General features: G+C 54.9%; 55 protein-coding genes and 1 tRNA gene. 28 read left to right on the top strand and 28 right to left on the bottom strand.

Going from position 1 to position 57671, the window contains the following annotated elements; translation table 11 throughout:
• The first annotated feature begins 55 nt into the window (after positions 1-55).
• The 5 genes from pdxS to NQU42_RS01775 all read left to right on the top strand — a co-directional run bounded on the left by pdxS (position 56) and on the right by NQU42_RS01775 (position 4290).
• Positions 56-949: a pyridoxal 5'-phosphate synthase lyase subunit PdxS gene (gene pdxS, locus NQU42_RS01795; RefSeq protein ID WP_296608560.1), complete on the top strand. Its 894-nt coding sequence runs from the start codon at positions 56-58 to the stop codon at positions 947-949.
• 45 nt (positions 950-994) lie between these two features.
• A complete protein-coding gene (pdxT, locus tag NQU42_RS01790; RefSeq protein WP_296608559.1) occupies positions 995-1558 on the top strand; it encodes a pyridoxal 5'-phosphate synthase glutaminase subunit PdxT in 564 nt (187 codons plus the stop codon).
• Positions 1559-1588: 30 nt separating this feature from the next.
• On the top strand, positions 1589-1915 hold the full coding sequence (locus tag NQU42_RS01785; protein ID WP_296608557.1) for a hypothetical protein: 327 nt from the start codon (positions 1589-1591) through the stop codon (positions 1913-1915).
• A 312-nt stretch (positions 1916-2227) separates the two neighbouring features.
• Positions 2228-3229: an AmmeMemoRadiSam system radical SAM enzyme gene (amrS, locus tag NQU42_RS01780; RefSeq protein WP_366070004.1), complete on the top strand. Its 1002-nt coding sequence runs from the start codon at positions 2228-2230 to the stop codon at positions 3227-3229.
• 203 nt (positions 3230-3432) lie between these two features.
• Positions 3433-4290, top strand: coding sequence for a universal stress protein (locus NQU42_RS01775; RefSeq protein ID WP_296608554.1), 858 nt, complete (start codon positions 3433-3435; stop codon positions 4288-4290).
• Positions 4291-4670: 380 nt separating this feature from the next.
• Here the strand turns inward: NQU42_RS01775 and NQU42_RS01770 are convergent, their stop codons facing one another.
• A complete protein-coding gene (locus tag NQU42_RS01770; protein WP_296608552.1) occupies positions 4671-4943 on the bottom strand; it encodes an amphi-Trp domain-containing protein in 273 nt (90 codons plus the stop codon).
• Positions 4944-5008: 65 nt separating this feature from the next.
• Between NQU42_RS01770 and NQU42_RS01765 the strand changes: the two genes are divergently transcribed.
• Positions 5009-5353 (top strand): DUF555 domain-containing protein, encoded by a 345-nt coding sequence (locus NQU42_RS01765; RefSeq protein ID WP_296608551.1) that lies wholly within the window; start codon positions 5009-5011, stop codon positions 5351-5353.
• A 135-nt stretch (positions 5354-5488) separates the two neighbouring features.
• On the opposite strand, the gene radB is transcribed toward NQU42_RS01765, so the two are convergent.
• The 7 genes from radB to NQU42_RS01730 all read right to left on the bottom strand — a co-directional run bounded on the left by radB (position 5489) and on the right by NQU42_RS01730 (position 14192).
• Complete coding sequence (gene radB / locus NQU42_RS01760; RefSeq protein ID WP_296608549.1) at positions 5489-6154, bottom strand: DNA repair and recombination protein RadB; 666 nt, start codon at positions 6152-6154, stop codon at positions 5489-5491.
• 179 nt (positions 6155-6333) lie between these two features.
• A complete protein-coding gene (locus NQU42_RS01755; protein WP_296608547.1) occupies positions 6334-7251 on the bottom strand; it encodes a ribonuclease Z in 918 nt (305 codons plus the stop codon).
• 15 nt (positions 7252-7266) lie between these two features.
• Complete coding sequence (locus NQU42_RS01750) at positions 7267-7749, bottom strand: bifunctional nuclease family protein (RefSeq protein ID WP_296608546.1); 483 nt, start codon at positions 7747-7749, stop codon at positions 7267-7269.
• Between the two features lie 43 nt (positions 7750-7792).
• Positions 7793-10942, bottom strand: a complete 3150-nt coding sequence (gene ileS / locus NQU42_RS01745) for an isoleucine--tRNA ligase (protein ID WP_296608544.1) — start codon at positions 10940-10942, stop codon at positions 7793-7795.
• A gap of 137 nt (positions 10943-11079) precedes the next feature.
• Positions 11080-13614, bottom strand: a complete 2535-nt coding sequence (mgtA, locus tag NQU42_RS01740) for a magnesium-translocating P-type ATPase (protein ID WP_296608543.1) — start codon at positions 13612-13614, stop codon at positions 11080-11082.
• 81 nt (positions 13615-13695) lie between these two features.
• Positions 13696-13974 carry a DUF131 domain-containing protein gene (locus NQU42_RS01735; RefSeq protein ID WP_296608541.1) on the bottom strand — a complete coding sequence of 93 codons (279 nt, stop codon included), beginning with the start codon at positions 13972-13974 and terminating at the stop codon, positions 13696-13698.
• Between the two features lie 2 nt (positions 13975-13976).
• Complete coding sequence (locus NQU42_RS01730) at positions 13977-14192, bottom strand: DUF131 domain-containing protein (RefSeq protein ID WP_296608538.1); 216 nt, start codon at positions 14190-14192, stop codon at positions 13977-13979.
• Positions 14193-14242: 50 nt separating this feature from the next.
• Between NQU42_RS01730 and hisS the strand changes: the two genes are divergently transcribed.
• Positions 14243-15613 carry a histidine--tRNA ligase gene (hisS, locus tag NQU42_RS01725; RefSeq protein ID WP_366069992.1) on the top strand — a complete coding sequence of 457 codons (1371 nt, stop codon included), beginning with the start codon at positions 14243-14245 and terminating at the stop codon, positions 15611-15613.
• Between the two features lie 112 nt (positions 15614-15725).
• Here hisS and NQU42_RS01720 read toward each other — a convergent pair whose 3' ends face one another.
• Together NQU42_RS01720 and NQU42_RS01715 are read right to left on the bottom strand one after the other, a co-directional pair.
• Positions 15726-16775, bottom strand: a complete 1050-nt coding sequence (locus tag NQU42_RS01720; protein ID WP_296608535.1) for a M42 family metallopeptidase — start codon at positions 16773-16775, stop codon at positions 15726-15728.
• Positions 16776-16789: 14 nt separating this feature from the next.
• The gene (locus tag NQU42_RS01715) at positions 16790-18319 is read right to left on the bottom strand and encodes a beta-ribofuranosylaminobenzene 5'-phosphate synthase (RefSeq protein WP_296608534.1); all 1530 of its coding nucleotides are present in this window, start codon (positions 18317-18319) and stop codon (positions 16790-16792) included.
• Between the two features lie 69 nt (positions 18320-18388).
• Here NQU42_RS01715 and NQU42_RS01710 point away from each other — a divergent pair, with 69 nt between their 5' ends.
• The 6 genes from NQU42_RS01710 (at position 18389) to NQU42_RS01685 (ending at position 23704) form a co-directional block, all read left to right on the top strand.
• Positions 18389-19648, top strand: coding sequence for a hydroxymethylglutaryl-CoA reductase, degradative (locus tag NQU42_RS01710; RefSeq protein WP_296608532.1), 1260 nt, complete (start codon positions 18389-18391; stop codon positions 19646-19648).
• On the top strand, positions 19645-20469 hold the full coding sequence (pheA, locus tag NQU42_RS01705; RefSeq protein ID WP_296608530.1) for a prephenate dehydratase: 825 nt from the start codon (positions 19645-19647) through the stop codon (positions 20467-20469). Before NQU42_RS01710 ends, pheA begins: the two co-directional genes overlap by 4 nt.
• A gap of 502 nt (positions 20470-20971) precedes the next feature.
• Positions 20972-21850 carry a substrate-binding domain-containing protein gene (locus NQU42_RS01700; RefSeq protein ID WP_296608528.1) on the top strand — a complete coding sequence of 293 codons (879 nt, stop codon included), beginning with the start codon at positions 20972-20974 and terminating at the stop codon, positions 21848-21850.
• Positions 21843-22529, top strand: coding sequence for an ABC transporter permease (locus NQU42_RS01695; RefSeq protein ID WP_296608526.1), 687 nt, complete (start codon positions 21843-21845; stop codon positions 22527-22529). The genes NQU42_RS01700 and NQU42_RS01695 overlap by 8 nt, the downstream gene beginning before the upstream one ends.
• A gap of 1 nt (position 22530) precedes the next feature.
• Positions 22531-23292 (top strand): phosphate ABC transporter ATP-binding protein, encoded by a 762-nt coding sequence (locus tag NQU42_RS01690; protein WP_296608524.1) that lies wholly within the window; start codon positions 22531-22533, stop codon positions 23290-23292.
• Positions 23267-23704 (top strand): Tfx family DNA-binding protein, encoded by a 438-nt coding sequence (locus NQU42_RS01685; protein ID WP_296608522.1) that lies wholly within the window; start codon positions 23267-23269, stop codon positions 23702-23704. The genes NQU42_RS01690 and NQU42_RS01685 overlap by 26 nt, the downstream gene beginning before the upstream one ends.
• Before the next feature lie 329 nt (positions 23705-24033).
• Here NQU42_RS01685 and NQU42_RS01680 read toward each other — a convergent pair whose 3' ends face one another.
• The 4 genes from NQU42_RS01680 to NQU42_RS01665 form a co-directional block, all read right to left on the bottom strand.
• Positions 24034-24960: a deoxyhypusine synthase gene (locus NQU42_RS01680; RefSeq protein ID WP_366070002.1), complete on the bottom strand. Its 927-nt coding sequence runs from the start codon at positions 24958-24960 to the stop codon at positions 24034-24036.
• Positions 24961-25251: 291 nt separating this feature from the next.
• Positions 25252-26727: a VWA domain-containing protein gene (locus NQU42_RS01675; protein WP_296608518.1), complete on the bottom strand. Its 1476-nt coding sequence runs from the start codon at positions 26725-26727 to the stop codon at positions 25252-25254.
• Entirely contained in the window at positions 26699-27433 is a 735-nt protein-coding gene (locus NQU42_RS01670) for a hypothetical protein (RefSeq protein ID WP_296608516.1), read from the bottom strand. The genes NQU42_RS01675 and NQU42_RS01670 overlap by 29 nt, the downstream gene beginning before the upstream one ends.
• Positions 27433-28701, bottom strand: coding sequence for an AAA family ATPase (locus NQU42_RS01665; RefSeq protein ID WP_296608514.1), 1269 nt, complete (start codon positions 28699-28701; stop codon positions 27433-27435). Before NQU42_RS01665 ends, NQU42_RS01670 begins: the two co-directional genes overlap by 1 nt.
• Before the next feature lie 969 nt (positions 28702-29670).
• Here NQU42_RS01665 and acs (NQU42_RS01660) point away from each other — a divergent pair.
• The 4 genes from acs (NQU42_RS01660) (at position 29671) to acs (NQU42_RS01645) (ending at position 36365) form a co-directional block, all read left to right on the top strand.
• A complete protein-coding gene (gene acs / locus NQU42_RS01660; protein WP_296608512.1) occupies positions 29671-31653 on the top strand; it encodes an acetate--CoA ligase in 1983 nt (660 codons plus the stop codon).
• Positions 31654-32016: 363 nt separating this feature from the next.
• Complete coding sequence (gene acs, locus NQU42_RS01655; RefSeq protein WP_296608511.1) at positions 32017-34005, top strand: acetate--CoA ligase; 1989 nt, start codon at positions 32017-32019, stop codon at positions 34003-34005.
• 250 nt (positions 34006-34255) lie between these two features.
• Positions 34256-34393: a hypothetical protein gene (locus NQU42_RS01650; protein WP_296608509.1), complete on the top strand. Its 138-nt coding sequence runs from the start codon at positions 34256-34258 to the stop codon at positions 34391-34393.
• On the top strand, positions 34386-36365 hold the full coding sequence (acs, locus tag NQU42_RS01645; protein ID WP_296608507.1) for an acetate--CoA ligase: 1980 nt from the start codon (positions 34386-34388) through the stop codon (positions 36363-36365). Before NQU42_RS01650 ends, acs (NQU42_RS01645) begins: the two co-directional genes overlap by 8 nt.
• 197 nt (positions 36366-36562) lie before the next feature.
• Here acs (NQU42_RS01645) and NQU42_RS01640 read toward each other — a convergent pair.
• The 8 genes from NQU42_RS01640 to NQU42_RS01605 all read right to left on the bottom strand — a co-directional run bounded on the left by NQU42_RS01640 (position 36563) and on the right by NQU42_RS01605 (position 42563).
• Positions 36563-36645 (bottom strand) — tRNA-Leu (locus tag NQU42_RS01640).
• A 4-nt stretch (positions 36646-36649) separates the two neighbouring features.
• On the bottom strand, positions 36650-37588 hold the full coding sequence (gene argF, locus NQU42_RS01635; protein ID WP_296608505.1) for an ornithine carbamoyltransferase: 939 nt from the start codon (positions 37586-37588) through the stop codon (positions 36650-36652).
• A complete protein-coding gene (locus tag NQU42_RS01630; protein ID WP_296608504.1) occupies positions 37585-37962 on the bottom strand; it encodes a molybdopterin dinucleotide binding domain-containing protein in 378 nt (125 codons plus the stop codon). The genes argF and NQU42_RS01630 overlap by 4 nt, the downstream gene beginning before the upstream one ends.
• Positions 37963-39183, bottom strand: coding sequence for a formylmethanofuran dehydrogenase subunit B (locus tag NQU42_RS01625; protein ID WP_296608502.1), 1221 nt, complete (start codon positions 39181-39183; stop codon positions 37963-37965).
• An 8-nt stretch (positions 39184-39191) separates the two neighbouring features.
• Positions 39192-39650: a (Fe-S)-binding protein gene (locus NQU42_RS01620; RefSeq protein WP_296608500.1), complete on the bottom strand. Its 459-nt coding sequence runs from the start codon at positions 39648-39650 to the stop codon at positions 39192-39194.
• A 122-nt stretch (positions 39651-39772) separates the two neighbouring features.
• Positions 39773-40240, bottom strand: coding sequence for a hypothetical protein (locus tag NQU42_RS01615; RefSeq protein ID WP_296608498.1), 468 nt, complete (start codon positions 40238-40240; stop codon positions 39773-39775).
• Positions 40241-40438: 198 nt separating this feature from the next.
• The gene (locus NQU42_RS01610) at positions 40439-41809 is read right to left on the bottom strand and encodes a heterodisulfide reductase-related iron-sulfur binding cluster (protein WP_296608496.1); all 1371 of its coding nucleotides are present in this window, start codon (positions 41807-41809) and stop codon (positions 40439-40441) included.
• Position 41810: 1 nt separating this feature from the next.
• On the bottom strand, positions 41811-42563 hold the full coding sequence (locus NQU42_RS01605; protein ID WP_296608494.1) for a heterodisulfide reductase: 753 nt from the start codon (positions 42561-42563) through the stop codon (positions 41811-41813).
• A gap of 602 nt (positions 42564-43165) precedes the next feature.
• On the opposite strand from NQU42_RS01605, the gene NQU42_RS01600 reads away from it, so the two are divergent.
• Positions 43166-43582: an ArsR family transcriptional regulator gene (locus NQU42_RS01600; RefSeq protein WP_296608492.1), complete on the top strand. Its 417-nt coding sequence runs from the start codon at positions 43166-43168 to the stop codon at positions 43580-43582.
• Here the strand turns inward: NQU42_RS01600 and NQU42_RS01595 are convergent.
• The 3 genes from NQU42_RS01595 to NQU42_RS01585 all read right to left on the bottom strand — a co-directional run bounded on the left by NQU42_RS01595 (position 43557) and on the right by NQU42_RS01585 (position 46632).
• Positions 43557-43766, bottom strand: coding sequence for a MoaD/ThiS family protein (locus NQU42_RS01595; RefSeq protein ID WP_296608491.1), 210 nt, complete (start codon positions 43764-43766; stop codon positions 43557-43559). The genes NQU42_RS01600 and NQU42_RS01595 overlap by 26 nt on opposite strands.
• A gap of 5 nt (positions 43767-43771) precedes the next feature.
• Positions 43772-43900 carry a hypothetical protein gene (locus NQU42_RS01590; RefSeq protein ID WP_296608490.1) on the bottom strand — a complete coding sequence of 43 codons (129 nt, stop codon included), beginning with the start codon at positions 43898-43900 and terminating at the stop codon, positions 43772-43774.
• A gap of 566 nt (positions 43901-44466) precedes the next feature.
• A complete protein-coding gene (locus NQU42_RS01585) occupies positions 44467-46632 on the bottom strand; it encodes a tetratricopeptide repeat protein (protein WP_296608488.1) in 2166 nt (721 codons plus the stop codon).
• A gap of 231 nt (positions 46633-46863) precedes the next feature.
• Between NQU42_RS01585 and NQU42_RS01580 the strand changes: the two genes are divergently transcribed.
• On the top strand, positions 46864-48117 hold the full coding sequence (locus NQU42_RS01580; RefSeq protein WP_296608486.1) for a UbiD family decarboxylase: 1254 nt from the start codon (positions 46864-46866) through the stop codon (positions 48115-48117).
• A 54-nt stretch (positions 48118-48171) separates the two neighbouring features.
• Here the strand turns inward: NQU42_RS01580 and NQU42_RS01575 are convergent, their stop codons facing one another.
• From NQU42_RS01575 to fpoO, 3 genes are all read right to left on the bottom strand, one after another.
• Positions 48172-48732 carry an MBL fold metallo-hydrolase gene (locus NQU42_RS01575; RefSeq protein WP_296608485.1) on the bottom strand — a complete coding sequence of 187 codons (561 nt, stop codon included), beginning with the start codon at positions 48730-48732 and terminating at the stop codon, positions 48172-48174.
• 89 nt (positions 48733-48821) lie between these two features.
• Positions 48822-49115 (bottom strand): OB-fold nucleic acid binding domain-containing protein, encoded by a 294-nt coding sequence (locus NQU42_RS01570; RefSeq protein ID WP_296608484.1) that lies wholly within the window; start codon positions 49113-49115, stop codon positions 48822-48824.
• A 64-nt stretch (positions 49116-49179) separates the two neighbouring features.
• Positions 49180-49353, bottom strand: a complete 174-nt coding sequence (gene fpoO / locus NQU42_RS01565) for a F420H2 dehydrogenase subunit FpoO (protein WP_296608482.1) — start codon at positions 49351-49353, stop codon at positions 49180-49182.
• Between the two features lie 171 nt (positions 49354-49524).
• Between fpoO and NQU42_RS01560 the strand changes: the two genes are divergently transcribed.
• The 9 genes from NQU42_RS01560 (at position 49525) to NQU42_RS01520 (ending at position 57590) form a co-directional block, all read left to right on the top strand.
• Positions 49525-49842: a metalloregulator ArsR/SmtB family transcription factor gene (locus tag NQU42_RS01560; protein ID WP_296608481.1), complete on the top strand. Its 318-nt coding sequence runs from the start codon at positions 49525-49527 to the stop codon at positions 49840-49842.
• On the top strand, positions 49843-50898 hold the full coding sequence (locus NQU42_RS01555; protein WP_296608479.1) for a permease: 1056 nt from the start codon (positions 49843-49845) through the stop codon (positions 50896-50898).
• A 45-nt stretch (positions 50899-50943) separates the two neighbouring features.
• Positions 50944-52044, top strand: a complete 1101-nt coding sequence (locus NQU42_RS01550; RefSeq protein ID WP_296608478.1) for a cytochrome c biogenesis protein CcdA — start codon at positions 50944-50946, stop codon at positions 52042-52044.
• Between the two features lie 236 nt (positions 52045-52280).
• Positions 52281-52562, top strand: a complete 282-nt coding sequence (locus tag NQU42_RS01545; protein ID WP_296608476.1) for a glutaredoxin family protein — start codon at positions 52281-52283, stop codon at positions 52560-52562.
• A 3-nt stretch (positions 52563-52565) separates the two neighbouring features.
• Positions 52566-53057 carry a ferredoxin-thioredoxin reductase catalytic domain-containing protein gene (locus tag NQU42_RS01540; RefSeq protein WP_296608475.1) on the top strand — a complete coding sequence of 164 codons (492 nt, stop codon included), beginning with the start codon at positions 52566-52568 and terminating at the stop codon, positions 53055-53057.
• A 60-nt stretch (positions 53058-53117) separates the two neighbouring features.
• The gene (locus NQU42_RS01535; RefSeq protein WP_296608473.1) at positions 53118-53462 is read left to right on the top strand and encodes an SHOCT domain-containing protein; all 345 of its coding nucleotides are present in this window, start codon (positions 53118-53120) and stop codon (positions 53460-53462) included.
• Positions 53459-55867 (top strand): heavy metal translocating P-type ATPase, encoded by a 2409-nt coding sequence (locus NQU42_RS01530; RefSeq protein WP_296608471.1) that lies wholly within the window; start codon positions 53459-53461, stop codon positions 55865-55867. The genes NQU42_RS01535 and NQU42_RS01530 overlap by 4 nt, the downstream gene beginning before the upstream one ends.
• Before the next feature lie 15 nt (positions 55868-55882).
• Positions 55883-56026 (top strand): YHS domain-containing protein, encoded by a 144-nt coding sequence (locus NQU42_RS01525; protein ID WP_296608470.1) that lies wholly within the window; start codon positions 55883-55885, stop codon positions 56024-56026.
• A 178-nt stretch (positions 56027-56204) separates the two neighbouring features.
• Positions 56205-57590: a dihydrolipoyl dehydrogenase gene (locus tag NQU42_RS01520; RefSeq protein WP_296608468.1), complete on the top strand. Its 1386-nt coding sequence runs from the start codon at positions 56205-56207 to the stop codon at positions 57588-57590.
• Positions 57591-57671 lie beyond the last annotated feature (81 nt).

Genomic DNA, 57671 nt, shown 5'->3' with positions numbered 1-57671 from the left:
CAAAGTTTATTTACCGTAAATGCAGCTAGTTCACCGTTCGAGGTAAGAAACTATCATGGAGCTGGAGAATCTTCGATTCGGTACGGAGCTGCTGAAGCGCGGCTTCGCCAAGATGCAGAAGGGTGGAGTCATCATGGATGTCACCACCCCGGAGCAGGCCATGATCGCTGAGGAGGCCGGAGCTGTCGCAGTCATGGCCCTCCATGCGGTTCCTGCTGATATCAGGAGGATGGGCGGCGTGGCAAGGATGGCGGATCCAAAGGTGATCGAGGAGATCATAGATGCTGTGACCATTCCTGTCATGGCCAAGGTCAGGATCGGCCACTTCGTCGAGGCACAGATCCTGGAGGCGATAGGGGTGGATATGATCGACGAGTCGGAGGTTCTCACCCCTGCGGACGAGTTCCACATCGACAAGACCAAATTCAAGGTCCCATTCGTATGCGGCGCCAGGAACCTGGGGGAGGCCCTCAGGCGTATAAAGGAAGGCGCAGCCATGATACGGACCAAGGGGGAGGCGGGCACCGGTGATGTCAGCCAGGCCGTGAGGCACATGAAGATGATCATGGGCGACATAAGGAAGCTCAAGGGCATGAACAGCGAGGAGCTGACGAAGTTCGCGCGCGAGATCGAGGCCGACCCGGAGCTGGTTGCGGAGTGCGCCCGTCTCCAGCGGCTGCCTGTGGTCAATTTCGCTGCCGGTGGCATAGCAACGCCGGCAGATGCGGCTCTGATGATGCAGCTCGGTGCTGATGGTGTTTTCGTCGGCTCCGGCATATTCAAGTCCGAGAACCCGGAGGCGATGGCTGCAGCAATAGTCGAGGCTGTGCATCACTACGACGAGCCGGAGGTTCTGGCCAGGGTCTCCAGAGGTCTTGGAAGGCCGATGAAGGGCATAGACGTCACCACCCTTCAGGAAGGAGAGGCGCTGCAGGCGAGAGGATGGTGAGCCGGCTCTTCCGCAAGAGCCCGGGGCTTCTGCCCGGGAGGTAACGTGAGGAGGATAGGGGTCATAGCCCTCCAGGGAGATGTATCGGAGCACATCAGCGCCGTAGAGGCAGCAGGCGGCCAGGCTGTCGCAGTACGGCGTGCGGGCGTTATACCCACATGCTCTGGCATAGTGATGCCTGGAGGCGAGAGCACAACTATCGGCAGGCAGCTCGAGAGGACAGGAATAGCAGCTGAGATCAAGCAGGCGGCTGCAAATGATGTGCCAGTGCTCGCGACATGCGCAGGGCTCGTGCTCGCCGCGAAGGAGATCGACGCAGGCGATGTCAGACCCCTGGGGCTGATTGATATCTCTGTGGGAAGAAACGCCTTCGGCCCGCAGCGCGAGTCGTTCGAGGCTGAGATAGATGTGGCAGGATTCGACAGGCCGTACAGGGCGGTCTTCATCCGCGCGCCCGTCGTCCTGAGATGCGGAGAGGGGGTGCAGGAGATCGCGCGCTTTGGCGGCCGCACGGTCGCAGTCCGGCAGAGGAACCTCATAGGTCTTGCGTTTCATCCTGAGCTCACAGAGGATCTCCGTTTCCACAGGATGCTCTTGGAGATGGGCTGAGGTGGTCATATATTCGATGGCAGGTTTGCTGTGAAAAGCTACGATGAGATGCGCAGGGAGATGGAGGATCTCCTGAAGCGCTCTGAGCAGCTGAGAGCAGAGTCAGCATCTGCTATAGAGGAATCAGATTCGCTCCGGAAGAGGTCTGTGGATATGCGGCAGCTCGACCCGGAGCAGGCGGAGGCCCTCTGGATCGAGTCTGAAGAGCTGAGGACAAAGGCCAGGGAGCTCATGCGCGAGTCTGTGGAGCTCCGCATAAAAGCAGCTGACATTAAGCACCGTCTCGATATCCACGAGCAGATAGAGTCGATCCCGGACAAAGCGGAAAAGCTCTGGAGAAGGGCTGTTAGGGGTTAGAATCTCTGCAGGAACTCATATAGGGCCCCTTAATCTGATTCTGCTGTGTTGAACAATGTTTGAGAATCCGATAGCAGAGGCCGGATTCATACGAATTTCAATCCTAGTAAAAATCGATAGCTATCGGCCTTACAGCTCTTAATTATTCGACACAGCATCTGATTCAACCGATCTTCCGTGCTTGGATTGGATAGATCGCTGTTATCAGGGACTTATTGGCGCAGCAGATCTCATGCTGCACCTCTCTGAGATCCAGAGCCTCTCAGGAGAGTATATAATTTAAGAGGACGTTTACCTATTATCATGGCTGACATGAAAGAGGCCATGTTTTACGAGAGGCTTGAGGGCGGCGATGTCAGATGCAACCTCTGCAACCACAACTGCAGGATTCATCCTGGTCGCAGGGGCATCTGCGGTGTCAGGGAGAACATCGACGGGACCCTCTACTCGCTCGTTTATGGCAAGATTGTGGCTGAGCATGTCGATCCTGTGGAGAAAAAGCCTCTGTTCCACTTCCAGCCGGGCAGCAGGAGCTACTCGATCGCCACGGTTGGCTGCAACTTCAAGTGCAGACACTGCCAGAACGCTGATATCTCCCAGATGCCCGTGGACCGGGGCATGATCATCGGCAGCGAAAGAGCTCCCGAGGATATCGTCGCGGAGGCCCTGGAGTCTGGAGTTCAATCGATATCCTACACGTATACAGAGCCGACGATATTCTTCGAGTTTGCGCTCGATACCGCTGTTGAGGCGAAGGAGTTCGGGCTCAAGAACAACTTCGTCAGCAACGGCTACATGACTGAAGAGGCTGCGAGGGCGATTGCTCCATACCTGGACGCGATCAACATCGATCTTAAGGGCGATGATGAGTTCTACAGAAAGATATGCAGCGCCAGAGTGGAGCCCGTGAAGAGAAACATCGAGCTCTTTCCGAAGCTTGGCGTCTGGACAGAGGTAACAACTCTGGTGATTCCCGGCTACAACGACTCTGATAAACAGCTGAGGGAGATAGCCGAGTTTCTCGCAGGAGTGAGCGTCGATATGCCATGGCATGTCTCAGCCTTCCATCCCACATACAAGCTCAGAGATGCGCCGCCAACGAGCGCAGCCACGATCCGAAGGGCCATGGCTATCGGCAGAGATGCGGGCATCCGCTACATCTACGCGGGGAACATCCCTGGCGAGGGGGAGAACACGCACTGCCACAACTGCGGCGAGCTTCTGATCGAGCGTTTCGCATACCGCGTGACGCTCAACAGCATAGTCGATGGCCGGTGCCCCAGGTGCGGTACACAGATCCCGGGTGTCTGGTGATACAAGCTGCACATCTCACCGCCCAGAGGCCACATGCAGGACCTCTCGCGATGGATTTACGATCTGGCTTGTCGGGAATCAAGTTTAATGTGAGCGCATGAACAATCAGGATCGATCTTCAGTGCCGGCAAAACTAATAAAGGTAAAGACATAGATTGATTATGTGCAGCTTTGCAGAAAGATGTGAAAGCCTGGTGAATATGATGTTTGAGAAGATATTGATCCCCACGGACTTTTCTAAGCATGCGAGAAAGGTCGTAGAGTGCGCTGGTCAGATACCGGGTGTGAAGGACGTTGTCCTCCTTCATGTCATCAGCAGGGATCCGCTTGCCAGGGTCTGGGACCCGGTTGCGGAGATAAGGGAGGCGGAGAAGAGGCTGGAGGGCGAGGCGGCCCCCCTGCAGGGAATGAACGTCAAGGTGAGGGCGGTCTCCGTCCTGGAGGGGGAGGTGGCGAGCGCCATACAGAAGGTGGCAGATGAGGAGAATGTCTCTCTGATAGCGATGGGTGCAAGAGGCAAGAGCCTGATCGAGAGCGTGCTCCTTGGAAGCGTCTCCAGGAACGTTCTGCGCTACGGCAACACGCATCTCCTTCTGATGAGATACAGGATGATGGAGGGAAAGCCGGTCGGCATATACTGCGCGAGGCTGCTGCACAAGGTGCTTTATCCGACAGACTTCTCCCAGCCGGCCGAGGCAGCGCTATCGTTCCTGAAGAACATAAGCGGGATCGGCGAGCTGATGCTGCTTCATGTGGTCTCCAGAGGCGAGACACAGGAGGAGATCGACTCCGCGGTCCAATACGGCACGGAGCGTCTGAATGAGGTCGCGGCGGAGCTCAGAAAAGGCGGTTTAAATGTGAGCACAAAGGTCGTGGTCGGCGAGGCCTGCGAGCAGATAAGATCCGTTGCAGCTGAGGAGGATGTCTCCCTGATCGCGATGAGCTCACAGGGTGCAACCGCTATCAAGAAGGGCAGGATCGGAAGCACAGCATATGGGGTGGCAAATACGGCAAGCAGGCCTGTCCTCATTCTGAGAAGCTCCAAGATCGCGATTTACTGAGCTTTCCTATTTTTATAATTTTATGTTAGTGTGCCGTGTTGAATAATGTTTGAGAATCCGATAGTAGAGGCTGGATTCATACGAATTGCAATTCTAGTAAAAATCGATAGCTTTCGACCTTAGAACTCTTAATTATTCAACACAGCATGTTAGTGCGGATGTGAGTGTGCAGCGCACAATCTAAAAATATCTTTAGTAGTCTGCCGGGTGTATCCACACGCGGATCCACGCCATATGGCGATGGTACAGCACATTGGACACCGCAGGTGCGGGCTTCCTGCATGAGATTGCGCCGGAATCCGGCCTGCACATGTGATGCGATTTCGGCAGGCCGATCCCGTGCATATGCTCTGTTCTGCAGCCAGCAGGCTCTGCAGCGCTTACGGTAACTCCTTAAGCTTCAGCTGGATCTCAATCTCCCTCTTGTTCCCCTTGTACTGTATCTCGATCTTCAGGGGCTCCATGGGAGTGACGCCCAGCGTCCAGTCGTCTCTTGAGAGATCAACCCTGCCGCCAGCCTCGATCGCAGATGCCAGCTCGCGAATGAAGTTTGCCATCTCTCCGCGCGTTACGTATATCTCCTGCTCGAACTCCTTCTCTGTGCTCAGCGGCATTCCAGAGCTCTTTCCGACTCTGCCTGGTATCTGGATCATCTGTATCACCTTTTGTTTCTCTGACCCGCAACTTAGATATCCTTATCGCTCTCGAGGGGGATGAGATGTCCAACTTCTTGGTAACCCTTGAGGGGGCGTGGATAGTCAGGGATGTGAAGTCTGCTGATGATGCCATCGGTGTGGCGATCTCAGAGGCTGGCAAGAGGCTAAACCAGAGCGGCATGGAGTACGTCGAGGTCGAGGTCGGCCAGAGCTACTGCCCTAGCTGCGAGGAGCCGCTTGAAGGGGTTCTACTCGTTGCGGGAACCGCCCTGGTCGGCCTGATATTCGAGATAAAGATATTCAATGCGGAGAGCGAGGAGCACGCAGGAAGGATCGCAAAGGCGATGATCGGAAAGGCTCTGGGATCCGTCCCGCTCCGCGTGATAGAGGTCGAACAGCTGAAATGAGAGCCTGCAGCATGCTAAAGGCCCCCGGCATCTTGAACAGAATGGGGCGTTTGCCATCGTTTTCCTCAGAAAAGAATAATGCCGGCTGCTTCAGATGATCGTTACGCTGAGTTTCTTTAAAAAGACAGCTTGGAATCAGATCAAACCGCTGGATGTTATCAGAAATTCCGCAACCTCCCCCTCAGGCTGCGACCTGTGTTTCACCACACGCATTCGCCTCCTCCCCTCGCCCAGCCTCTCCAGCGCGAGTATCGCCTTGCAGAGGTGCTCCATAGATGTGCCCCCCACAGGTCTGAGGATGCCAGTGTCGATATCCATATAAACCTGATTCGTTATCACCACCGGTATGCTGTGCCTTCTGGCGATCTCCTGGAGCTCTGAGAGCTGAGATGTCAGCGATCTCTTGATCTGACGGTTGTCCGTCGATTCCAGAGCCGCTCTGTAGAGAGATGTCGCGGAATCAAGAACAATAAGCCCGAACCCCTCCCCGGCGATTCTGGATGCGTCCCTTATCGCCATGTGCTGCTGCTCGAGGCTGAGCGGCTGGAAGACCACGATCTTCGAGGCGATCTCCTTCGCGTTCTCCCCAGCGATCTGGACGAACCTGTCTGGAGAGAATCCCTCGGTGTCTATGAATATCACACGCGATCCGAGCCTAACGGTCTGCACAGATAGCTGTATCACTATGTTGGTCTTTCCAGTACCGGATTCGCCGTAAATCTGTGTTATTATTCCGGCCTCGAACCCGCCACCTAGGAGATCATCGATGCTCTTGCATCCTGAGGGAATTCGTTTGATCATCTGCGAGAAGATGATGATGGGATACTATAAGGATTCCTGCAGCAGCGATGCTTAGGATCTGTGCGCCGCCAGGTGTCTGACTCCAGGCTCACGGGGTTTCGGCGTGTATGCATGGAACAGGCATCGCATTCGTCCTCAATGCATGCTTCCAGCAGATTTGTGCCCCAGCCAATGGCTCTTCACGCGTCCCGGAGAGGAACTTCGATCCTCATCAGATCCGATGCTATCATAGTCTCGGGAAATATCTTTCGGGCATCGTTCAGAAGCGGCGTCGTATCCTCAGAGTACCTGGAGCTTATATGCGTCAGGACAAGTCTTCTCACACCGGCCCTTGCGGCGAGCGCAGCAGCCTCTCCTGCGGTTGTGTGCTTCGTCTCCACCGCCCAGTCGATCATATCATCTGCCAGAGCGCCATCGTGTATGAGCAGGTCTGCGTTCCTGCTCGCCTCCTCTATCTCATTAGTCGGCCTGGTGTCCCCGCTGTATACGATCTTCCTGCCGGGCCTGGGAGCGCCCAGGACGTCCTCAGGCCTGACCACCCTGCCGTCGATCTCCACGCTCTCCCCCCTCTGGAGCCTTCCGAAGAGAGGACCAACAGGAACACCGATCTCTATAGCGCGCTCCCTGTTGAACCTTCCGGGCCGCATGTCCTCGAGCAGCACATACCCCAGGCTCGGCACGCTGTGCTGGGTTGCGATCGCTGTTACAGTGTACCCGCTCATCCGCACAGAATCCCCCGGCCTCATCTCCAGCACCCTGATCTCGAAATCCCGCACGCAGCATCCAAGCCCGTTCAGGATGCTCACCATCCTTGCCGTGCGCGGAGGGCCGGCTATCACGAGCGGATTCTCCCTTCCTTGGAACGCCATGGTCTCCAGGAGTCCGGGTATACCAAGTATGTGGTCAGCATGAAGGTGTGTCAAGAATATGTGGCTCAACCGCATCATGCCTGTCCTCGCGATCATCATCTGTCTCTGAGTGCCCTCACCGCAATCGAAGAGAAGAAGATCGCCCTCCCGGTTCACAAGAATGGCCGGCAAGCTCCTGTCAGGCGTGGGCAGAGAGCCAGCTGTACCCAGAAAGATAACCTGCAGCAAAAGATCACCATCATATCAGTGCATGTAGCTGTCGAGACGCCTGAAACCTTCCATCTCACTCCTGTCCATTCCCGAGATCTCTATGATCCTCTCCTGGATGTGGATCGGCGCCTTGGCCCTTATCGCCAGCGCCAGACAGTCGCTCGGCCGTGCATCGAGCTCGCTCCTCTTGGTGCCATGCACGAGCGAGAGCCTGGCATAGTATATGCCCCCCTCGAGGTCGTCTATTAGCACATCAGAGATCGTCGCCTCCAGGCACTCGAGGACAGATATGAAGAGATCGTGGGTCATCGGCCTGGGCGAGACCTCCCCGGAGAGGGCGTTGTGGATGGATATCGCCTCTGAGAGCCCGACGAATATCGGGACTATCCGCGATCTCTCGTCCTCGAGTAGGACCACGGGTGAGGGGTTTCCGCCAAGCGTCTCTGCTATGTAAACACCCTTCACGCGCACAGGCACAACGCTATCCTCACCAGCATCTTCATATTCATCTGACATTTGAGTTCCTCTCAGAGAAGGGAGATCTCGCTTCGCACGGGGGTCAGGCTCTTGCCACTGAGACCCTTATATTTACGCCGTCCACCTCCCAGTCCTTGGTGAGTTCTCCCTCAATATCTATATCATTTCCCATTCTTAAAAGAGTCGCCCTGACCTCGCTGCTTATGTGGTCCTTCCAGCCTGATACGAGTCCCAGAACCTCACTGCTGTCCAGCGCGACGGAGACCCGGATCATCTCATCCACCTTCAGATCCAGATCCTTCCTCATATCCTGTATCCTCCGTATTATCTCGCGCGCGTACCCCTCTGCTTTGAGTTCGTCGGTGAGCGTTATGTCCACGTACACGATGCCCTTCGAGAACTCTGCAGGTATGAGGTTCGCAGGAGGTATCTCGCGGAACTCTACCATCTCGCCTGTGATCATGTAGCTTTTGCCCTTCCACTCAAGGGGCGCTCCGCTCTCGATGATCCGCTTTACCTCCCTCGGATTCATGGATGTGATAGCCTCTACCACATCTCTCGACTCTCCCTTGAATACGGGCCCTATTTTCTTTTGGACGACAGAGACCTCCAGGTTCATCTCGGGCTTCTCTCCCGGAGGCAAAACGATCACATCCTTGGAGTTGGTCTGCGTCCTGAGAACATGGACTAGATCCCTGAGATCAAGCTGCTCATCAGATGAGATCATTATCCTGGAGACAGGCCAGCGGAGCTTTCTCCCGCCCTTCTGTCTTGCATTGGAGACCGCTTCCGAGATCTCCCTCACGTAGCGCATGCTCTCCTCGAGCCTTTTATCTATCAGATCCTCCCTGTACCCGGGCCAGTCGCACATGTGGACAGACTCAAGGGCGCTTGGATCCAGACCTCTAACAAGGTTCTGGTAGATGCTCTCAGCAAGGAACGGTGTGAACGGCGCCAGGAGCTTCACCAGGCTCGACATGACTGTGTATAGGGTGGCATAGGCTGCGAGCTTGTCCGGATCATCGGTCTCGATCCAGGTCCGTGGGCGCACAAGCTGGATGTACCATCTCGATAGATCCTCGAGGATGAAATCCTGCAGCGATCTTGTGACTCTATGAAGCATGTACTCTGCCATGTTCTCCTCGATCTCCTTTGCGAGCGAGTTCACCCTTGAGATGATCCAGCGGTCCTCAGGCCTGAGGCTGTATCTGCTCGTATCGGCCTTCGATATGTCAAATTTGTCCAGGATCATGTAGGGCAGGGGGAAGCGGTAGGCGTTCCAGAGAATGTTGAGCATACGGTTGACATTCATCGCCCCCTCCCAGCTGAAGTGGAGGTCCTCCCAGGGTGCATTCGATGAGAGGACGTAGAAGCGCAGGGTGTCGGCGCCATATCTTTCAACTACATCCTCTGGATGCACGACGTTCCCTATGCTCTTCGACATCTTCCTTCCCTGCTCGTCGAGCGTGAAACCGTGCATGAGGACGCTCTTATACGGGGCTCTGCCGAATGCAACCATGCTCGCGCCGAGCTGCGAGTAGAACCAGCCCCTGGTCTGGTCGTGCCCCTCTGTTATGAAGTCCGCAGGCCACCAGACGTTGAACTCTTTATCCTCTCTCGGAAAGTTCAGCGTGGCCCATGATGCCACAGCGCTGTCGAACCACACATCGAAGACATCCGGCACCCTCTCCATCTCGCCGCCGCAGCTGCATCTAAGCCTCACATCATCCACGGCGGGCCGGTGCAGATCCTCCACGGCCCGGCCTGCACGCATCTCAAGCTCCGCGGCTGTGCCGATGACATCCATGGATCCGCAGCTCCTGCAGATCCATATCGGCAGGGGTATCCCCCAGTACCGCTGCCTGGATATGCACCAGTCGCGTGCGTTCGATATCCAGTCCTTGAACCGAGCGGATCCCGCCCACTCCGGGTACCAGGAGACCCTCTCGATCTCCTGGAGCATCTGGTCCCTGAGGTCGGATATCCTGATGAACCACTGCCTTGTAGCTATGAATATTATCGGCGTCTTGCACCTCCAGCAGTGGCCGTAGCGATGGACGAGCTCTCCGCTCGCGAGAAGCGCGCCCCTGTCCATGAGATCCTCCACGACCTCTGGGTTTGCATCCCTGACGTACTTCCCCTCGTATTTCTCGCCTGCCTCTGATGTGTATCTTCCGTCCTCCCCGACCGGACAGAATATCGGGAGCCTCTTCTCGAGGCCGAGCTCGTAATCCTCGAGGCCGTGGCCCGGGGCTATGTGCACGATTCCCGTGTTCTCAGCGGTCACAAAATCGGCAAGATGAACTCCGTGGACGAAATCCCTCTGCGGTGGGACCAGATCCTGTAGCGGGTTTCTGTACGTCAGCGAGAGCAGATCCTCTCCCCTCATGCTCTCCAGTATCTCGTAATCCACATACCTACCCTGCTTCAGGACATTCTCGATGAGATCTGTTGCCATTATGAGTATCTCGTAAGTGCCATCCCTGCGCCAGGCGCGAACCTTTGAGTACATGAAGTCTTTATGAACAGCCACAGCGACGTTTGCGGGGATGGTCCAGGGTGTTGTGGTCCATATCACGATGTATGTGTTCTCCTCACCCTCCACAGGGAACTTGACGTATATCGATGGGTCTCTCTCATCCCAGTACTCGACCTCTGAGTCGGCGATGGCTGTCTGGCACCTCGGGCACCAGTTCACCACCCTCAGGCCTCTCTCGAGCAGTCCGCGTTCATGCGCTCTCTTCAGCGTCCACCATGCTGCCTCTATGTACTCATTCTTCAGCGTCATGTACGGGTTGTCCCAGTCGAGCCATACCCCCAGGGACTTGAACTGCTCAGTCATCTCGTCCTTCTGTCTCAATGCGAAGCTCTTGCACTGCTCGATGAACCTGTCCACTCCATATGTCTCGATATCCTTCTTGCTCCTGAATCCGAGGTGCTCCTCGACCTTAACCTCTATCGGGAGGCCGTGCATGTCCCAGCCGGCCCGGTCCTTGAGCTCATGCCCCCTCATGGACATGTATCTTAGAATCGAGTCCTTGATCACCTTGTTCCAGGCTGTGCCGAGGTGGATCCTGCCGGTTGTGTACGGAGGGCCGTCGACGAAGAAGAAACGCCTTCCACCTGCCCTCAGTCTTCTGACCTTGTGGTAGGTATCCTCTCTCTGCCAGAACTCTCTGACCTCATCCTCGACATTCTTGGGGTTGTACTGTCCTGGAACCTCGACGATCACACCCAGTCCTCCACTAAAGCAGCTCTGGACCATTTGGCGATGCTCTATTTAGCCTTTATGCGGTCTGCCATATGTTCAGGCTTAGACTTCACTTCCTATCCCGACCAGATTTTTTTCGATCGGCTGTGCTCATGCACCTAACTCCTATCATACAGCCAAGCGGATTTTCTGTAGAACATACTCTTGGCCATCTCTGCTGTGAGAACGTATACGACCACAATCACGACGGTTGCACTCAGGAAACTCAGGGGAAGCGGCGTGAACATGAATACTCTTCCGAGAGGCGTGTAGGGCAGCAGAATTGCGGCTGCTCCCACTGCCAGGGTTGATGCGACAAGGTATCGACTGGGCACAGATCTGAAGAAAGGCCGCCTTGTGCGTATGACCAGCACAACCATCGAGGCGGATATAACGGACTCCATGAACCAGCCTGTTCGGAACTGGGCTGTGTTGGCGTGGAGCAGAAACAGAAGTGCTCCGAAGGTCAGGTAGTCGAACAGGGAGCTCAGCAGTCCGAAGACCGCCATAAAGTCGCGGATGAGCCTTATCGACCAACGCCTGGGGCTGATCAGATTTTCAGGGTCAACAGAGTCGGTGGCTATAGCCATCTCCGGCAGATCGGTGAGGAGATTGGTCAGGAGCACCTGGACTGGAAGCATTGGGAGAAACGGCAGAAATAGCGAGAGGAGGGCCATGCTGAACATGTTGCCGAAATTGGCAGATGTTGCCATGAAGACATACTTCATGGTGTTGGCGAACGTCTTTCGGCCAGCGACCACGCCCCTAACAAGAACGTTCAGATCTTTTTCCATAAGGACAATATCAGCCGCATCTTTGGCAATATCCACCGCATTCTCAACAGAGATGCTGATGTCTGAGGCGTGCAAGGCAGATACATCGTTGATGCCATCTCCCATGTAGCCGATCACATCGCCGTTTCTTCTCAGAGCGAGGATTATCCGCTCCTTCTGGTTCGGCTCGACTTCAGCGAATATGTCAACATCACGAACCAGTCTCTGGAGCGCCTCGTCACTGATCTTTCTTAGGTCGCTGCCTGTGAGAACGATACCCTTTCTCAGGCCAACCTCTTCACCAATAGCTGATGCTACAAGTTTGTTGTCCCCTGTGATCATCTTCAGGTTCACGCCAAGGCCTGCGAGGTTTGCCACAGTTCTGGCTATGCCCTCCTTTGGGGGATCAAAGAATATGAGAAAGCCAAGAAAGGTCATATCGCTCTCATCATCCTTTGTTATAGCTGTCCCAGATATCTTTTTGTGGGCGAGACCCAGCACCCTGTATCCCTCGCTGCTGAAATCGCCAAAGATCTGCTGTAGGTTCTCTTTGACGGAATCGATATCTACAATGCCATCAGCGGTCTGAGCTGAGCTGGATATCTCCAGAACACTTCTCAGGGCGCCCTTGGTGATCATCAGGCTATCTCCCTCTCTGGAGACTAGGATGCTCAACCTCTTGCGAACAAAGTCATAGGGGACTTCGTTCAGCTTCTTGAAACCAGATATGTCTGGCTGGCAATAGCTGAGTATGGCTTGATCTATGGGATTTGTGAAGCCGGTTTGGTAGAATGCGTTGAGATATGCGAGGAGGAAAACATTCTGGTTCTCCCTTCCATCCACACCCAGAGCGGCATGCATCTTCGCTGCCCCTTCGGTAAGCGTTCCGGTTTTGTCGCAGCAGAGGACGTTCATGCTGCCGAAGTTCTCTATGGAGGCGAGCCGCTTGACGATCACCCGGAGTGCGGCCATCTCTCTCGCTCCGTGTGCCAGGTTGACGCTCACTATCGCTGGCAGAAGCTGTGGTGTCAGGCCTACTGCCAGAGCAAGGGAGAACAGAAAAGATTCGAGTACAGGCCTCTCCAGATAGACATTGATGGCGAAGATCACCACCACAAGCAGCAGTGTGAGCTCCATGAGAAAATATCCAAAGCTTCTGAGGCCCCTCTCGAAATCTGTCTCGGGCCTTCCGAGCTCCAGATGATGCGATATCCTGCCGAACTCAGTCTTCCTTCCTGTATGCACCACGATGGCGGTTGCGGTTCCGTTGACAACGCTTGTTCCCATGAACAGGCTGTTGCGCCTTTCTGCCATGGGTGTATCCTCAGGCAGGGTTTCAGTCGTTTTCTCAACGGGATACGTCTCGCCTGTGAGTGCAGCCTCATTGACGAAGAGATCTCTGGCCTCCAAGATGCGGCAGTCTCCCGGAATGACATCTCCTGCTCTGAGAATGATGATGTCCCCCGGCACAACATTCTCAAGCGGGATCTCCTTTTCGGAGCCTGCCCGCACGACGGTTACCCTGACCTGAACCATTGCCAGAAGCCTGGCTATTGTGCCTGCAGCAGTTCTCTCCTGCCAGAAACCCAGGATCCCGCTTGCGAAGACTATTACCAGTACAAGGCCCGCCTCTAAATTCTGGTGCAGGTATAAGGAGAGCAGTGCAGCGAAGACGAGCAGTATGATTATGGGGCTTCTGAACTGAGAGAGCAGAAGAACCAGATCTTTTGGCTGCCTCCGCCGCCAGGGGATATTCGAACCATACTTTCTGAGCCTCTCCTCGGCCTCAGACTCACTAAGGCCAGCCGGTCCTGTGGCAAGCTCTTTCATCACATCCTCTGTGCTGAGCGCCCAGAAAGCAGAAATGCCCTCCTGAACCACGCGATCATCTCCCTCGAATCACAACACTTCTAATCTGCAGGTGCCAGCGGAAACTCACCCTCTCAGGCATGGGCAGAGAGACTAACTGAACCCCAACAGCGCTGCGAAATGACCCAGATACGCTGAGACCAGCCAGATTGCCATGAGAGCAATGGCCAGCGCCATCAGAATCGCAGCCGTCCTTTGATCAGATCCGATCACCACTGGAATGGGTCCGATCATCACAACCGCTCCTCCCCGGATCTCGCCCCTTTCTGCGGGCATCTCCATCTCCTCGTTCCCCCTCCGCTCACGCATTACGCTATCGAGCATCAGAAGCATGATCCCCGCGATTATGATGATAATTCCAATCAGCAGCAACTCTATCTCCTCCAGAGCGCTATGGAGATCAGCATGAGCGCTATCGTGAGAAGCATGGCTGCGAATGCCATGCCCGGCGTGGATCCGAAGACGATCGGTATCGGGCCTATGAGTAGCACTCCCCCGAACTCGCTCATGTGAAGATCTGATGAGATGAGGGAGATGATTGTTATGAGGATACCCATCAGTATCAGGGACCAGCCGATCAGGCGGAGCATCAATTCAAAGTATAGCCGCAAGATATAAAGGCATTTTTGCGAATTCGTGGGTGATGATCCAGAGACCCAGAGGGACCAGGGACTTCCCGCCTGAGGAGGCCCACAGAAGGCGTGCAGTCAGGGAAAAGATGATAGATGTGATGGAGCGGTGGGGGTACCGTGAGGTCGTGACTCCGACTTTTGAGCACCTCGAGCTCTTCACGCTCAAATCAGGTGAGGGAGTCATAGAGGAGATATACAGCTTCAAGGACAAGGGCGGCAGGGATATCGCCCTCAGGCCCGAGCTCACCGCACCTGTTATGAGGATGTATGTCGGCGAGCTTCACAGCGCCCCGAAGCCGTTAAGGCTGTACTACTTCGCCAACTGTTTCAGGTATGAGAGGCCACAGAAGGGCAGGTTCAGGGAGTTCTGGCAGCTCGGCTGCGAGCTCATCGGAGGAAGGCGCTCTGACTCAGAGGCCGAGGTCATAGCGATGGCCGACGAGGTCCTGAGAGCAGTCGGCATCAGAGGGGATATCCACATCGGGTATCTTGGACTGATTAGATCGATGCTGAAGAAGGTCCCTGAGGCACACAGGCAGAGCATAATGAGGCTCATCGACAAGAAGGAAAGGGATGCGCTCAGGGAGCTGCTCCAGAGCATAGGGGCGGAGGATCTGGGCATCATGGAGCTGATCAGCCTTAAGGGAAAGGGAGCGCTTGACAGAGCCGAGGAGCTCAGCGCTGCCCTATCATCCGTCGAGATCTCAACAGAGGGCGCAGGGAGCGCGCATTCTTCTCTGGAGGCGGCATGCGGAGAGAGCAGGAGAGAGGGCGCACGCGCCTCTGCGAGGTCCGGCAGATCTCCTGAGTCGGAGATGAAACTGAGCGATTTCAGGGAGATGCTGGAGCTTCTCGATGCATACGGTGTCGATGCGACTGTCGACTTCGAGATAGTGCGCGGTCTTGAATACTACACCGGAACTGTCTTCGAGATATACGCCTCAGGTCTCGGAGCCCAGAACCAGATATGCGGCGGCGGATCTTACGAGCTTGCAAGTCTGTTTGGAGGATCGGAGACGTTCTCCACAGGCTTTGGACTCGGATTCGACAGGATAATGGAGGTTGTTGGCGAGGTTGATCCGCCAATACCCCCTGTGGTTCTGGCCTTCACGCCTGATGTGAAGGTTGATGCTATTCGGATCGCAAAGCGTCTCAGGAATGTCTCCCCTGTAATCATCGATGTCATGGGACGCTCCCTGAGCGCTCAGCTGAAGTCCGCATCTTCGATCAACGCCGAGCACGTCATAATCGTCGGAAGAAGAGAGCTCGACTCCGGGAAGCTCGTTCTCAGGAACATGACAAGCGGCTCTCAGGAGGAGCTGAGCATTGAGGCGATCGAGGAGCGGCTGAGAAGCGCTTTTGCGCGAACCACAAAATAGGGATATCGCCTATCCCAAAAAAACAGGCAGATCTCCGGCTGTGGCACCGTCCCCTGGATTGTGAACGGGTTTGGACAGCTTCGGGCAGCGCGGATCTGCTCTGAGTCAACGGCTAACCTTCCAGTCTGAAGTACCTCGGAGCTGTCTCGAGCGCCCTCGCGATCAGCTCAGCTCCCTTATCAAGATCCTCCAGGCTCAGAACCTCCACAGGCGAGTGGATGTACCTCGTGGCGATGCTCACGACTCCTGTTTTCACACCATCTCTCGAGAGCTGGATCGCGGTCGCATCTGTCGTTCCTCCACCAGAGACATCGAGCTGTACGGGTATGCTGAACTGCTCAGCAGTCTTTTGAAGCCAGTCGAGCACATCCTCGTCTGCTATCAGCCCCCGTCCCGAAGCGTCCACGACTGTTATGACAGGACCCTTCCCCATCTCGAGGGCGGAGTCCTTCTTCTCTATACCGGGATGATCCCCTGGAATCGTCGTGTCCGTGACTATGGCCAGATCAGGCTTGATACCAAATGCGCACGTCTTGGCACCCTTCAGGCCAACCTCCTCCATCACGGTGCTGACCGCGTAGACCATACACTCTGTCCTGGTCCTCTTCAGGGCCTCAATCATCATCACCACACCGGCACGATTGTCGAATGCCTTCCCGGTGACCCTGTCCCCTCTCAGTGGGGCGAATGATCTGTCAATGGTTATGGGCACCCCAGGAACTATACCCATCTCCTTTGCTTCATTCTGGTCCCTGGCCCCCACATCTATGAACATATCCCTGGATTCCACAGGTTTCTTTTTGTCTTCCTCCTTCATGACATGCGGCGGTTTTGATCCGATGACACCGACCACAGGCCCGCTCTTCGTGTGAAGTATCACCCTCTGGTTCAGAAGCGTCTGATCGAACCAGCCGCCGATCTTCACGAAGTACACGAATCCCTTATCGTCAACGAATTTTACCATCAGGCCTATCTCATCGGCATGTGCTGCAATCATCACCGATGGCCTTTTGCCCCTCCTGGTAGCGACCAGGTTTCCCAGTGTGTCTGTCTGAACATCATCGACGTGGGGAGCGATCTCTTCTCTTATTATCTGCATCACGCCCCCCTCTCTCCCCGAGATTCCATGGGCGTTGCTGAGCCTCTCAAGCAAAGATCTCATCTCAAATCCTCCTGTCAGGCGGTCCTTATCCTGGCCCCCTCGTTCCTCGATCTTGTTATAATAATCTCGCCGCCGGTATCGCCCATAACATCACGGGCCGCGGACTCTATCTCCCTTGTGTTCGTGTCGGTTATCGCGTAGACTGTGGGTCCGAACGAGCTCAGGCCAGCGCATGCAGCGCCAGCCGAGACCATCTCCTGCATCAGCATCTTGACCATCGGATGCTGCAGCTCGACCTCCACACGCTTGAAGCCCAGTTGCTGTATTCTGTTTACAGCCATCCCGAAGGTATCGAGGTCCTCCTCAATAACGGATGGCATCATCCTGACCATTATCTGGTAGCAGAGCTCCTGGACCTCTGAGAGAGGGACAGGGCAGTACTCCCTGAATATATCGACCTCGCGCTGCCCGTATGCGCCCTTCTCTATGTTCGGCACAGCAAGGACAATCCTCCAGTTTTCAGGAAAGTCGTGGCGCGCGATCACGGGCGGTGGTCTGACTCCAGCGCTGGCGGAGGACGGCCTGAAGTCGGACTTCTCCCTGCCCGGGCCGAATGTGTGCCCGCCGTCCACTATAAACCCGCCCATCTCAAATGCAGCGACGCCTATGCCGCTGGTCCCGCCGCGGCTCACTGCAGATGCTATATCCCTGATCTTCGCCTTATGCCCGTAAAGCTCGCAGAGAGTCTTTCCAACAGCCACAGCGAGCTGTGTGCCGCTGCCGAGACCCACATGCGTCCTGTAGCAGCTTCTGACAGATATACGGGCTCCTCCAAGCCCGAATCTTTCAGCGACCTTTTTCGCCGCGTCCAGCGCTCTCTCCGCCTCTGCGCCATCAACTGAGAGCTCCCTGTCGATCTCGCCCTCCACAACTATATTCGGCTTGTCGAGCGCAATTCCCACACCGCCATCGACCCGCCCAGCCTCGCCGCATAGGTCTGTGAGCGTCATGTGGATCCTGGCAGGCGTCTCTATGATCACCCTTCTGGCGTCTTGGAACATGTTGTATGGGAACGTCTCCCTTATGGCTATCAGAGGCTCGCCCTTTCTTATGATCTTGTACCTTCTGGAGAGCATCAGCTCCCTGGGGAAGATGTTGAATAGCTGGCTCATCCTCTCGTCTGCGTGCTCGCACTCCGTCTTTGTTATATCCCGCCGCGACTCTATGCGGTGCTTGTGGAGTATCTGGCCTATCGGGATGTCAGCGCGCATCAGGTCGTTCCTGAAGCCAGGCTCCAGCCTCTTGAGCGGGGTGTATGAGACCGCATGTATCAGCGTCTCGCCTGTGCGAGCGTTCTTCAGCCGGACAACACGGTAATTGACGTCCTCTCCGACCTCTATGTTGAGCTCTCCAGCGACATCCTCGGTCGCCGGCACCACCCTCTGCTCGAGCGTCTCGATCCCCACCGGTGCTCCTGTGATCACCTCCAGCAGGCTCGTCACAGAGCCATCGGTTCCCAGAAGCATCTTCTGTACAGGACTGAGCCTGCCCACGATCCTTTCGAGCCTCGCTATCTCCTGGGCCACAGGAAAGGCAAAGGTCATGTTTATGAAATCTGAGAGAATGGAATAAAGTTTTTCCCTTCCTGGATCCTGGCTTAATGGGGCATTGAGATGATGAGTTCGAGACTCCCGGGATTCTACAAGCTGCCTCCCGATGAGCGGCTTGGAAAGATCGTCGAAGCATGCGGTGCGGCTGAGATAGAGGAGATGATAAAGAGCGGTCTGAGCGTGGAACAGGCAGACAAGATGGTGGAGAATGTGATCGGTCTCTTCCAGGTTCCGCTCGGGATCGCTACAAACTTCATAATAGACGGGCGCGAGGTTCTGGTTCCAATGGCCACCGAGGAGCCATCGGTCATAGCAGCCGCCAGCAACGGCGCCAGGATGGCGCGCGAAGGGGGAGGGTTCTTCACAAGCTCGACAGGACCTGTGATGAGGGCACAGATCCAGGCTGTTGATCTGAAGGACCCGTATGGAGCAAGGTGCAGGATCCTGGAGCATGCCTCTGAGATAGTGAGGATCGCAAACGATGTCGACCCGATGCTCGTCAGGCTCGGCGGGGGAGCCGTGGGCCTTGAGGTGCATGTCATAGATTCGAGAGCAGGTCCCATGGTCGTCACGCATCTGCTTGTCGACTGCAGGGACGCGATGGGCGCGAACGCTGTGAACACGATGGCTGAGGCTGTGGCCCCTGAGATCGGGCGTCTGACAGGCGGAAGGGTTCATCTCCGGATAATCTCGAACCTCGCGGACATGCGCCTCGCCAGGGCGCGGGCGGTCTTCAGAGCAGATGCAATTGGGGGAGCTGAGGCGGTCTCTGCGGTCTTCAAAGCCGCAGCGCTCGCCGAGGTCGATCCTTACAGGGCTGCCACGCACAACAAGGGCATCATGAACGGGGTTACTGCTGTTGTTCTCGCAACTGGCAACGACACCCGCGCAGTCGAGGCGGGAGCGCATGCATACGCCGCCAGATCCGGGCAGTACTCGTCTCTATCCAGATACGAGATCGACGACAACGGAGATCTCGTTGGCACAATAGAACTTCCGGTAGCAGTCGGGCTTGTGGGCGGAGCCACACGTGTCCATCCGGTCGCACGGGCGGCTGTGAGGATACTGGGCGTGAGATCTGCGGACGAGCTGAGCAGGATAATAGCAGCAGTCGGCCTCGCTCAGAACTTCGCGGCTTTGAGGGCTCTTGCCACAGAGGGCATCCAGCGGGGGCACATGTCGTTGCATGCGAGAAACATCGCGCTACAGGCGGGAGCAAGGGGAGAGATGGTCGAGATCATCGCTGAGAGGATGGCGTCCGAGCGGAGGATAAACATCGAGAGGGCGTCTGAGCTTCTAAGGGAGCTGGGTGGTGCTGCGTGAGGGTGGCTGTTCTCGGGCCGAAGGGCTCCTACTCGGAGATGGCCGCATCAAGGCGATTTCCTGATGCAGAGCTTGTGTACCTCGATGATATAGAAGACGTCTTCGTTGCTGTTGAGCGCAGCGAAGCTGATGCGGGAGTCGTTCCGCTTGAGAACAGCCTGGAAGGGTCTGTGGCGCTGACGATGGATCTGCTGCTCAGAAGATCACTCTTCATATGCGGAGAGGTTGTGATCCCGATAAGGCACTGTCTTCTGGGGAGAGGCGATCCCGATAGCGTCAGAATCATACTCTCACATCCCCAGGCGCTCGCCCAGTGCAGGCATTACCTCCGCCGGAGGTATCCGGGCGTGGAGGTCAGGACCACCGGCTCCACAAGCCACGCTGCCAGGCTGGCACAGGAGTTCCCGGAGATGGCTGCGATAGCGAATGAGGAGGCTGCCAAGACCTACGGTCTCAAGGTGCTCGACAGGGATATACAGGACTCGAAGAACAATGTAACGCGATTTGTTGTTCTCTCAAGAGAGATTGCGAGGAAGACAGGCGATGACAGAACTTCGATAGTGGTATACCTCGAGAAGGACAGGCCTGGAGCGCTCTTCTCCATTCTGAGAGAGTTCGCGGTCAGAAACATCAATCTCACCAGGATAGAATCGCGGCCCAGCAGAAGGGAGCTGGGGGATTACTACTTCTTCATAGATCTCGAGGGCCATATCGAGGACGATGCTGTGAGAGAATCGCTTGAAGGGGTTGGACGGGCTGCGAGCATGGTCAGGGTTCTGGGATCTTATCCGAAAGACCATATCCCCTTAGACACAGTGTGACGGGTCGAACTTCCACAAAATATCGTCGCTCTGGTCTATTCAGCGAGTTCATTCTAATCGGTTGATAGGAGAGCTCATTCATTCGCCAGGAGCGCACAGGAGGACCAATGCCCCCATGGACAATTTATCATAGGTTAAGAGCGAATATCGTGCGGATACGTAGGATCCCGTGGCTGATGGGCACACATGCACGCCACCAGGTAGAAGCGTCAGACTTGTTTTGTGGTCTTTCAGCTGTGTTGGATCACCTTTTCAGAATTTCATCTCTAGGCATCGATTCTTGGCTAATTTCCATCTTTACCCCCTAACGGCCTTTCGGTTGCGAATTTTAGGACTTATCCAACACAGCAGGTCTTTCGCCTGAGCAAGGGGGAGCTCGATACAAACGTTATGTTAAATGTGCCTCTTCTCTCAGTTATTCGGGAATATGCAGATGCGTTCTGACACCCAAACGCTTACATACATGCGGCGTTGTCAGCATTATCGTTTACAGGAGTGGAGCATGGTATCACTGAGTTGTTATGTCCAGCTGCTTTTTGTAACATTCCTGATCTGCCTGCTCTCCGCGGGCGGGACAGCGGATGAAAGGCTGAGAGTCGCGACGACAACGAGCCTTTATGATACAAAGCTTCTCGATGCCCTCGAGAGCCGGTTCGAGGAGGAGTATGGGGTGGAGGTCGACATCATCTCTGGGGGGACAGGATTCGCGCTGGAGCAGGGGAGGCGCGGGGATGTGGATCTCCTCCTCGTTCATGATGTTGAGAGGGAGAGGGAGTTCATAGCCGGAGGCTACGGCCTTGAGAGGAGATGCTTTGCGTACAACTACTTCTACATCGTCGGCCCTGCTGATGATCCTGCAGGGATAAAGGGCAGGAACGCATCCGAGGCGTTCAGGATGATTGCAGATGCTGGCGAGAGAGATCCAGATGTGCGGTTTGTCTCCCGCGGCGACAGCTCCGGGACAGATGCGCGTGAGAAGCAGCTCTGGAAGAGCGCGGGCATCGAGCCTGCAGGTAGATGGTACCTGGAGTCAGGCCAGGGTATGGGCGCGACGCTGATCATGGCAGATGAGAAGAGAGCCTACACGCTCACGGATATGTCGACATACATGGCATTCGCGGGCAACCTCAGCCTCGTGCCTCTGGTGACCGAGAGCGAGGAGCTGCTAAATGTATACGCTGCAATACCGGTCTCTGCATCGAAACATCTGGATCTTGCTGAGAGGTTCTTGGAGTTTCTTCTTTCCCAGGAGGGACAGGAGATCATAGCCAACTACGGAATGTATGGGAGAGCGCTGTTCTATCCAGCCGCTGGTCGCTGCACGGAGATCGGATGCAATGAAGCGGAATGTCCGGGAGAGATGGTGAGCAGAGTTGGATGAGATAACAAGAGGATTCATCAGAGCGATCGAGCTGATACTCGAACTGAACCCGGAGGTGATAGAGGTCACGCTCCGATCATTTTTAATCGCACTCTCCTCGGTCACCATCGCATCTCTGATCAATGTGCCTCTTGGAAGTCTAATATATTTCCATCACTTCCCGGGGAGGAGTGGTTTGATAAATCTCATCCAGACTCTTTACAGCATCCCCACTGTGACCGTCGGACTCTTCGTATTCCTGCTCATATCAAGGGAGGGTCCGCTCGGAAGCTGTGGACTTCTCTACACTCCCTATGGAATGATCATCGGCCAGTCAGTGCTCATAACACCTGTCATCCTCGGGCTCACGATATCAGCTCTGAGTAATGTAAGTGACGATCTCAGGGACACAGCCATATCGCTTGGAGCTGACAGATTTCAGACGATCCGGACGGTTATAGCGGAGGCGAGGGGACCTGTGCTTGCGGCTCTGCTTCTCGGCTTCGGGAGAGCCCTGTCAGAGGTGGGCGTCGCGATGATGATCGGGGGAAACATAAGGGGCTATACAAGAGTTCTCACGACTGCGATCGCCCTCGAGACTTCCATGGGGAACCTGGAGATGTCAATAGCCCTCGGCCTGATTCTGATCTCGATAGCCCTGGTGGTGAACACAGTGGTCGGCAGGCTCCAGGAGTGGTAGGATGATCCAGCTTGAAGATGTGAGCGTTGAGAGGAACGGGAGGCAGATATTGAAGGACATAAACATTGAGGTCAGGACCGGCGAGACGCTGGGGATTATCGGCCCAACAGGAGCCGGAAAGACAACGCTTCTGAGGGTGATGGATCTCATCGAGGTTCCCTCAAAGGGTCGCGTGCTCTTCAGGGGTGAGGCCCCGAAGAACGAGAGCGAGAAGCTGGCAGCCAGGCGCCGGATCGGCGTGGTCTTCCAGCGGCCTCTCATGCTCAGGGGCACGGTTTACGATAACGTGGCATACGGCCTCAGGATACGCCGTTTGTCGAAAGATGAGATCGATAAGAGGGTCAAAGCAGCCCTCTCTGATGTCGGCCTCGAGGGATATGAGAGAAGGCCCGCAAGGATGCTCTCAGGAGGTGAGATGCAGAGGGTGGCACTTGCAAGAGCTCTCGCGATCTCCCCGGAGATACTGCTTCTCGATGAGCCGACCGCCAATCTCGATCCCAGAACATCTTATGTCATAGAGGATCTGATATCAAGCGCGAAGATGAGGGGGATGACAGTTGTCATATCGACCCACGACCTGCCCCAGGCGGTGCGCCTTGCTGACAGGATTGTGATCATCATGGACGGCAGGGTGGTATCATCCGGATCCCCAGATCTCCTGATGGGCTCTGATTCTGATGAAGTGAGGGAGTTCCTGCATGCGGGGATGTTGAGGCATCTGGACAGGAGGTTCATACATGAACTCACACGGATTTCTCACTGAGAGACAGATCCAGGTCCTCCGTCTCAGAAGATGCGGGAGGTCGCAGGAGGAGGTGGCCGCGATCATTGGCACGACCAGATCGAATGTCAGCATACTGGAGAGAAGGGCGATGCAGAACATCGAGCGCGCGCTTGCGACGCTAAAACAGTGGAAGATGATCCAGGCGCCTGTTGCCGTCAGGATCCCTGAGGGCACAGACCTCTTCTCCCTGCCCGGGATCATATTCAGAGAGGCCGACGCGCGGGGATTGAAGCTGCCGGTGAACTCCATAGACATCCTGGCGGAATTGAAGGAGATCGCCCCGAACCTCACGAGAAGAAGAGTCATCGAGAGGAGCGTTGAGATATACGTCACAGAGGAAGGGGAGATCTATGTTGAGGAGGTTGAGAGCTGCGCAACCAAAGCGGCTTGATCGATGCTTTATCCTTTCTCCTTTGCAGGGGATGGTCTGGCCATTCTGATCTGAATATGAACGCTTGCCATGAAAGCATGAAATTGTTAACCTCCTGTGTCTGGGTGTTCCTGGACAAAACTAACCTTGAAGCTTTCATCCTTTTGGCACGCCTCTGCTTGTCGCATCGGAGTTTTCGGCAAACGCCTGCCTGGCCCGAACTTACTGCAACTGAAGGACTTATCACGCTCCCGCGCACTGATCGCGCAGTCGATCTGAAGGTGCCATCCACGCATTTGATTATTGGAGTTCTTCCCTATCTGAGCGAGAATGAAGAGCCCTTGCGGAAACTAATCGCGTGCACCTCTCCCCTCGACCCTGGTGATGACAGATGCAACAAGAACCGGAAGAGTTATGGTCGCGTCCCCGTAGACAGTGACGTGCTTTGCCTCAGGATCTATCTTCCCCCAGGATATCGCCTCAGAGAGCGTCGCGCCCGAGAGCCCGCCTCCTTCGGGATGGTCTGTTGTGAGCTGGATCGCAAGCCTGAAGCTGTTCGGGGTCACAAGCATCGACTGCAGGGCGAAGTTCTTGGGAACTCCCCCACCGACAATGAGTATCCCAGCTCTATCTGATTCGTAGCATATATCGACGATCTCCCTCACATCATCGATAAGATCTATGTTCAGTTTTTTTGTCTGCCTGTGGAGCCATGCCTGAAGCCCTATCATCGAGTCCGTTATCGCTGGGCAGAACACAGGCACGCCACAATCGCTGGCGCTTCTCAGTATAGATCTTCTGTCCTCTATCCTCGACCCGATCTCCGCCAGCAGCTCCCTTCCGGAGAGGGGGTCCTCCCTGTCAGGAAGCAGATTCTGGACCAGATCCTCGAATCTAACGAAGTCATCGTCTGTTATGTACACATCATATATCCTCGATACCCCCGATCTCCTCAGCTCCGAGTCGTCCGCCTCAACATATCCAAGGCGGTGATGGCTGAATGATTCAACAATATCGTGCACCAGATTCGCTCCGGTCGTGACGAGCACATCAATCAATCCTCTCCTTATAAGATCGGAGATCAGATCCCTCATGCCAGCAGGCACCATCGCGCCTGCCAGGGTGAAGAACTTCCTGTAATCCCCCTCAACCATCTCCTGATAGATCTCGGCGGCACGTGCGAGCCTGCGTGCGCCGAAGCCGCAGCCCTCCATGCCCCTCACCAGCTCATCCACGCTCATCTTTGGCTTTACAGAAAGCTGCCGAACATTGTCCATCGATATCGCCCCGTTGGAGAACATCTGCATCTTATGCGTCGATCGCCTTCATAAACCCCTGGAGTGCAGGGGTAGCGGAGACTCCGGTCTTCAGGCCGGAGTTTCTGACTGTTTTGGTGAGATCTGGCGCATTCAGAGGATGGCGAACTGCAGGCCATGTGCTGAATCGCTGAAGAGATATGACCGAACCAGAACGCTCCGACAGAATTCTCGGCGAAACATGTGGAATCGAGCGCACTGGTAATGGTGTGGAATTCTGACTGCCAGAACCGCGTAAAGTTCAGCCGGATACTACCCATACGCATCCTCTGCGGTCTCCACGACGAGAGATATGAGGTCTTCGGGCGTGTTTATGTGATAAACCCTGCCGAGAGAGCCGAGGGCTTCCAGGACGTATCTGTCCTTCCCCTTCTCATCTATGCAGAAGAGCACAAACCTGCCGAGTGAGGCAGCCTCCTTCAGATAATCCCACTGTGTGTAGAGGTTCTGTATACCTGTGTCTGTTATGCAGAGTATCAGGCATCCCCTCCTCTCCTTCACGAGCTCCAGCATCCTGCTCCCTGGTATGTTCGTTCTCCCGCAGAGGTACTCGACCAGAACATCCTCCACGGCATCGAGGTCCCTGCACCACGGCTGAACCAGAAAGCTCTCGCTGAAGTTTATCGCAGCGAGCTCAGCGCCCTGCTCGTAGGCGAACTGCGCAGCCTTGAACGCGGCCAGCGTCGCATAGAATGTCCTGGATCCCCTCCTGTGGCCATCCATGGACCTGCTGCTGTCTAGAACAACAAGAAGATCCGGGACCTCAGAACGGCCAGGCGCCATGCTGCAGGACTCTTGATCCCTCCTGTAAGTGGTCACTCCCGGAACCAGCCTGGGGCTCATGCTGAGTGAGTAGTTGACATCCAGATCGCTCGGAGAATCATCGAAGCGCCATCTCGATGTGCCTGTCGGGTATGTATCGCTCCTGCTGGACCTGCTCGCCGCGATCTCTATCCTGTACCCCTGGTCGCGGTACCAGCGCTTGAGATCTCCCCTGATGCCAAGCACTTCCAGGCACCTCATGTACTCAACTGGCTCAAGCTCGGAGGCGAGACCTGAAAGCGGCGCAGATCTCGCATTCCCGCGCAGGATCTCAAGAGATCTGATCTCGTCCCTTCCAAGAGAGCCCGGGGAAAGTGGAGAGAGTACCATGGCCATCTGCTGGCACTGTCTCTTCCAGAGGGATCTATCCCGGACTCCAGGAGAGAAGACCTGCAGCAGAAGTCTGGACTCGGGCGTCTCGGTAGCGCCGCACAGATCCACCGACCAGTAGCTCTCGAGAAAAGATATGACCGCAACATCGAGATCCGATTCAACCCCCTCCGCTATGCGCCTCCAGAGGCGAACCACCTTGAGCTCATCAGACTCGCTCCGCTCCAGCCTGAATGAGTCTACAACTATATCACTGAATATATTCACGATCGTCCTCGCAAGTTTCACGTCATTCCTTTTGATGCCCCTCAGCGCTGCTAGGGCGAGCTCACCAGCAACCTCAAGCGACCTCGGGCAGAAAATGTAATGAAGGATGATGTGCTCGAAGAGGCTCTCCATATATAACGAGTCCTGCAGATCGTACTCTGTGATGGATATCCTGTAGTTATCGAATGGAAAGACGCCTGAGCTCTCAGAGGATATCACAGGCCGGGGAAGCTGGGGGTAGTGCCATTCGCTCCGCGCCGCCTCCCATATTCTGAGCATCTCATCCTCTGATGATCTCGATCCTGACACCGCCAGCCCTCCAGCCGACATTCCTTCCGGCATCACCGCGGATCTTTATAACGCCGCCCTTCGCAAGGATCCCCAGGTAGTCTCCGGCGTCTCCCAGCACTGTGAGGCGCCCGGAGCGCATCAGCCAGCCAGCCCTCTCGCCTGCGTTGCCCTTAACAAGTATCCTGCCGCCGGAGTTGTTGACACCTATGAAGCTCCCGGCATCTCCCAGGATCACGCCCCAGCCGCCGCGCATGTCGCGGAATGCGTAGGTCCCGCAGGAGGACGCGACTATCCCGCCACCGCTCATGCCCTGGCCGAGGTAATCCCCGGCCTCGCCAAGTCGGATCATGCCTGAGCGCATCCTCTCGCCCACATGTGATGGTCTCTTCTTTTCATCTCCCATCAGGATTAGCATTCCACCAGAGAGCTCAAGCCCTGCGAAATCCATCGGCCTGACAACCACATAAGACGCGGACCTCTCTGCAGCGATGCTCGTGATATACCCCCATATCAGGGACTCCTTCTTCCCCTGCGGTATGCTTGATATCATCCTTGGGATTATCTCATCGTTGAGGAGCTCTGCGACCTCCTCCTTCTTCGGATGGTCTCCGACCCTGTCGGCTAGATCCTCGAGGCTTATGACCCTCTCACCCTTCTCAGAGTCAAGCCTCCTGTGCCGGGTCTTTCCTCCGTATGCGCTCTCCATCAGGTTCTTAAGGCCCATTACGCCATCCTCTCCAACATGGGGATGTAATCCAGCCTCGCGATCGGATCGTCGTACTCAGAGAGCTCCTTTATGGCTCTGTCAAAGGAGATCTCTCCATCGATAGCCCTCGAGAATATCATGTTCATCTCGCCGCGCTCGTTGACCGTCCTGTCTATGCTCTTCTGCACGAGATCGGAGATATACTCGAGGCGCCTTGTGCCGTAGTATGGAGGTCGCTCGAGCATCGAGCGGTTAGGTGTGACCCTGTGCCATATCACGTAAGGTGCAACCGCCCTCAGGACCTCTATCTTGTTATCCTTCTTGAGGCCTGAGACGAACGAGACAGCCTTCGTGAACGACCTGAGATCCTGACGGACCCTGTCCGAGAGCCCCTCATCGATCTGCCAGCAGCACACCTCTGGATTGTTGAAGTAATGGCAGCCTGTGCAAAGACCATGGTTAGGGTTTCTGCCGGATAGCTGGGTCTTGTCGAAGCATGGCGCGCGCTCGCAGAGCGTGAAGTCGCGGACCAGCGAGACGATGCAGAGCTCTGTGAGAGGATCAAGCATTATCTCATCAACAGCACGAGGCAATGCATCGAACTCATCCCTTGAGAACCTAGGGAGCTGCTCCGCAAGATCCCTCACCTCCTCAGTGCGCTCCGCGAGGTTCAGGCCCGCGAGAAGGCCGGGCTGTATCGCAGGAACGCATGCCGATATTCTGTCCATAAGAGCCTCATCCACCGGGTACGTGGAGCTGAACTCGGGGTTCATCGTGGCGAAGTAGCAGGTATCTCCAGGCTCCAGCACCTGGCCAGCATAGGTCAGCTTTCGCTTCTTGATTATCTCAAGGAAGAGGTTTTGCTTTCCGGCAGGGAATCTGTTGATCTCGTTTATGAGCTTCCACCTGGACCTCGCCCAGGGCGTCCAGAGCACTCTGATTTCAGTGCCAGATGGCTGCATCCACTGTCTCGGATCTATGAATCCGATGATCTTCTCCTCGGTCTGCTCTGGGTGGCCGGAGACCATCAGGTTCTCAACATCGTCAAAACTCATGTTCATGAAAGCGCTTCCAAGGATGTTAACAAGGGTGGTCTTGTTCGCGCCCATGCCGCCGTACAGGAGGACCGCCCTGTTTCTCAGGCAGGCGTTTGCCATGCAGAAGATCAGCTGCGCGTTGAACCTCTCCGATCCTATGGAGAGATCCTTGACTCCGACGTGAAGGCGCAGCTCATCCAGGGCATCTTTAATTGAGGTGATCTTAGAGAGCAGGCTAGCAGCTTCCATTCAACCCCAGAGATGAGCGGATGGGCTTAAAGGCTTTCCTGCAGTGCAAAGCGCTGTTGCGCAGATGGCATGCTGTGAATTCCCGGAAGGAGACCTGCACAGCAGACCAAGTCGTGCGTGACTTTCTTCCTGGAGGGATCTTCTGCCTGCTTATCTACCAGCAATATAGAGCAAAACCCATGTGTCATCGGTTAATGCAGTTCGACGCAAGAATTGATTAATAATTTTTACATAGGTATTATCTTGAAATTAAGATTCTTGACGATTGCTATCGATCTTATCAGGCAGCATACATACGATGGCAGGAAAATTGTTAAATATTCATCATATTATATTGCATAGAAACCCTAACCGATGACAAATGGAGCAAAACCAGGTGGTTCATCCACTAGCGGATTGGCAGAGTGTGACAGAAAAGGGACTCCGCAAATTTCGAAAACCCGGCTCCATCCGGATCTCCGATAATCTGCGGAGATGAGCCAGCCAAATTATCCACCTTAAGGCATAAAGACCACTGCCCAGTAGGAATAATTTATGTGGTGCTCAGTAGCACATAAATTGAATAAAACCTTTATTTTTCTTACCAAAATGGTATCATATTGGAATTGCGAAATGCTTTCTTTGGCGCGGTTTTAATAAAAACGAGAGACTATCTTTGGTTCTGGTCAATCCGTCACTGGGGTTCATGGCATCTGCAGATATGGGTCACATCCGCATTATGAAAATACGTTTTGAATATTTAACCAAAAACTGAATTTTATGGATAAATCATACAAATATGATTAACCTCTCTGAGTGCGGTTTGAGATGGGAACTATAATTATTATTTATTATATTGTCGTGGAAATGATGTGCAAATAGGACGGTGCACCAATAGCTTTATTAATCATTACAATAATCTATCATTAACATCTGCCGCCCTATCCCTCAGACCACGCGGCGGATGGAGATGAAAGGAGGTTTATAAAAATGGCCGAGGAAACCGCAAAGACCGCGGTCCTTCTCGAGGAGAGGAGGCTGTTCCATCCCCCGAAGGAGCTGGTCGAGAACTCAAATGTCATGCAGTGGATGAAGAAGAAGGGCTTCAAGACAGAGAAGGAGATGCGCGAGTGGTGCTCGAAGAACTACGTGGAGTTCTGGGACGAGATGGCAAAGACGTATGCGGACTGGTTTGAGCCCTACAAGCAGGTTCTCGACTGGAAGCCCCCGTATGCCAAGTGGTTCGTTGGCGGCAAGTGCAACATGGCCTACAACGCGGTGGACAGGCATGCTAAGTCCTGGAGGAGGAATAAGGTAGCTTATATCGCAGTGGGAGAGCCTCTTGGCGACGTAAGGAAGTTCACCTATGGGGATCTATACAGGGAGGTCAACAAGCTCGCAAACGGCCTGAAGAGTCTAGGGATTAAGAAGGGAGACAGAGTCAGCATTTACATGCCGATGATCCCGGAGCTGCCGATAGCGATGCTCGCATGCGCAAAGATCGGCGCGATCCACAGCGTCGTCTTCTCGGGATTCAGCTCAAAGGCTTATGCTGACAGGGTTATGGATGCGGAGTCGAAGATATCGATCACAACGGATGGCTTCTGGAGGCGCGGAAAGATCGTTGAGTTGAAGAAGCAGGCTGATGAGGGGATTCAGGAGGCTCCAACAATAGAGCATCAGATCGTCTACAAGAGGACCGGCCAGGATATCCCGTGGAATAAAGACAGGGATATATGGTGGCATGATCTCGTCAAGGATCAGCCTGCTGAGTGCGAGACGGAGCAGCTCGATCCAGAGCACAGACTGTATATCCTGTACACATCGGGAACAACAGGAAAGCCGAAGGGCATCGAGCATGCGCACGGCGGGTACTGCGTTGGTGTTCCGCAGACTCTCCACTGGGTCTTCGATCTCAAGGAAGATGATGTATGGTGGTGCACCGCAGATATCGGATGGGTCACTGGCCACTCGTATATCGTATATGGCCCGCTCTCCCTCGGCGCGACGAGCATAATCTACGAGGGCTCTCCAGATTATCCGGACTTCGGAAGATGGTGGTCGATAATAGAGGAGTTCGGCGTCAACGTGCTCTACACAGCGCCTACCGCAATAAGGATGTTCATGAGGGCCGGCGAGCAGTGGCCTGCGAAGTACAACCTGAAGAGTTTAAGGCTGCTGGGCACCGTGGGCGAGCCGATCAATCCCGAGGCATGGGTCTGGTACAGGAAGAACATCGGAAGGGATGAGCTCCAGATAATGGATACATGGTGGCAGACCGAGACCGGCACATTCATAGGCTCTCCATTGCCGATCACGCCGCTCAAGCCTGGAAGCTGCACGTTCGCTCTGCCGGGATACAGCATGGACGTATGGGATGAGGCTGGAAAGCCTGTGCCTCCAGGAGAGGGAGGAAACATCGTCATACTGGAGCCGTACCCGTCGATGCTCAGAGATTTCTACAAGGATCCGCAGAGGTACTTCAGGACATACTGGGAGACATACTGGAACGTCAGGCCTGGCACATACCTGGCGGGCGATAAGGGACGAAGGGATGAGGATGGCTACTTCTGGATCCAGGGCAGGATCGATGATGTCATAAAGGTCGCGGGCCACAGAATCGGGAACTCGGAGGTCGAGTCCGCTGCAGTTTCACATCCGAAGGTTGCAGAGGCAGCTGTCATCGGCAAGCCGGATCCGGTCAAGGGCGAGGTCATAATAGTATTCGCCATACTGAGAGAGGGCGTTCCGGAGAGCGAGGAACTGAAGAAAGATATCGCAAAGCATATCAGGGAGACGTTGGGGCCAGTGGCCACGCCCGAGGCGATATACTTCGTCAAGGACGTGCCAAAGACAAGATCCGGAAAGATCATGCGCAGGGTCATAAGGGCCAAGGCGATGGGCCAGCCTGTCGGGGACATCTCCACTCTCGCAAATCCAGAGGCTGTGGACGCTATACCCAAGATCGTGTGAAGCGTCCCACGGCTTTATTATTTTTATTTAATAAAATACCTATTTCTTGACCGTTTGTTTGAGTTCGGTAAATAATGGGATTTCTCTAAAGAGCATTTCATCATGCGTAAATCAGAAAATCAAATCAACATTTTGTAATATACAAAATAGAAGTGTTCACAGAAACAATTTCATAATGATCATTTAGTATCATTATTAAACATTAATTACGTTCAAACGTTAACTTTATAAACGAAAGAGATAATCATCAATCGTAATAATGCCTCGTATCCTCCACATCCTGATTTGTCTGCTGGGAGGGCAGATGTGGTATGACCGGGAAAGGAGGCTGGAGGCAGAAAATGGCTGTTAAGGAGTGTCAAAATGGCTGAGCAAAAAGCTGCTACAACTGCGGTTCTTCTTGAGGAGACAAGAGTATTTCATCCCCCGAAGGAGCTTGCTGAGAACTCAAACGTCATGCAGTGGATGAAGAAGAAGGGCTTCACCTCTGAGAGGGAGATGCGCGCCTGGACCGGCCAGCATTACATAGAGTTCTGGGACGAGATGGCGAAGACGTATGCGGACTGGTTCGAGCCGTACGCACAGATCCTCGAGTGGAAGCCTCCATATGCGAGATGGTTTGTTGGAGGAAAGTGCAACGTCGCATACAACGCCGTGGACAGGCACGCGAAGGGCGCAAAGAAGGATAAGGTAGCGTACATCTTCGTGCCCGAGCCGACGGATCAAAAGGTGCAGAAGATAACTTACCTTGATCTCTATAAGGCCGTAAATAAATTCGCTAACGGCCTGAAGAGTTTAGGGGTCAAGAAGGGCGATAGAGTCAGCATATACATGCCGATGATCCCAGAGACGCCTATAGCGATGCTCGCCTGCGCAAAGATCGGAGCGATCCACAGCGTGGTCTTCTCAGGATTCAGTGCCGGCGGCCTGCAGAGCAGGGTTCTGGATGCTGAGTCGAAGGTCGTCGTCACCACTGATGGCTTCTACAGGCGCGGCAAGCCACTCCCGCTCAAGCCGAACGTGGATGAGGCGGTCCAGAACGCCCCGAGCGTCGAGAAGGTTGTAGTGGTCAAGAGAGCTGGAATAGATGTGCCGATGAAGGAGGGGCGCGATGTCTGGTATCACGAGCTCGTAGCAAAACAGCCTGACGAGTGCGAGACCGAGAAGACGGACTCGGAGGACAGGCTCTTCATACTGTACACATCAGGCACAACCGGCAAGCCGAAGGGCATCGAGCACGTCCATGGCGGATACTGTGTTGGTCCAGTGCAGACGCTCCACTGGGTCTTCGACCTCAAGGACAATGATGTCTGGTGGTGCACAGCCGATGTCGGATGGATCACAGGGCACTCATACGTAGTCTACGGCCCGCTCTGTCTCGGCGCGACGAGCATACTCTACGAGGGCGCTCCAGATTATCCGGACTTCGGAAGATGGTTCAGCATAATCCAGGAGCACAAGGTGTCTGTATTATACACAGCCCCGACTGCAATAAGAATGTTCATGAAGGCTGGCGAGCAGTGGCCGCAGAAGTACGATCTCTCCAGCCTCAGGCTGCTCGGCTCGGTCGGAGAGCCCATCAACCCCGAGGCATGGGTATGGTACAGGAAGTACTTCGGAGGCGACAGGTGCCCGATCATGGATACATGGTGGCAGACGGAGACAGGATGCTTCGTGGTCTCCCCGCTCCCGATCACACCGCTCAAGCCCGGATCGCCCACGTTCCCGCTGCCCGGATTCAACACAGATATCTACGATGAGGACGCAAACCCGGTACCATCCGGCATGGGAGGAAATATCGTCAACACGACACCCTGGCCGTCGATGCTCCGCGCCTTCTTCAGGGACCCCGAGAGGTACATGAAGGAGTACTGGCAGATGTACTGGGACATCAGGCCTGGAGTGTACCTGGCTGGCGATAAGGCGACAAGGGACAAGGACGGATACTTCTTCATCCAGGGCAGGATCGATGATGTTCTCAAGGTCGCAGGCCACAGGATCAGCAACGCTGAGGTCGAGTCAGCGCTTGTCTCGCATCCGAAGGTCGCAGAGGCAGCTGTCATCGGCAAGCCAGACGAGGTCAAGGGCGAGGTCATCGTCGCCTTCGTGATACTCAGAGAGGGCGTGCAGGAGAGCGAGGATCTGAAGAAGGAGCTCGCAAAGCACGTCAGGGGCGTTCTCGGGCCCGTCGCTTATCCGGAGATCGTCTACTTCGTCAAGGATGTGCCGAAGACAAGATCCGGAAAGATCATGCGCAGGGTCATAAAGGCGAAGGCACTGGGCAACCCTGTGGGAGATATCTCCGCGCTTGCGAACCCGGATGCTGTGGATGCCATACCGCTCATCAAGTGAGCGGTCCACATATTTTATTTGATTTTACGTGATGTTATCTTCTATTAGAACTCTTGTGTATTTACGCTTCTGATATGTGCTTATTGATAGCGAAACCCTTTTACACAGGACGCTTTTGTTACATGTATCATGAAAAATAATTAATACAAATTTTTACTAACAATTGTATATCGATAGATTTATAAATGAGCACATACGTATGAAATTATCGTGTTTCCGGAGTCTCCCAGTGCTGATAGGTGATCGCGGCATGGTAAGGATATACACGCCGGAGGACTTCTTGATGCGCTTCTTCTCAGGAGGAGTTCTCGAGTTCAGCTCATGCCTGCGTCATCACGGGACGGAAGCACATGAAGATCTAGATGAATGGAGGTATGTAAATGGCTGAGACTGCAAAGACTGCTGTTCTGCAGGAGGAGACCAGGATATTCAATACTCCCCAGTGGATAATCGAGTACTCGAACTCCTACCAGTGGATGAAGAAGAAGGGCTTCAAGACAGAGAAGGAGATGCGTGAGTGGTGCTCCCAGAACTACCTTGACTTCTGGGATGAGATGGCCCAGACATACGCGGACTGGTTCAAGCCGTACACACAGATCCTCGAGTGGAACCCGCCATATGCGAAGTGGTTCCTTGGAGGCAAGTGCAACGTCGCGTACAACGCAGTTGACAGGCACGCGAAGTCCTGGCGCAGGAACAAGGTCGCATACTACTTCGTCGGCGAGCCTGTTGGCGACACAAAGGCGATAACATACTACCAGCTCTACCAGGCTGTCAACAAGATGGCAAATGGCCTGAAGAGTCTGGGGGTTAAGAAAGGCGACAGGGTCAGCGTCTACCTGCCCATGATACCGGAGCTTCCGATCACGATGCTCGCCTGTGCCAAGATCGGAGCGATCCACAGCGTGGTCTTCTCCGGATTCAGCGCCGGCGGCCTGCAGAGCAGGGTTACCGATGCTGAGGCAAAGGTCGTCGTGACCTCTGATGGCTTCTACAGGCGCGGCAAGCCGCTCCCGCTCAAGCCGAACGTGGATGAGGCGGTCCAGAACGCCCCGAGCGTCGAGAAGGTTGTTGTGGTCAAGAGGGTAGGCCTTAATGTGCCGATGAAGGAGGGGCGCGATGTCTGGTACCACGATCTCGTCAAGGATCAGCCCGCAGAGTGCCACACTGAGGAGCTCGATCCAGAGGACAGGCTCTTCATACTGTACACATCAGGCACAACTGGAAAGCCGAAGGGCATTGAGCATGCTCACGGTGGATTCTGTGTGGGTCCGGCATACACCACCGCATGGGCGCTGGATGTCCATGAGGAGGATGTCTACTGGTGCACAGCCGACTGCGGCTGGATCACAGGACACTCATACGTAGTCTACGGCCCGCTCTGTCTCGGCGCGACGAGCATACTCTACGAGGGCGCTCCAGATTATCCGGACATTGGGAGATGGTGGTCCATCATCGAGGAGTACGGCGTCTCTGTATTCTACACAGCGCCCACTGCGATCAGGATGTTCATGAAGGCGGGCGATGAGTGGCCGAAGAAGTACAACCTCAAGTCGATCAGGATACTCGCATCCGTGGGCGAGCCGCTCAACCCCGAGGCCTATGTCTGGTTCAGGAACAACATCGGAGGAGGGCAGGCACCGATCATCGATACATGGTGGCAGACCGAGACAGGATGCCATGTGATCGCTCCGCTCCCCATGACGCCTGAGAAGCCAGGCTCTGTGGCGTTCCCGCTGCCTGGATTCAACACAGACATCTACGATGAGGACGGCAACTCAGTGCCACTCGGCTACGGCGGCAACATCGTCCAGAAGACGCCCTGGCCGTCGATGCTCCGCGCCTTCTTCAGGGATCCAGAGAGGTACATGAAGGAGTACTGGCAGATGTACTGGGACATCAAGCCAGGCACATACCTGGCGGGCGATAAGGCGACCAGGGACAAGGACGGCTACTGGTGGATCCAGGGCAGGATCGATGATGTTCTCAAGGTCGCGGGCCACAGGATCAGCAATGCCGAGGTCGAGTCCGCTGCAGTTTCGCATCCAGCTGTCGCTGAGGCTGCAGTCATCGGCAAGCCAGACGAGGTCAAGGGCGAGGTCATCGTCGCCTTCATAATCCTCAAGGAGGGCGTGAAGGAGAGCGAGGATCTGAAGAAGGACATCGCGAAGCATGTCAGGAGTGTCCTAGGCCCGGTCGCGTACCCGGAGATCGTCTACTTCGTCAAGGATGTGCCGAAGACAAGATCCGGAAAGATCATGCGCAGGGTCATAAAGGCAAAGGCACTGGGCAAGCCGGTCGGCGATATCTCAGCACTCGCGAACCCAGAGTCGGTGGAGAACATCCCGCTCATAGTCTGAGCGCGGATTTTCATTTATTTTTTAGATTCTGTTTTATGGAAGCCTGTCCGCGGTAATCCAGCACGCGGTATTCTAGAAAGCTCTCCATCTTTATCGCTCGGCAGAGATCCGCTTTCATCAAGCCGACATGAGTCTGAGGAATTCAGCCCCCGCCCCCACAAGTCAAGAATAAAGCTCGGAGAAGATATGCTACAAAATGCGGGGGACGGGAGTCGAACCCGCGAACCCCTTCGGGACAGGGTCCTAAGCCCTGCGCCTTTGACCTCTTGGCAACCCCCGCATCTCTAAAGCGGCCTGCCTCCCATCATCCATTCGAGGACAGCCTTTGATGTGTGAAGCCTGTTCTCAGCCTCGTCGAACACAGCGCTCTGCGGGCCGTCCATGACATCGTCCGTGATCTCCTGGCCCCTGTGCGCCGGCAGGCAGTGCATAACTATCGCCTCCCTCCCGGCAATCTCGAGGATCCTCTGGTTTATCTGGTACCCGCTGAAGCTCCTGAGACGCTCTGCCTCCTCAGACTCATCCCCCATTGAGATCCATGTGTCTGTAACGAGGACGTCAGCGCCACGCGCTGCATCCGATGGCTCAGCAGCGATCTCGGGGACGCCGCCGAGCTCTCTGGCCCTTTCTAATATTTGGCCCTTTGGCTCATAACCCCTGGGCGACGCCACGATCATTCTCATCTTCAGCATGGCAGAAGCCAGTATCAGCGAGTTGCACACATTGTTTCCATCCCCGATCCATGCTATCCGGAGACCCTCCAGGCGGCCGAAGCGCTCCCTGATGGTCATGAGATCAGCCAGGATCTGGAGCGGATGCTCCTGGTCTGAGAGAGCATTTATCACGGGCACGCTCGAGTGAGCTGCCAGCTCCTCCACAGTCCTGTGCGAGAAGACCCTGGCGGTTATCCCATGCACATATCTTGAGAGAACCCTCGCTGTGTCTCCGATCGTCTCGCCGCGCCCGAGCTGCAGCTCGCCTGCGCTGAGATAGAGCGGATGCCCGCCAAGCTCTGCGGCTGCGACCTCCAGAGATACACGCGTGCGCGTCGAGGGCTTTTCGAAGATCATCGCCAAGCTCTTACCGGCAAGAGGCCTTCTCTCGCCGAGAGCACACCCACCCCTTCCTGCGCGCTCTGCTTTTAGATCCTCCGCCCTGTCCAGCAGCGCCACGATCTCGTCTGGAGAGAGATCCGCTATCGATATCAGAGAGCGAGTGCTCATGAGACCATCTCCCTGAGAAGATCCTCAACTGTGGGAACACCATCAGAGGTGACGCGGACCGTCGCGCTGATGTTCTTAAAGCTCGGGATCTTGGTCTCATCCGTCTCAGCTGGGATCAGTCGATTTGACCACGGGCTGTTCGGCATGAAGGCCAGACCCGGATGCGAATCTTCTGAAAGCCTTGCCACGACGACAACCCTACCATTATCGCTCTCCAATAGCACATTCGATCCATCCTTTATTCCAGCCTTCGAGGCATCATTTTTATCAAGGAAGACCACAGCGCTCATCTTTCTGTATTCCTCTCCAAACCTGTCGAGCTCCTGAGCCTCGCTCTGGAATATGTCCCTGAATGTCACGACCGTTACCTTCATTCAGATCGCCCCCAGGATCATCGACAGAGCCTCTTCGTCCGAAGGATACTCGCTCTTCACGATCGGATCTAACCCGATCCTGACTCCGTCCATTCTCAGCGCGCTTCCGCCAGCCTCGATGCCAGATAGAGCTGTGGGTATCACAACCCTTGAGAGCTCGGTGGTGAGCGTCCTGTGCGGATCAAGGGTTATCATCGGGACCCTTGCGAGCGCCTTCGCGATCCCGGCTGGAAGCGATGATATCGGGTCGGATCCCACAACCATGGCGAGATCGCAGCTCTTCGACGCCTCTACCACGCTGTACATCGGGCCGTGATCAATACCGTCAGCGAACGATACCCTGTTTATGAAGCCTGTCTCATCGAAGAGGAGCTGGTTGAACCCGCGCATGTTGTAATGCCCCACCATCGGTATGACATTGTATTTGGTGTATTCATTCAGCCTGTCCACCAGCGCCTTCAGGCGATCCATCCTTCCCCTGAGGGAGTATGCGAGCCCCAGGCCGGGAAATATCACGCCTGTATCTGCTTTTTTCAGAGTATTCATCATGGCGATCATGGCCTTTTTGTCCCTGACCCTGGGAATCTTCCCGTCAAGGACAGCAAGCATCGCATCTATGAGATCAGCATCTCCTCCGGGAGGAATCTGCACAAAGTTCCCAGAAAGTATCTTCGCGGTGGGAGATGCCCTGATATCTATGAGAAACGCGGTCCTGTCCTCCTCATGCCCTCTCTGAAGCTTCTCCCCGCGGGGGAAGTATGAGAAGCGGGACATATGCCTTGGATGGCTGCTCGATGGATCGCACCCCCAGAATATCAAGGTGTCGCCGTAGTTTCTCACATCATCCAGGGTGCAGGTTGGGATCTCTCCGCGAATAACCATCTCCACGATCTCTCCCTGGCATATTGACGAGGTATCATCGATGATCGCCTTTGTCCTCTTAGCGAGCTCGATGCCCTTGCGCTGGGCCTCCAGCGTCGAGCATGACCAGCCGAAGAGCAAGGGCCTCTTCGCATCCCTCAGCATCTCCGCAGCTCTGGAGATGGCCGCGTCGATGCCAACCTGCTTTCCATCAACCTTCGGCACAGATCTGTCTGAGCTGAGGGACCTGTACCTCCCGAAGCCCTTCCTGCAGAGGTTCTTCGTCTTTGTTATCCTCCTGCCATCGATCGAGACCTCGATATCATCGCAGAGAAGGGAGCATCCAGTGCATACAGCCATGTGATCACCTAGACAAACTCTATAGCCTTGCTCGGGCAGGTCGCTGTGCATAGATTGCACAGTATCCTGTTCGGACCGAACCGCCTGCACTCCTTTGGGTTGAGGCATTTAACGACTCCGTCCTCAACGACCAGTATGACCCTATCGCTCTTTGGCCCCAGTCCAATCGCAGATCCCTTCGGGTCGTTTGCGACATTCACCGGGCAGGCCACCACGCAGTTGCCGCAGCCATAGCACCGCTCGTCATGGATTATGAGCCCGGTCTCTGTTGCACCTGCGATTGGCGCCATGACCTCTCTGAGCTTCTTCAGCTTCGCCTCGTATTTTGGCTCCAGCAGAGGTGTGCAGTCCTCGATCTGCTTCTCCCTGGCAAGAAGGGCAACAGCGAATGCCATGCACGTCGGAAGGCCGCACTTCTTGCAGTTCAGCTTTGGTGTTAGCTGATAGATCTCCATAGCGCTGACCATTAAACATCACCTGCCCTCTAATGCTTCTGAATTACATATGTAATAATAGTATCCATTGATACGGGTTGCACGGCCTGATTTCGGCCCATCGATCTGGAGCGCCACGATCTCAAAAAAAGCGCTCAGAGCTTTCTTATACGCATACAGCATCCGCTCTCAGTGAGCTCGGTCTCCAGGCTCATGCCCATCTCTCTGAATGCCAGTTTCCAGTGCGTCTCTGAGCATGTCCTGCAGTGCTCCCTGGCGACAAGTGATGCCCCGAGCCTCGAGAACGCCTTAGCGCCCTCTAGGATCGCACACCGCTCTCGCTTTATATCCACACATCCCTCGCTCTCCGTCACCTCGATCTCAGAGCCGAACATGTTCTTCTCATTCGTCGCTATCGCCACCGCCACATCCAGCGGCTCTTTGAGCTCGAGGCGCTTGAAGGTCGCAGCAACCTGCCTTGCGCCGAGCTCCATGAACTCCCTGACGCCCTTCTTTCCGAGCCTTCTTCCAACGTATCCGATGCTTCCGTAGTAGTTGCCAAGCCACCATCCGACAACGCGCTGCTGTATCTCTGACAGGGTCAGTACTGGTATGTCTGTCATTTTTGCTCCACCGAGCTCTAGCCCCCTGGCTATATGATTATAGTGGTTGGAGTGGAGAATTGATCACACATACAGATGGTCACGAACTTATGCAAATGATGGCAAGACTCCAGCAGCAATCAGAAGAGATTCAACACCACCAGACATTTGTAGACGGTGTGCGATAAAACGTTGTGGCAACAAATTATGGGAGGAGGCCTAATGGGCCTCGCCGACGATATCCTTTCCAGCCTCCTTGCCAATCACGGTCTCCAGCTTGCAGACGTCCTTGCATACTATGGTGTCCTGCTCCTGGTACTTGGTGTAGGGGTTCTCCGGAATCGTCACATCGAGCCCCATCGCAGCTGCCACGAGCTCCACGACATCCAGGACCTTTATCTGAGATTTCACGGAGTTCCTGCCGTCCATTATGTTGCGCCTGCAGAAGGGGCACGTGCTCGCTATGATGTCTGCCTTAACCTGCTCCGCATCCCTGAGCCTGTTCACAGCGCAGTCCAGCGCCAGGTCTGGAATTCCGGCCTTCACACCGCCTCCAGCGCCGCAGCACCTCTGGAACTCCCTGCTCCTCTCCATATCGATGAACTTCAGCCCTGGAATCGACTGGAGAACATCTCTCGGGGCCTCGAACGCCCAGTCCCTGCCCTGTATGTGCATCAGATGTCGACCGCTGTGGCATGGATCGTGGAATGTCACCGTGTAGTCTATGCTTCTCTTGTAATCCACCTCTCCGGACCTTATCTTTTCTCTCAGATATACTGACAGAGGCACATTCTTGTATGGTATGTACCCTTCATACCACCTTGGCCAGTCGATTGTCGCCGTTCTCATGCATCCTGCACATGCGTAGAGGACGGTCTCGACTCCCCTGTCCTTCAGAGCGTCTATGTTGTGAACAGCATGCTCCTTCATCACGTCCCTTTGTCCTGTCCTGACGAGAGCTGAGGCGCAGCACCACTCGTCCTTGCCGAGCATGCAGAAGTCCACACCGAGCGCGTTCAGAACCCTCACCGTCGCAACGCCGAGAGCCTGCTGTCTGTAGGCTGCTGTGCATCCTGCGAAGTACGCTATCTTCCCGGACTCATCGACCTTTGCGTCCTTCGGGACCCAGCAGAGCCTCTCCTCCTGCTTCGCCTGATATGGGTTCCTGTCCGTCTTGAGCAGCTTCGGGAAGAACGACTGCTTTCCGTAGGGGCCGTTGCCTCTCGCCACGAGATTCGGCCTTATGGCCTCCCAGAGCTCAACGGTGAGTATTGCGGACTCACAGACAGTGCCGCAGACGCCGCATGTCGTGCAGTAGTACGTATCCTCCGTGTACTTGTTGATCTCGTCCTCGTGGAGCGGCTTTGGGCCGAAGAGCTTCGCTCTCAATCCATATTGACTGTCGAGCATCTCCCTGAACTTGGCGATCTTGTACATCGGTGTGATCTCAGGCCTGTCCGGCCTTACAGCGTAAGTCGGACACCAGTTCATGCACTCCTTGCATCTCGTACAGGCGTTCAGCTCCATGAGCTGTGTAGACATCAGGAATCCTGATATGAGAGGCTTATTGTTGGGCTTGTTATCTGCCACTTTACTCGCCTCCTCTGTTTGCGAGGATCGTCATCGGTGCTGCTATGACGTGAAGGTACCTGCTCCACGGGAGTATGAATGCGAATAGACAGAGCGCAAGTATCGTGTGTATCAGTGCGAAGTGTGGAGCATAAACCGGATTTGCGAAGACATCTCCCACCAGGAATGCATTTCCACGCATCCACTCTGCATAGAATCCAGTTATTGTTATCAGGAAAACGCCCCCGATGAGCACCACATCGTAAGCTGTTGTGGCGTCCCTGACCTCCTTGAGGAGGATCCTGCGAAGTATCGAGATCGTTGATCCGAAGAGCAACAGATACCCAAAGATGTCGAATGGCAGCTCCATAGACTTCTTAACCATCTCAGCCTCATGGGCCATGCCAAGAATGTTAAAGTGCTCTATAATATCCATGAAAAGGCCAAGACCAGAGAGCGCGGCAAGTGTCACAAATCCATAAAAGATAGCCATATGCATGACCCATCTGACCGGGCTTCTGCGCAGAGTTCTCCTGAGGAGAAGCACATCCAGTATAAGTGTTCTTATAAATACCCATACTCCGTCCTTGAATGCCTCATGAATCCAGGTGGCAATGAACAGCCAGAAGCTGTGGGCGAGGGGCTCTTGGTATCCTGTGGAGCCAATGCCCCACTTTTTGAAGTTGAAGTACATGCCATAGAGCCAGATCGCCAGCACAACGACTGTCAAAGCTATCACGATGGAGAAGGTGAGGCCCAGTGTGTAAAACGCCATCTGATTTCCTCCTACGCCAAATCTGTTTTACGAGCAGCCGTTATCGGCGAAATAGTTACCTGTCACTAATACTTAAACATTCCTCCAAGTGGGCTGTGAGGATCTTGATGTACATTAAATAACTCCAGCGCGCTGCAATCGCCAGCTACAGGCACCATGCAGACACACTTGAAGGCGATGGTGTTGCAGTCCCCTTCCGGGATATCTCCAGCGCTGTGGTCTTTAGCTCGAATAACTGGAATATGCTGTCATGGATCTGCCTGAAGTGGGGTGAAGCCACATGACTCCCATATCGTCGCACGATGTCGATCCCAACTGTACTTGTACACAGTTCGTTGCAGACCACACGACCATAATTCAGCTTTATAGTGGAGCCGAATTGAGACGATTTGTTGAATAACTGAGAGCTCTAATGTCTAAAGCTATCGATTTTTACTGGAATTGAAATTTGTATGAATTCGGCCTCTGATATCGGATTCTCAAACATTATTCAACACAGCTAATTGAGATTAATATTACTAACATATAGATTATGGTGGCACAAAATAAAGTATTTATATTATAACAACAATAGACAATGCTAAAAGAAGATTGTGATATGCATGAGGCAGTTCTCCGTAAGGGTTCTCGATGAGAGGGACGCCGAGTTTGTGGAGACGCTGGTCTCCGTGGGCATACCAAGAAATGTGGCTGCCATGATAACTTATCTCTCCAACGTTGAGGAGGCCACGTCCAGGGAGATCGAGATCGGCTCAAACCTGAGACAGCCTGAGGTCTCAGTTGCTATGAGGGTTCTCAGAGCGAACAACTGGGTTGAGGAGAGGGAGCTCAAGAAGGACGGCAAGGGCAGGCCGATGAAGGTATACAGGCTGACTGTGAGCCTTGATGAGATCATAAAGCACTTCGAGGAGGAGAAGAAGAGAGAAGCCGCAAAAATAATGGAAAGCATACAGAGGCTGAGGGAGCTGAGCACGAAGCTCAGCCCGAAGGGATCTAGCCAGCAGACACAACCCGTATGATCTCGATCTCGCCTGGAAGCACCGCGTCGTTAAACGGAACGGGGGTCCCGTCCCGCGCGATCACCACCGTCTCCGGGTTTATGCCGAGGAGATCCAGAAGCTCGTAGTACGAGGTCCCCTCAGGCAGGACAAGCTGCCTCTCAGCCACAACATCAGCGAATATCCTCACGGATACAGATATCAAAACCTCTACTCCTCACCGCCTGCGCCCTTCAGCTCATCAAGATGTGTCTTCAGCAGCTTCTCCTCGAGTATCTCCATCTTCTTGCCACCCTTCCTCTCGGTCTCGCGCTTCTTGAACTTAGGCACAAGCACCACCAGAAAGTAGGATGTTGTCAACTGTATTAAGTTTTATCCCTATTCTGAAGGATCGACGATGTAATATGGCTGCTATAAAATAGGTCGTTATGCTTGGCGGCAGTTCTATTCCAGATACAGAAAGGATGATATCCGTGAGTTATCGTGGAGCCAGATCGCGCTGTAAATCCAGGGTCGTTGCGCTCTTCTCCCCACCATTCTACTCTCCACCATTATTTCTGCTGGCGGAGCTTCTGTGTCCGTATCTGAAATGCGCATCCCATTTGGATCTGAGGTGCCTGCGTGCTTTCGCCCCCAGCTTGACTCAAAAGCCAGCCTGATATTTCACTCTCTCCCGGAAGCATATCACTGATGCTGCACAGTTACACAAACCCAGATACACCATCCGAAACGAGCCGGCACAGGTGGTCAGCCCAACTTCATGCTTACCGCGAAAAGCATGACGTGGAGGGTTAACCTCCTGTTGTCGGGGCGTTTCTGGACGGAACTGACACTGCATCAAAGCTTTCATCCCTTTGACACGCCTCTGCTTGTCGCATGCGGGGTTTTCATGGGAACACAGAGATTCATAGCACACCTAGAATCACATGCATTATCGCGTATGCTGTCCCGGCCAGCGCGATCAGCCCCACCAGGATCCTGACGGCGAGCGAATCCCTCAAATTGCCTCTTTTAGTCCCGATGGCAGACTCCGAACGGCCGGTATCGATGCTCGCATCCGCGCTCTCCCTCTGAAGCTCATCGTAAGATGCGCCCTCATGCTCGTAATCCGCGAAGCTCTCGATGACGTATGGACTCTCCAGCGTGATCTCAGGACGGATTGTCTCAGGATGAGCGGGCAGTGATGGTGCCACGGTTGACACGAGCATGGTCTGCGCGGGCACGATGGATTTGCTAACAACAGCCCTCTCCTCAGCGCTCTCTCGCTGCACATCGGCTTTAGAGCTCCTGTTTTCTGCAAAGTCCATCTCGACCACAGGCACCTCCTTTATCTCTGCGATGCTCTCTGCTTTTCTTCTTATCCGCTCGGTCCTGCCCGCCGGACCCATCTCTGAGAGGTTCATGGACTCATCCCATGCGTATATCCATCCTGTCCTGTCGATCTCCGAGAGCAGGCTCTGCGCTGCTGCCCAGCCGATGCTCATCAGGGCCTTTCTGTGGGCTCCGTAGTTCAGTATGTCAGACGGGCTTATTCCCTGGACAAGCTCAGATCTTCCAGCAATTTCGAGCGTCTCTGCGATCTTCTCGAAGCCATCCACCTGTGATGCCCTGAGATGCTCAGCTGCCCTCCTCAGGTTCGCCGAAGAGTCTCTTCTCTGCCTCTCATCATCCAGCGCCCCGTTGATGGCGACAAGCGCTTCGTACATCTCTTTATACGATCCTGGGCTCATGGCCAGCTCTCGAATGCCACCCATCAGGTACTCGGTGGCTACAGAGACCATGCTGAGTATCCTCCAGGGCTCAGTTGCGTAGAGGTCTATGCTCCAGAGCTCCTTCATCCCCTGCAGACACCTGACAAGGGATGCGACCCTCTCCCTGTCCTTAGATGCGGTGCTGGCTATCGTGCTCTCGAGCGCTGATATCGCTCTCTCGCAGAGGGCGACAGCCTCGTCATCGCGCGGGTCTGCGCGGAGCTTCACAAGATATGAGAGAGATCTGGCCTGGCCTGCAGCAGCCTTCAGCTCGGATAGGAGGATCTTGGGATGGAGCGCAAGCTCGCTGAAGCAGTCGGACGCTCTCGAGTAAAGCTGCGACGACTGCTTCACATTTTCTTCATCAGCGTACCTGCGCGCGAGCAGGCTGTATGTTGCTGCTAGCGCTGCAACCGTGTTAGGGTAAACGGGAAGCATCTCCTTTCTCACTGACTTCAGGGCGCGCTCAAGAGCATCCCTTGCGGAATCTGTATCCCCCTTCTCGAGGTAGAAGCGGCCGAGGTTAGAGAGAACTATGCCCGCGTTCTGGCTCTGGCCGAGATCCTCGAAGATGGAGAGACTCCTCTCGAAGCATCTCTTTGAGTCATCCCATCTCCCCATCTCTGCATAGACCCTCCCCAGACGGCTCAGAAGCCAGGCAGCGCTCCTGCGATCGCCAAGGTTCTCGAACATCCTCAGGCTCTTCTCGTAATAGAGCACAGCGAGCTCCCTCTCGCCCATCTCAGCGTATACCCTTCCCAGAGAGCCGGTCATCTGGGCGACGCCGAAGCTGTCGTTGAGCTTCTCGAACCCCTTCAGACCCTTGAAGTAGCACTCCACCGCTCGATCCCACTGGTAAGCACGCCTGTATGCAGATGCGAGGTTCCCCATGACATGGGCAGCGCTGCTCGGATCACCTGCGTACTCGAACCCCTCCAGCGCCTTTTTATAGTATACAATCGCCTTGCTCAGGTCGCCCTTCAGCGCATGGACCTGGCCCATGTTGTTCATCAGCACAGAGCGCACATGCGGCTCCTGAGCCTGGGAGAGAGCCTTCGAGTAGCATTTCATCGCGATCTCCGGCATACCCGCCCGCCGGCAAATGTCGCCCAGCCTCTTCAGCTCGTAGATGTTGCTCAGGCACTCGGATAGCTCGCGACATGTCTCCTCGTCGATATCACCATCGAGACAGCTCCGCAGGAGCTTAACCACAAGGCTGGCGCATCTGCCCTCGACCGCCCTGGGCTCGATATCGTGGAGGGCGCCGGTGCCCCTGGAGAATGACTCGAATATCTCATGAAGCACTACTAATTGGTCCATCAGTATATCGAATGAGTTATATCTTTAAATAGTTTTTGAATGAAGGAGATTGTTGACATTATATTTCAACACTGATTTTAATTAATTCGATATCATAAAAAGAATACATAGAATATATTATTTTTATATTATTGTAATATCTATTTTCCATAAACAAAATAAAATTAAGTGTTCTGCTGCAGGCTCTTCGAGGGACGGGAATATATTAAGCATGCTGCCAACTACCCCCTCATGAGCCTCAGATCTTTCCTGGAGGATCTCCGCACGGATGGCGTTCTGGAGGAGGTCCACGAGCATGTATCCACAGAGTATGAGCTGGCCATGCGCGCAGCCGGAAGGGGCCCGATGCTCTTCCACAATGCAGATGGCCACAAGTGCTGCATAAATTTGCTTGGGAGCAGGGAGCTTCTCGCCCGCGCCCTGAGGATGGATGCCAGGAACCTGGCGCGCGATCTCTCAGCTGTTGAATATGAGGGTCATGTCAGAGAGGTCGACTCATCGCACTTCCAGGAGAACGTCCTGGAGCCGGATCTTTCGCGGCTGCCGGTGCTGAGGCATTTCAAAGGAGATGGCGGGCGGTACATAACATCAGGCGTGGTTTTGGCCAGGCTGGATGAGAGGATCAACGCATGCGTTCACAGACTGATGGTTCTCGACAGGACCAGGCTGGCCGCTAGGCTCGTCCCGGGAAGACACACACACCAGATGTACTCCAGAGCCATCGAGACAGGCAGGAGGCTGCCGGTAGCGATTGCCATCGGCGTTGATCCCGTCGTTCTCATAGCAGCATCAACAAGAGTGCCTGAGGGCAAGGAGTTCGAGTATGCATCCGCTCTCCGCGGGGATGTTGTTGAGGTCGTGACCCTTGACAACGGCGTTCCGGTTCCCCATGCAGAGATCGTTCTGGAGGGGTACCTGACAGAGAAGAGGGCCCAGGAGGGGCCGTTTGTGGACATAACTGGCACGATGGATCTTGTGAGAGAGGAGCCTGTCATAGAGATCACTAGGATCATGATGAGGGATGACGCGATCTATCATGCGCTTCTTCCTGCAGGTGGGGAGCACAGGATGCTGATGGGTGTGCCGTATGAGCCGCTGATATACAGAGAGGCATCAAAGGTCGTGAGGGTCAAGAACGTGCTTCTCACAGAGGGCGGATGCACTTACTTCCATGCGGTTGTTCAGATAGAGAAGATGGGCGAGGGAGATGGATTGAAAGCCATAAAGGCCGCGATGGCAGCTCACGGGAGCCTGAAGCATGTGCTTGTTGTCGACACAGATATCGATATCCACGATCCGAGAGAGCTGGAGTACGCGATCGCGACAAGGGTTCGCGGCGATCAGGACATTTACATGTATCCGAATGTGAGAGGAAGCACGCTGGATCCGAGATCTGTGGATGGGATAACGACAAAGGTCGGGGTCGATGCGACCGCGAAGCTGGACAGGCTCTGGAAGTTCAGGCGCGTGGCCCGACCATGGTGAGATATTTGACAATCAAGCCCTGAAACCGGACGGCGATGATCGCCAGATATGAGATCACCTGAGCTCAGCCTCGTGGCCATCGGGAATCGAGAACGGCATTCCATGGCCTGGAACCACGATCCTGGCGATGCCGGCGATCCTGTGCATGCTCCTGAGGGCGAGAGCCCTGTCCGCATGTATTCTAGGCGGAAGATCCTTGATGTAGTTGTCAGCGGTCGGCAGAGCATCGCCAGCGATCACGACACTGCCGGGCATGCACAGAACAGATATGCTGTCCAGCGTGTGCCCAGGCGTCTCAATGACACTCACTCCCCGCGCCAGAATGCATCCCTCGCGGAGACCTGTATGGTAGGAGAGGAGATCTGCGTTTCGGAACATATCGTTGCCGCCTGTGTGATCCTCATGGAGATGTGTGTTAACCACGATCTCTATGTCATCTGGCGATGCTCCATATCTTTTCAGACCATCAAAAACCAGCTCTCTCTCATCAGCGGATCCTGTATCCACCACCACAGTCCTGTCTGAGATTATCAGCGTCACGGATGAGCTTGCGTAAAGTATGTTTCCAGCCTCATCCCTCTCGAGAGCACCTGGCTTTACGAGCAAGATTCTCATGGGAACGACACCATTCTGTTCGAAGAATTACGGCGATGGAGACGCTCTCTCGAGAATCCTCAGATCCGCCACATCTCCTGCGCTTGCAATCACAGCCTTGTTATATCAGAGGGCCTGCCCACCTCTATCTCGCTTCTGCCCATGTACTCGGAGACGCGTCCCCTGACCTGCACGCGATCGCCCGGGGACAGACCCCCTCGGACCTTCCCTGCGACCCTCGCGGGGATGAATATCTGCAGCGGGGTTGTGTCCAGCGTGATTATGAGATGACCGCCGGTGCGGGTTTCTCTGATGCTGACGATCCTTCCGCTCAGAGAGATATCGTCATCAGATCCAGATATGCCAAAGGCCCAGTAAGCGACGGCCAGAGAGGAGAGGGCCATCAGAAGCAGGACTACCGCTATCTTCTCCTCCCTCTGAAGCCAGATGCAACTGCCCCCGCAGCTGTTACTTCTTGTTCTCCTTTGGACCGAACCGCTCTACCCATGCAGCATTGAGCGCCTCGAGACAGCTCTCGCAAACGCCCTTGTATGCGCCCTCGGGATTCGCAAGCGTGTGCACCTTGACCTTTATCGGTATCAGAGTCGGCTTTGCCACCGTACAGAGATCACAGTCTGCCATAGAGAACTCCTCCTGCTAGACCTGCTGGTGCTAATACAAATTTAAGCTTTCCGCGGGAGAAGTTCAAGCTTTACAGTAGCGTTCTTCTCCAACATTGGAATCAGAGATCTGATTATTCTTATATCGCCATATTCCGATAATCTTATATACAGCACTCGCAAAGCCCAGTCCATGCTCTCTGTTCCAAGGCTGGATATGCAGGTCCGCATATTCGGTGCGCTCGCCGATCCGATAAGGATAAAAATAATCATGCTCCTCTCGGGTGGAGATCGGTGCGTGTGCGAGATTCTCCCTGCATTTGAGAGATCCCAGTCCACAATATCGAAACATCTGAGCATACTGTACAATGCGGGGCTTCTTGATCGCAGGATCGAGGGAAACAGGACGATTTACAGCATAAAGAACAGAAAGGTAGTGGAGCTTCTCGAGACCGCGGATTCGATAGCTCTTGAGCATCTTTCCAGTCTCGTGGAGACAGGTGGTGATTGATTGCAGGATATCATTTACGCAGCTATGAGCGCGGGCATTGAGAGCCTCCTCGAGTACCTCTCTGCGCATGTGCTGACATGCCTGATCCCGGCGTTCTTCATAGCCGGAGCGATATCCGCGCTCCTGAAGAAGGACATAATACTGAAGTACTTCGGCGCAGATGCACCCAAATGGCTCTGCTATCCGGTTGCAGCGGTCTCCGGCACTCTGCTTGCAGTGTGCAGCTGTACCATACTCCCGATGTTCGCGGGAATCGAGAGGAAGGGCGCTGGCATAGGCCCTGCCACTGCGTTCCTCTTCTCCGGCCCGGCCATCAACCTGATGGCGATAGTGCTGACCGCCAGGGTTCTGGGCCTGGATATCGGGATTGCAAGAGCCATCGCGGCTGTGATGATGGCGGTGCTCATCGGACTGATAATGTCATTTGTATTTCCAGAGGGGAAGAGCAGATGCGCCAAGGGAAACCCCAGCTCAAAAGACGGCTCGGTGAGCAGAACCACGCTTCTCTTCATAGGAGTGCTCATCGCCATACTTCTGGTCGCGACATCCAGCGCAATAAGTTTAGAGCCGAAGATCGCGATCCTCTCAGCGCTGATACTTGTGGCTGCATACACCATGTGGAGGTACTACACGCCTGTTGAGATACACGCATTCCTCGGCGAGACATGGTGGCTTGCGAAGAGAATCTTCCCATTGCTCCTCGCCGGTACTTTCGTGGTGGGTGTGATCGGGTACTTCCTGCCCATGGATCTGATAAGGAGGATAATGGGTTCGAACAGCTTTATATCGTGCCTCACCGCCTCCATCATAGGCGCTGTGCTCTACATGCCGACGCTTCTCGAGGTCCCCATAGTCGGAACGCTATTCGGTTACAGCGCCGGCGTCACTGCCCCGGGGCCGGCGCTGGCGCTACTTCTCGCTGGCCCATCGCTGAGCCTCCCGAATATGATAGTGATCGCAAGGGTCATAGGCCCGAGAAAGGCCGGAGTGTACATCACACTGGTCGTGCTTATCTCGACGCTCATCGGCATGATCTATGGAGCTCTTGTCTCCTGAAGGTCACAAGATGACAATCTGCAGCGAATAAGAAGGTAACAGAAGATGCCCCCCAGCTCTGGAACAGCATGCGACACCGTTCGCAATCTGCTGAGGACGATAATTGCAGCTCTCGCTATCCTCCTCTGCGTGCATCCAGCAGCATGCGAGGACGTTTTGATCGTGACAGCCCCTGGCTGTGTCAAATGCGCCGCTGCACACAGGGTGCTGGAGGATGTGCTCTCCGGTTACAACGGTGTGGAGATCAAGGAGTTCACATACACCAGCGAGGATGGACGCAGGATCATAAAGGAGTTCAGGGTCAAGGATGTCCCGTCGATAATAATCGACGGCTCTGTTATAGGCTACAGGGATTACGACGGCAATGAGACCAAGCTAAGGGGGCTCATAGTATCTGCTCTCGAAGGCGGGGCCGATACAAATGTTTCGTCTGAGACGCCATACCCGCCGGAGATACTCGGGAGCATCACGCTGTCCACAGCGCTGACGGTCCTGGTAGCAGGTCTTCTTGCGGGTTTCAACCCCTGCCTGCTCGCAATACTTGCGTTCCTTGCAACAACAGTTCTATCAAGCGCGGGGCGCAGAAGGGATCTGCTTTTAATGATCTTCTTCTTCTCTCTCGGCATACTCTTTGTGTACTTAGTATTCGGAATGGGCCTCTTCAGGATGATGCAGGACAGCGATACTGCCTCGATGCTCAGGCTGGTACTGAGCGCGCTTCTGATCCTGCTCGGGATTATGCAGCTCGAGGACGCCAGGCGTCTTGGCTCCGGTGGGCGCTCTCTCTTCAGGACTGACTGGATACTTGGGTACTTCCAGGCAGCGGCAGGCGCTCAGAGCCTCGCAGCATACTTTCTCCTGGGGATGCTGTTCTCCATGGTCAAGGCTCCTTGTGTCGGAGCGGTTTACGTGGCGATCATCAGCATACTCTACACAAAGGGCTACGCATCATCAGCTCTCGTGTACCTCTTTCTGTACAACCTCGGTGTGGTTCTTCCAGTGATGCTGCTGGGCGGAGCCATCGCACTCGGCATGCAGCCGGAGAGCGTCGAGCGTTTCAGGCATGAGCATCGCGTCGCGATACGGATCATCACAGGGGTGATGCTGATCGCCCTCGCGCCGCTTATTTACTTAGAGATTATATGAGACCACCAGCCATGAGCATGGGAATCCATACTCCGGTAGCGTATGGCAGGACATTCTAACGTGCTCTCAGCCCGCGGCCCATGGATTTAATATGCAAGCGGGCATCAACAGTTGATATTAATGCCGAGAATTCCCACCATATTTCAATCACCCAGATGCACACCCGCCAGAAGCGGGAGATGGTTGGGCGCATGCTGGAGCGATTTAAGATTCAAATTATTGTGGAGGTATATGAAATGGGAAAGGTGCATGTCGATGGACGCGATGCTGGTGGTGTGACCCTGTATGCGCTGAGCACGTGCATGTGGTGCAAGAAGACGAGGGACCTTCTTTCGAAGCTCGGCGTCAGCTATGATTACGTTTACGTGGATCTGACGAGCGGCGCTGAGAGGGCAGGGCTGATCGATGAGCTGAGGAAATTCAATCCGAATCTCACGTTTCCGACACTCGTTGCAAATGGGAAGGTGATCGTCGGATACAGAGAGAAGGAGATAAAGAGCGCCCTAGGGGTGGCATAAGTGGTGAGCGATGAGGATGTGGAGCAACTGTACCAGAAGCTCAAAGAAGATGCCGAATCCGCAGGATACCATCTCAACCCTGACAGATCATTCGTCATGGGGATCGTCCGCGGCCTTCTGACGAATATGGAGCGTTTCGGATACATGGCATGCCCCTGCAGGCTTCCCTCCGGCGTCAGGGAGGAGGATCTGGACATAATCTGCCCCTGCGACTACAGGGATCAGGATCTCACGGAGTACGGGGCTTGCTACTGCGCTCTTTACGTCTCCGAGCGTGTAGCGAGGGGAGAGGATGAGCTGAGGCCTGTGCCTGAGAGGCGCGGATCTAGGCAGGGGACCGCCCAGCAGAGGCAGGTCGGCGAGCCAAAGATCGCAGGGCTCTCCAAGCCCGTGTGGAGGTGCAGGGTCTGCGGGTATCTCTGCGCCAGGGATGAGCCTCCCGAGGTATGCCCGATATGCAAGGCCTCGCGGGAGAGGTTCGAGAGGTTCATGTGATTGTGCTGCGCAGCTCCGCATCGCCGGTGGGCGCAGATTCAGTTTCCGGAGTGAAGCATCATGATATCGTATCACATGATGGACTGGGGGCCCATGTGGTGGGGCACATGGGGTGTATTTCCCCTGATATGGATGCTTGGATACTGGCTGGTGTTTCTGGTCATAGCATATCTGGTCTACAGGGATGCCGAATCGAGGGGCATGAACGGCCTGCTCTGGGCGATTCTCGTCGTTCTCCCTTGGATCGGAATACTCTTTCTCATCATCTACCTGCTGAAGAGGGATGAGACGGGCGGTTCGATCAGGAACGCGGAGTCGATCCTTGATGAGAGGTACGCGAGGGGCGAGCTGACGAGAGACGAGTACCTCAGGATGAAAGAGGATCTCAGAAGAGGAAGAGAATGAGGAAAAGGGCGGAGATCAGGATCTCCGGAATGACCTGCGCCACGTGCGCATCGACGATAGAGAGCGCTCTGAGAGAGAAGGGGGTCGAGAGCGCCAGCGTGAATCTGGGTAGCGAGACCGCTCTTGTGGAGTACGATCCAGCCAGGCTGAAGCTCTCGGAGCTGGAGAGTGCGATCAGGGATGCAGGATATGATGTGATCAACGAAAGAGCGACCGTGAAGGTGGGAGGGATGGTCTGTGCCACATGCGAATCAACGGTTGCAGATGCGATTCGCGAGATAGATGGCGTCTCCGATGTCACTGTGAACCTCGGCACGGAGAAGGCATACGTCACCTACAATCCCAGAGTCGTCAGCCTGGAGGATATACGGAGAGCAATAGAGGGCGCAGGATATCAGTACCTGGGCGTGGTTGGCGAGGAGTCCGAGAGCCTCGAGGCTGAGATCAGAGCCAGGGATCTCAGGGAGCGGATGCGGAAGATAATCGTGGGATTCGGGGCGAGCGCTCTCCTCATGGCGCTCATGTACCTTGCGCCGATGACGCACACCATGAGCATAGTGATGATGTGTGTGGCAACCCCTGCCTTTGTGTACGTGGGCAGCGGCATCTTCAGAGCTGCTCACAGGGCGCTCAGGAACAGAAATCTGAACATGGACGTGATGTACTCGATGGGCACCGGCGTGGCGTTTGTTTCCAGCGTCCTGAGCACGTTCGGCGTGCTCTCGCATGATTTCATCTTCTATGAGACCGCGGTGATGCTGGCATCCTTCCTCAACCTGGGCAGGTACCTGGAGACGCGGGCGAAGTGGAGGACCTCAGACGCTATAAAGAAGCTTGTCGCACTCCAGCCCAGGACTGCGACACTTATCGTTGACGGCAGCGAGAAGGAGATACCGGCGGAGATGATAAAGCCAGGGGATATCATCCTGATAAGGCCCGGTGATAGGGTACCGGCAGATGGAGAGATAATCGATGGCGAGGGCTATGTCGACGAGTCGATGATATCCGGAGAGCCTCTTCCGGTTTTGAAAAAACCGGGATCGCAGGTGATCGGAGGCACGCTGAACAAAAACGCTGCTCTGAAGATGCGCGCCATGCGCGTCGGAAGGGAGACATTCCTGGCACAGATAATCGACCTCGTCGATAAAGCGCAGGGATCGAGGCCGGAGATTCAGAGGCTTGCAGATAGAGTCGTGAGCGTATTCATTCCCATCGTGCTTTCAATCGCAATGCTCTCATTTCTGGCATGGTACTTCTTAGGGAGATCGTATCTGCCTGAGGACAGGATCCTGATGTTCTCGCTCTCCTCCATGATCTCCGTCCTTGTTGTTGCATGCCCGTGCGCGCTCGGCCTTGCCACACCAACCGCGGTGACCGTTGGTATAGGAAGAGGAGCGGAGCTCGGAATACTCATCAAGAGCGGTGAGGCGCTTGAGGTCTCAGACAAACTCACAACAGTGGTATTCGATAAAACTGGAACGCTCACGGTGGGGAGGCCTGAGGTCACTGAGATCATGGGCGATGAGCAGATGCTCAGGCTGGCGGCAAGCGTCGAGAGCAGATCCGAGCATCCCCTCGGCGAGGCGATCGTGCGGAGGGCGATCTCGGAGGGGGTCGATATACCTGAGGTGAGGGATTTCTACGCATTCCCCGGCATGGGTGTTTTTGGCCGTGTGGATGGCCTTGAGGTGGCTGTGGGGAACAGATCGTTCATCTCGGAGCGGGGAACCAGAATACCTGATGATATGCTGGGGAGAGCTCGCGCTCTCGAGGAGCTGGGTCAGACAGTGCTATTCGTCTCCGTCGCCGGCGCTGCAGCAGGAGCTGTCGCGATATCAGATGCCATCAAGGATTCAGCGAAAGCCGCTGTGGAGAAGCTTAGAGGTATGGGGCTTGATGTCGTTATGATCACAGGGGACAACATCAGATCCGCGAGGTCTGTGGCAGAGCAGATCGGGATCGAGGAGGTTCATGCGGAGGTGCTGCCACAGGAGAAGGCATCTGAGGTCAGAAAGCTCCAGGAGGCAGGCAAAACGGTCGCATTCGTCGGAGATGGCATAAACGACGCGCCAGCCCTCGCACAGGCCGACCTGGGGATAGCGATCGGCTCAGGAACAGATGTAGCCATAGAGGCAGGAGAGATCGTTCTGATAAGAGACGATCTCATGGATGTTGTGAGAGGAATACAGCTTAGCAGAAAGGTTATGTCCAGGATAAAGCAGAACATATTCTGGGCGTTTGCTTACAACTCAGCTCTGATACCAGTTGCTGCAGGGGTTCTTTATCCGGGTTTTGGTATTGTATTCAGGCCGGAGCTTGCAGGTCTCGCGATGGCCCTCTCGTCCGTAACGGTTGTGTCGCTCTCGCTGATGCTCAAAAGGTATATACCAGATGCGCAAAACTAATTCAGAGGGTTCGAGATGGCGATAGATCCTGTCTGCAAGATGGAGGTCGACGAGCGGACTGCGAAGTTTGTGAGCGAGTACAGAGGCCGGAAGTACTACTTCTGCGCTCCGGGCTGCAAAAGGGCGTTCGATAAGGATCCGGAGAAATATCTAAGCTGAGAGAAATACCGAGTTCTGGAGTGCGCATCATCTCAGCGGTGAGAATCTGAATCGCGCAGGCCATCGCCGGCTCTTATTGATAGCAGGAATGGGTCAGCGTGCAGCGGCATGCGTCTGAACCCAATGATGCGGGCATACAGCCTGCGCCTCGCAGCGCGTCTCTCCAGGAGGGTGTTTTATGGATAATTACGATGTAATTGTGATCGGATCCGGAGCCGGACTCATAGTCGCACAGAGGGCGGTTTTTGAGGGTCTCAAGGTGGCTCTCATCGAGCACGGCCCTCTTGGTGGGACGTGCCTCAACACCGGATGCATCCCCTCTAAGATGCTGATATATCCCGCGGATATCGTGAGGGCTGTGGAGGACGGCAGCAGGCTCGGGATAAAGGCCCACGTCGACTCGATAGATTTCGGATTCATCATGAAAAGAATGAGGGATCTGATAGAGACCGAGCGGGGGGAGATGGAGAAGGCGATTGAGGAAGAGGAGCAGCTCCGCTGGTATCGCAGCACAGGTGTTTTTGTCGATGATCATGTCATCAGGGTTGGTGATGATGAGATAACAGCTCCATGGATCGTCATCGCAGCAGGTGCAAGATCGCTTGTTCCTCCTGTTGCAGGCCTGAGCGAGGCCGGGTATCTGGATAACGTCTCTGTCTTCTCATTAGAGAAACCCCCTGAAAGCCTGATCATCCTGGGAGGGGGGTACATCGCATGCGAGTTCGGGCACTTCTTCTCCGCGATGGGCTCTGATGTCGCAATAGTTGGGCGCAACCCACGGCTTCTCAAATCTGAGGATCACGAGATATCTGATATGGCGCTGAGGGCTTTATCGAGACACATGCGGATCCACACGAACATGGAGGCGATACGTGTGGATCTGGAGGACGGAAAGAAGGTCGTGACAGCGATCGACAGATCCAGGGGAGAGACCGTGAGCTTCGAGGGCGATGAGATACTTCTCGCAGCCGGAAGGCGTCCGAACACCGATATGCTCCAGCCGGAAAAGAGTGGGGTGGAGATAGACAGAGCCGGCTGGGTCAGGGTGAATGAGCATCTGGAGACCACAGCTCCCGGGATATGGGCCCTCGGAGACATCACTGGAAAGCACATGTTCAGGCATACCGCGAACTACGAGGCATCGATCGTGGCACACAACCTCATCAGCGCTGCCAAAGGTGGAAATAAGAAGGCGACGGTGGATTACCATGCGGTGCCTCATGCAGTCTTCACATATCCACAGATAGCTGGCGTCGGAATGACCGAGGAGCAGGCGAGGGCTGCTGGGTATGATATACTCGTCGGGCGTGCGCACTACAGACAGACGGCCATGGGGTATGCGAGGGATGAAGAGGGGATGGCGAAGGCGATAGTCGATGCGAGGAGCGGCAGGATCCTTGGATTCCACGTCATAGGATCCTCTGCACCGGAGCTCGTGCAGCAGGTCACGTATCTGATGAACGCCGAGAATCAGGACGTAACGCCGATGGCAAGGTCACAGGTTATCCACCCGGCGATAAGCGAGGTTGTGGCGAGAGCCTTCGGGAACCTGCATGACAGCTAAAGGATATCTGCAGCCCCTGAATGCTATGGGCTTCCCGCCCATCAGGCGGGTGTCTCCAGACGCTCTAAAATGGCGACTTCA

The organism is Methanothrix sp., assembly GCF_024518575.1.
Classification (GTDB): Archaea; Halobacteriota; Methanosarcinia; order Methanotrichales; family Methanotrichaceae; genus Methanothrix_B.
Note: the sequence above shows the minus strand (reverse complement) of the source record. Positions and strands in the feature narration are given on the sequence as shown.

Excerpts from the sequence above, each read along its gene's own strand:
- pdxS (WP_296608560.1), top strand. The coding sequence starts at position 56 with ATGGAGCTGGAGAATCTTCGATTCGGTACGGAGCTGCTGAAGCGCGGC.
- amrS (WP_366070004.1), top strand. The coding sequence starts at position 2,228 with ATGAAAGAGGCCATGTTTTACGAGAGGCTTGAGGGCGGCGATGTCAGA.
- NQU42_RS01775 (WP_296608554.1), top strand. The coding sequence starts at position 3,433 with ATGTTTGAGAAGATATTGATCCCCACGGACTTTTCTAAGCATGCGAGA.
- NQU42_RS01770 (WP_296608552.1), bottom strand. The coding sequence starts at position 4,943 with ATGATCCAGATACCAGGCAGAGTCGGAAAGAGCTCTGGAATGCCGCTG.
- NQU42_RS01765 (WP_296608551.1), top strand. The coding sequence starts at position 5,009 with ATGTCCAACTTCTTGGTAACCCTTGAGGGGGCGTGGATAGTCAGGGAT.
- radB (WP_296608549.1), bottom strand. The coding sequence starts at position 6,154 with ATGATCAAACGAATTCCCTCAGGATGCAAGAGCATCGATGATCTCCTA.
- NQU42_RS01750 (WP_296608546.1), bottom strand. The coding sequence starts at position 7,749 with ATGTCAGATGAATATGAAGATGCTGGTGAGGATAGCGTTGTGCCTGTG.
- NQU42_RS01730 (WP_296608538.1), bottom strand. The coding sequence starts at position 14,192 with ATGCTCCGCCTGATCGGCTGGTCCCTGATACTGATGGGTATCCTCATA.
- NQU42_RS01720 (WP_296608535.1), bottom strand. The coding sequence starts at position 16,775 with ATGAGATCTTTGCTTGAGAGGCTCAGCAACGCCCATGGAATCTCGGGG.
- NQU42_RS01715 (WP_296608534.1), bottom strand. The coding sequence starts at position 18,319 with ATGACCTTTGCCTTTCCTGTGGCCCAGGAGATAGCGAGGCTCGAAAGG.
- NQU42_RS01710 (WP_296608532.1), top strand. The coding sequence starts at position 18,389 with ATGATGAGTTCGAGACTCCCGGGATTCTACAAGCTGCCTCCCGATGAG.
- NQU42_RS01700 (WP_296608528.1), top strand. The coding sequence starts at position 20,972 with ATGGTATCACTGAGTTGTTATGTCCAGCTGCTTTTTGTAACATTCCTG.
- NQU42_RS01690 (WP_296608524.1), top strand. The coding sequence starts at position 22,531 with ATGATCCAGCTTGAAGATGTGAGCGTTGAGAGGAACGGGAGGCAGATA.
- NQU42_RS01685 (WP_296608522.1), top strand. The coding sequence starts at position 23,267 with ATGAACTCACACGGATTTCTCACTGAGAGACAGATCCAGGTCCTCCGT.
- NQU42_RS01680 (WP_366070002.1), bottom strand. The coding sequence starts at position 24,960 with ATGGACAATGTTCGGCAGCTTTCTGTAAAGCCAAAGATGAGCGTGGAT.
- NQU42_RS01670 (WP_296608516.1), bottom strand. The coding sequence starts at position 27,433 with ATGGGCCTTAAGAACCTGATGGAGAGCGCATACGGAGGAAAGACCCGG.
- NQU42_RS01665 (WP_296608514.1), bottom strand. The coding sequence starts at position 28,701 with ATGGAAGCTGCTAGCCTGCTCTCTAAGATCACCTCAATTAAAGATGCC.
- acs (WP_296608512.1), top strand. The coding sequence starts at position 29,671 with ATGGCCGAGGAAACCGCAAAGACCGCGGTCCTTCTCGAGGAGAGGAGG.
- acs (WP_296608511.1), top strand. The coding sequence starts at position 32,017 with ATGGCTGAGCAAAAAGCTGCTACAACTGCGGTTCTTCTTGAGGAGACA.
- NQU42_RS01650 (WP_296608509.1), top strand. The coding sequence starts at position 34,256 with ATGGTAAGGATATACACGCCGGAGGACTTCTTGATGCGCTTCTTCTCA.
- acs (WP_296608507.1), top strand. The coding sequence starts at position 34,386 with ATGGCTGAGACTGCAAAGACTGCTGTTCTGCAGGAGGAGACCAGGATA.
- argF (WP_296608505.1), bottom strand. The coding sequence starts at position 37,588 with ATGAGCACTCGCTCTCTGATATCGATAGCGGATCTCTCTCCAGACGAG.
- NQU42_RS01630 (WP_296608504.1), bottom strand. The coding sequence starts at position 37,962 with ATGAAGGTAACGGTCGTGACATTCAGGGACATATTCCAGAGCGAGGCT.
- NQU42_RS01625 (WP_296608502.1), bottom strand. The coding sequence starts at position 39,183 with ATGGCTGTATGCACTGGATGCTCCCTTCTCTGCGATGATATCGAGGTC.
- NQU42_RS01620 (WP_296608500.1), bottom strand. The coding sequence starts at position 39,650 with ATGGTCAGCGCTATGGAGATCTATCAGCTAACACCAAAGCTGAACTGC.
- NQU42_RS01615 (WP_296608498.1), bottom strand. The coding sequence starts at position 40,240 with ATGACAGACATACCAGTACTGACCCTGTCAGAGATACAGCAGCGCGTT.
- NQU42_RS01605 (WP_296608494.1), bottom strand. The coding sequence starts at position 42,563 with ATGGCGTTTTACACACTGGGCCTCACCTTCTCCATCGTGATAGCTTTG.
- NQU42_RS01600 (WP_296608492.1), top strand. The coding sequence starts at position 43,166 with ATGAGGCAGTTCTCCGTAAGGGTTCTCGATGAGAGGGACGCCGAGTTT.
- NQU42_RS01585 (WP_296608488.1), bottom strand. The coding sequence starts at position 46,632 with ATGGACCAATTAGTAGTGCTTCATGAGATATTCGAGTCATTCTCCAGG.
- NQU42_RS01580 (WP_296608486.1), top strand. The coding sequence starts at position 46,864 with ATGAGCCTCAGATCTTTCCTGGAGGATCTCCGCACGGATGGCGTTCTG.
- NQU42_RS01575 (WP_296608485.1), bottom strand. The coding sequence starts at position 48,732 with ATGAGAATCTTGCTCGTAAAGCCAGGTGCTCTCGAGAGGGATGAGGCT.
- NQU42_RS01570 (WP_296608484.1), bottom strand. The coding sequence starts at position 49,115 with ATGGCCCTCTCCTCTCTGGCCGTCGCTTACTGGGCCTTTGGCATATCT.
- fpoO (WP_296608482.1), bottom strand. The coding sequence starts at position 49,353 with ATGGCAGACTGTGATCTCTGTACGGTGGCAAAGCCGACTCTGATACCG.
- NQU42_RS01560 (WP_296608481.1), top strand. The coding sequence starts at position 49,525 with ATGCTCTCTGTTCCAAGGCTGGATATGCAGGTCCGCATATTCGGTGCG.
- NQU42_RS01550 (WP_296608478.1), top strand. The coding sequence starts at position 50,944 with ATGCCCCCCAGCTCTGGAACAGCATGCGACACCGTTCGCAATCTGCTG.
- NQU42_RS01545 (WP_296608476.1), top strand. The coding sequence starts at position 52,281 with ATGGGAAAGGTGCATGTCGATGGACGCGATGCTGGTGGTGTGACCCTG.
- NQU42_RS01535 (WP_296608473.1), top strand. The coding sequence starts at position 53,118 with ATGATATCGTATCACATGATGGACTGGGGGCCCATGTGGTGGGGCACA.
- NQU42_RS01530 (WP_296608471.1), top strand. The coding sequence starts at position 53,459 with ATGAGGAAAAGGGCGGAGATCAGGATCTCCGGAATGACCTGCGCCACG.
- NQU42_RS01525 (WP_296608470.1), top strand. The coding sequence starts at position 55,883 with ATGGCGATAGATCCTGTCTGCAAGATGGAGGTCGACGAGCGGACTGCG.
- NQU42_RS01520 (WP_296608468.1), top strand. The coding sequence starts at position 56,205 with ATGGATAATTACGATGTAATTGTGATCGGATCCGGAGCCGGACTCATA.